The organism is Thermococcus sp. 4557, from assembly GCF_000221185.1.
In the GTDB taxonomy this organism is placed as follows: domain Archaea; phylum Methanobacteriota_B; class Thermococci; order Thermococcales; family Thermococcaceae; genus Thermococcus.
Map to the genome: position 1 here is coordinate 1724288 of NC_015865.1, position 52659 is coordinate 1776946.

Below are 52659 nucleotides of genomic sequence, written 5' to 3' on the forward strand. Positions count from 1 at the left end.
GCTCACGTAGCCTGCCATGAACAGACCGAGAACCGGCTTGCCGTTGTTGACCTCCTTAACCGCCTTCACGACGCCCTCCGCGTGCTCGGTTGGCGTCATGCCCGCGAAGGTCGGAACGACACAGATGCTGATGAGCATGTCAACGTTGGGGTCTTCGAGGAGAAGCTTTGCGGTCTTGTAGTAGTCCTCTCCCCTTGCAGAGGCTATCATGTCAACGGGGTTCTTGACTGCTGCCATCGGCGGGAGGAACGAACGGAGTTCCTCAATGGTTTTCTCCTCGAGGTCTGCCAGCTTCAGCCCGCGCTTGTCTATCTCGTCCGCGGTGAGGACTCCCGGTCCACCGGCGTTGGTCATTATGGCGACGCGGGTTCCCTTCGGCAGCGGCTGGGTGAAAGCGCGAGCCATGCTTAGCATGTCGTCTATCGTGTCCGCGACGATTATTCCGCTCTGCTTGAAGGCCGCCTCGTATATCTTGTACGAGCCGGCGAGTGAACCCGTGTGGCTTGAAGCCGCCCTAGCCCCGCTCTCGCTCTTTCCTGCCTTGAGAACTATGACGGGCTTCTTCTTGGTAACGCGCTTGGCTATCTCCATGAAGGCCCTTCCGTCCTTGAGACCCTCTATGTAGAGCGCGATTGCCTTGTCCTCCTTGGTGTCTGCCAAATACTCCATGAACTCGGAGAAGTCAACGTCCGCCATGTTGCCGATGCTGACGAACTTGGAGAAGCCTATTCCCTCCTTGACGGTCTTGTAGATTATTCCCGCCCCGAGGGCGCCGCTCTGGCTTATGAAGGCTATATCGCCCCTCTTCGCGTCCATCACGAAGGTGGCGTTCATAGAGTTGTGGGTGTTCATTATACCAACGCAGTTGGGGCCGACTATGCGCATGCCGTACTTATGGGCTATCTCGACCAGCTCGCGCTCCTCCCTCTTGCCCTCCTCGCCGACCTCACCGAAGCCGGCCGTGATTAGGATTATTCCCTTGACGTCCTTCTCTCCGCAGTCCTCTATGGTGCCCTTGACGAAGCGCTTCGGAACGACGACGACCGCCAGGTCAACTTCGTCCGGGATGTCCTTCACGTTCTTGTAAGCCTTGACGCCCTGAACGACCTCGTCCTTGACATTCACCGGGTAAACCTTGCCGTCCCTGTAATCCTTAAGGTTCTTGAAGACCTCGTAGCCGAGCTTGAGCGGGTCGTTGGATGCTCCGATAACCGCTATAGCCTTTGGCTTGAAGAAGTAATCAAACGTCATCACATCACCGGCCTAAACTCGGCGGAATTCTATATAAGCTTTCCTAAAAAGGACAGCGAGGTAAATATGGGCATGGTAGAGGAAAAGTAAAGCCCCGATGGGCTAAAAAGGACATCAATGGATAAAAACAAAACTCAGGCGGTGGCGGCTGCCTCCTTGGGTTTCAGAGCGTAGGTCGCTATCACCGCAACCACGGCGGTCACGATGAAGGTCATGAGCCTCGCCGAGACGACCTTCTCAAGCCCCGAGCTGATCCAGAAGATGGTGAACAGCAGTCCCGTTACGATGGTCGGCGGGACGGCCCTTCCGTGGAACCTCTTCCAGAACAGCGTCATTATGACTATCACGGAGAAGGTGTCGCCTATTCCGGCCCAGGTGTAGCCAACGATGGTGTAGATGAGCTTTGACGGCACGAGGTATGCGGTAACGAGCGCTATGACGCCCAGGGCGACGGTGGTAATTCTCGAGAGCTTGAGGCTCCTCTTCGGGTCGAATTCCTCCTTGTAAACGAAGGGCTTGAGCAGGTTTTCAGAGAGCTCGGTGGCGGAGAGTATGAGCAGCGAGTCAGCCGTCGAGAGCATGGCCGCTATCGCACCGGTTATGAATATCGCCGCGAGGAAGGGCGGGAACAGCTTCAGCATGACCGAGGGCATAACGGCCTCCTGATCCTCGAGGCCAGTCGGGCCGAAGATGGCTATTCCAATCCATCCTATGAGGAGGGCACCGATGTAGGCCAGTATGGTCCAGCTGACGCCGACGTTCCTGGCGAGTTTAGCGTTCTTCTCGTCCTTGATTGCCATGAACCTGATGCTGAGCTGGGGCATTCCACCGAGGTAGCCGAAGAACCAGGAGAACTCGGCTATGACGAAGACGAACGCCGCGCCACCAACGAGGCCGCCGAGGATCGTGGAGTACTCGGGCCCGGACATCTCCAGGGCGCTGGAGACCGAGTGGGCGAAAACATCCGGGTGGTTGGCGATGTAGACGAGACCGACTATTGGTGCTATGGTGAGGGTGAGTATCATGACTATCGCCTGGACGGTGTCGGTGTAGGCGACGCTCTTGAGGCCTCCGAGGACGGTGTAGGGCAGGATTATCACCGCGGTTATCAGCATTCCGATCTTTGGATCAACGCCGAAGAGGGCGCTCAGAGTCTTTCCGCCGCCGAGGAACTGGGCACCGACGTAGAAGAAAAAGAAGAACACCACTGTAACGCTGCCGAGGATTCTTATCCACTTCTCGGCGTCGGAATGGCGCCTGGCGATGTAGTCGATGAACGTGGTAGCGTCGTACTTCTCGGCCTCCCTCCTGAGCCTTCCGGCGAAGACGGTCCACGCCACGATGATACCGGCCACACATCCGACCGCAACCCATATCGCCGAGAGACCGGCGGCATAGGCGAAACCTGGGAGGCCCAAGAGTGCCCACGCCGACTCACCGGTGGCGCGCTCTGAGAGAGCCGCTATCCAGCCCGGAAGCTGTCTGCCCGCGATGGCGAAGTCCTTGCCGCTCTTTGCCTTTCTTCCCTGGTAAACCCCGAACCCTATCAAAAACGAAAGGTACAGAACCAGAACAATCAGTATTTGAGTCTGGCCCTCCATTATTGAATCACCACTCATATTCAACACTGTTCATGTTCATAAATCTTGTCCTTTTTTGTACAGGAATGCATTTTTATGTCTCACTAAAGCGCGTTCCGTTACATTGTACTTCGGTTACTACCCCAGTTCTCATAATCTACTGCCCTCGTAATTTGGGCTGAGGGGAAGTGGTCGTACCGTTCGGTGACGGTCTCTGAAGCCGCAACCCGAAAGACTTAAGTTAGTCCAGGTTATTATATCCGCGGGGTGGTTTCATGGTGAAGGTGAAGTTTCTGGGCCACGCTGCCTTTCTGATCGAGGGGAGCAAGAGGATTCTGATAGACCCCTTCCTGACAGGCAATCCAGCGGCCGCAGCCAAGCCCGAGGAGGTTGAGGCGGACCTGATACTCGTGACCCATGCCCACGGCGACCACATCGGCGACGCCCCCGCGATAGCCAGGAGAACCGGGGCGAAGATAGTTGCCATGTACGACATAGCCAACTACCTCGTTGAGAGCGAGAGCGGCATAACGACCATCGGCATGAACTACGGTCCGACGGAGGTTGACGGGGTCAAGATCGTTCAGGTTCCGGCCTGGCACTCCAGCAGCGACGGCAAGTACAGCATAGGAAGCGCCTGCGGATACATAATCGAGCTCGACGGCGTCAGGATTTACCACGCCGGCGACACCTTCGTCTTCAGGGACATGGAGCTCTTCGCCGAGCTCTACGGGCCGATAGACGTTGCCCTGCTGCCGATAGGCGGCCACTTCACGATGGGACCGCGCGAGGCCGCCAAGGCCGTGGAGTTCCTGAGGCCGAAGAAGGTCGTGCCGATGCACTACAACACCTGGCCCCCGATTTCAGCCGACCCCGAGGAGTTCAGGAGGCTGGTCGGCGACAAAGCGGAGGTCGTAATCCTCGAACCCGGCGAAACCCTGGAGCTTTGAAAAACCTTTTAAGGGCCTTTTCCCACCCTTTTTTCAGGTGATGGAATGGTTAAACGGGCCGTTGCTCTGATGCTCATCCTGCTGGTGTTCTCATCCTTCATGCTTCCGCTCTCCTCCGCACAGGATACGAAGGAGGGGCCAAAGTACGACCTTATAATCGTGAGAAACGATGATTTAATCGATTACATCATCGCCCTCCCCTACGCCAAGATGCTGGACGTCCCGATACTGCCCGTGAACCGCGAGGAACTCGATCCCGGAACAATCGCCCAGCTCCAGAGCTACGCCCAGTTCGGCTGGAACCACGTCCTTATAATCGGTGACTCCCAGGCCATCAGCGACAAGGTCCAGGATGAGCTCCTTGAGATGGGCTTCGTAGTCGAGAGGATAGGCGGTGCGGTTAGGACGGAAACGGCGGCAAAGCTTGCACTGCACTTCTATCCCAACGGACACGACACGGTCGTCGTCGCCAGCTCCAGCGACTACGGCTCGGCCCTCGCCGCCGCGAGGTGGGCCATGATATACGGATACCCCTTCCTCCTGACCCAGGAGGATGCCCTCTCCGACTCAACCGCCGACGCCATACAGAAGCTCCACCCTGACCTCGTCGAGCTCATGGGAGCCGGCATGTCCAAGGACGTCCAGAAGAAGATAGAGGCGATGGGCTACCAGACCTACTGGGTCCGTGAGAACCTTGAGATAGAGATACCCGCCCAGCCCAAGGAGACCAACTGGGTGATGATAGCGGCCGCGGTGCTGCTCTCACTGGCCGTGGCGGTTCCGGTTTCGCTCTACTACGCCAAGAAGAAGTGGTCCGCCAACAGGGTGCCCATCGAGGTGCTGACCGAGAAGGAGCGCATAGTTGTGAACGCCATACTCGAGAAGGGCGGTACGGTCAAGCAGGAGGAGCTGCCGGAGCTGACGGGCTACTCGAGGCCGACGATAAGCAGAATCATCCAGGAGCTGGAGAAGAAGCAGCTGGTCGAGAGGGAGAAGGTGGGGAAGACCTTCATCGTGAGGCTCACGAAGGAAATAATAATCAGGGACTAACGGTCGGAAAGCCCTACCGCTCATCACTTTTTTCAGCCCTGGCTGTTCTCCTCATCCCGGGGGATGTTAAAGAACCGAAACCGGGAAAATGGCGGAAGAACAGGGAATCACTTCCTGAACAGGTGCCCGTGGGCCCTGTTCACGTGCCTGGTGTAGTCCTTAGACGTTCTGAAGAGCCTTCCGCAGCGCGGGCAGCGGTAGTAGCGGGTGCCGTCGCGGTCGTAGAATATAACCGCCTTCAGCTCCGCCACTTCCACCACCTCCGGACCTAGGTGAGAAAAGTCCTTTTAAAATTTTACGGAGGGATAGGGGAGGAGAGGGGAATCAGACCCATATCCTGTTGCCCTTCACCTTCAGGTAGCCGAGGCTCTGGAGCTCCTTGAGGAAATCCTCTACGGCATCTTCGTCGAAGTATATGTTCACCCTCTCGCGCTCGCCCTCAACGACTATCGGTTCCCTCTCCATTATGGCCTCCATCAGCTCGTTCTTGCGCCTGTGCCTCTCGGCCAGCTCCAGTATGACGTCCGCCAGAACCGACCGGGCTATGCCGTCGAACATCGCCTCGACCACGCTCTCCTCCGTGGCGTACTCCTCCGCTATCTCAAGCGCCGCCTCGACCAGTTCCCTGTCGACCTCCATAACCTCGACGAAGTACCTCTTTTCGAGGGTGTACTCCGTCACCATGCCCGTTTTGAAGCGCTCCTCTATATCCTCCAGGTACTCCTCGATATCGTCTATGGGGAAGCGTAGCTCCACCTTGAGGACGTCCAGGGGCACCGTTTCGTTCAGAACGAGCGTTCCGTCTTCCTCGGCAACTGCCCCGGCCTCCATAAGGGCCGTGACCACTATCAGCTTTCCGAGGTCCGATTCGTCAAAGAGCCTCTCCAGGCTCTTCTTCTCCCCTACTTTCCAGTCTCGGGTTATCTCTTCGTACGCCAATCTGAGCTCATCCAGGGCGGCCTCAACGGGCTCTATCCCCTCCGCTTTCTCAAGGAGCTCGGCGTAGGTTCCCTCTATGACGACGTAGTGTGATATCTGGGGGGAGACCTCCTCCCGGGTTCTGTTCATTATCCCCGCCCTGCTCAGCTCCCTGGAGAGGGCGTTCATATCCTCCCTGCTAAGGACTTCCAGCCTCAATCGCCTCACCGAAAAAAGAACGGCGAAATGGTTATAACCTTTAGCCCGCGCTTCCCCCCACCAGCTTGGAGAGGAGGGCTTTCAGGGGTTTGTTGCTGAGCCTCTCCGCCGTCTCCCTAACCTCCTCCACCAGCTCCGGGGAGTAGTTCGAGTAGAGGTAGAGTGCGTAGGCCATGAGCTTCGGGTCTCCCTCGGCCATCTCCTCAACTGAGCCCGCAAGAACCGGGTTGTTCAGCAGCTCCTCGGCTATGGCCCGCATCATCTCCCGATCATCCTTTTCGACGGCCTCCCTCAGCGGCCGGTAGAACAGCGTTAGAACGTCCCTTGCGAGCCGTGCCCTCTCCTCGAACTCCTCCGTTGGGGTTTTCGGCTTCTCCCTCCCGCTCCAGAGCAGATACACCGCGGGCGCGGCCAGGAGGACCAGGGCGATGACGATGTAGGGGAGCAGGGGGACGTTGAAGTAGTAGGGGAGGCGGTTCCTCATGAGGAGCAGGGCCAGCGTGCCGATGAGAATCCAGACCCCCATGAAGACGAGGTAGTAGGCCGTGTAGTCCTTCCTCTGAAGGGCGCGGTACCTCACGGGGGCACCTATCTCCTCCAGGTATCTAATCCTGTCCTCCGCCATTTGAATTTCCGCTTCGAGGCGCTTTATGCGCCTGTCTATCTCGGTGAGGACTTCTTCATTCCCCATTATCATTCACCCACCAGCAGGCGGGCTATCTTCTCACTCACCACGCTGAGTATGGCCTCCCCCTTCTCGGCGGTGGCGGGGGAAGGGTCGTCGTTCACCCCGTCGGGGAACAGCTCCAGGCCTATGTCCCTCCTTATGCGCCTTACCTTTGATTTGCTCTTCCTCCCTGTGGCCCTCTCCATCTTGACGAGCTCCGGCCTTACCGCCAGGATGACGGAGGTCTCGTCCTGGCCGGCGTGCCCCTGGCTGGAGCATATGCTCAGGATGTCCTCCCTGAAGTCTATCCACCAGTTGATGAGCCAGACCTCAACCTCCGGAAACTCCTCCGCCACCTCTTCCGCCGCCAGAACCAGGGGTGAGTGGTTGCCTCCGTGCCCGTTGAGGAGGACTATCCTCCGGAACCCCTCTGCCGCGAACTCGCGCATTATCTCCCGCATGTACGCTTTGAATGCATCGGCACCCACGTTTATCGTTCCCGGGTAAGCGTTGAGGGCAAAGGTGTGTCCGTACCAGACTGGAGGGGCTATCAGAACATCGCGGCCGAGCTCCCTAACCCTCTCGTCCACGCGCTTCGCTATTTCGAGCGGGGCGAAGGTGTCTGTCCCCAGCGGGAGGTGCCTCCCGTGGGCTTCAACGCTCCCAACGGGTATAACAACTGTATCGACCCGTCGTTTAACCCCTTCAAAATCCGGCCAGGTGAGTTCTTCGAGCCTCATTCTCATCCCCTACAGGTTTTGCATCACGTTCTCATAAGCCTTTTCTATGCCCTCGGTGACCTTTTTCCATGAGTAGCGCTCCTCGACGGCCCTCCTGCCGTTGTTTCCGAACCGTCTCCTGAGGTCTTCATCAAGGAGGAGCTTCTGAATCGCGTTTCTCAGCTCGAGTTCGTTGCCAGGGGGTACCAGAAGTCCGCTCTCGCTGTTCATGATTATCTCGGGGATTCCCCCAACGTCCGTGGCGACCACCGGGACCCCCGCGGCCATGGCCTCCAGGATGACTATCCCGAAGGCCTCCGCCGTTGTGGAGGGAAGGACAAAGACGTCGGCCATGCCGAAGAGCCTCGGGAGGAGGGAGTCCTCGACGTAGCCCAGGAAGCGAACCCTGTCTTCTATCCCGAGAAACTTTGCCTGTGCCCTAAGGAACGGGAGCATCTCCCCGGAACCCGCCATGACGAGGGTAACATCGTCCATCTCCTTTGAAAGGTTCTGAAACGCGTTGAGGAGAATGTGAGGGCCCTTCCTTGGGGACATCCTGCTCACGTAGAGGACAACTCGCCCCTCGATGCCGAGCTCCCCCTTAAGGCGCTCTTTCTCCCCCTCGCTTAGGGGCCTGAAAACGTCATCATCAACTCCATTGGGGATGACCCTTACAGGAGCGTCCGTGAAGTGCCTTATAAACGCCTCCGCCGCCCTACTGACGGCTATTATCTCGTGGGGGAAGCCCAGGTAGTGGCTGAAGAGGGGTATGGTTATTCCAAGGGCCTCCCAGAGTCGGGATTCATGGGAAAATGATATGCTGTGCGTCGTCAGGAGCGTGGCCTTTCCGAGGTTTCTGCCGGCCTTCACAGCCTTGAGGGCGAGGGGGGTGAATGCGTGGTGGGAATGAATCACGTCGAAATCTTTCAGGTACTCACCGAGCTCCCTGTTCGACTTCAGGCCGTAGGTCAGGTTTATACCCAGGATTGGGCTTACCACCCCCGGGACCTTCACCAGCTCGATTCCCAGCTTTTCAAGCTCTTCCTCCTTCCCGGTTTCGAGGTCGTTCGTCACGATTGCGACCTCGTGGCCCCTCTCCCTCAGGTGTATCGCCAGGTGGTGCATGTGGCTCGCAACGCCACCGACCTTCGGGTAGTACCAGTCGCTCACGAGGGCTATCCTCATGACCTACCCCCCACTGCCCTGTAGAACTCGACCGCCCCGGCAAACGACCAGACGTACTGGTAGATGAACTTGTACGTGAAGGCCAGGAGGGTGCTCTTCGTTGACGAGCCGAGGGCCAGGGTTATGCCGAGCTCGTTCGCCCCTATTCCAGAGGGGATACCGCTCAGGCTCGCAAAAAGCGTGCTGAGTATGAAGGCCTTGAAGGCATCCAGCAGGCCAACAGGAAGTCCAAAGGCCCTCCCAGCGGCGATTATCCCGACAACCTGCAGGAGCACCGCGAGCACAGAGAGGAGAAGCGACAGCGTGAAGGTCGTCGGGTCTCTCCTGGAGCGCCTCCACCCCGAATACGTCCTCTCAAGGTAGTTTCCAAGCCTTTCGGCGAGTTTGGGGCTGAGCCTTTGGGTTATGGCAATCGCCTTAGTGAGGAGAATGTAGGCACCCTTGTCGTAAAAGAGGGCCAAGAAGAGAACTCCAAGCAGAAGGAGGCCCCACTTGGTGGCCCCGAATACGAGGAGGGAGATGCCAGCGATGATTAGGAACTCCAGGGAAATCCCAAAGGCGAGGGCAGAGAGGGCCCTGAAGTAGTCCCCCCCGACGAGCTTCACCTTGGCAGCGTGCCCCACACTCGGGGGGAGGAAGGCCATCATGTAAAAACCGCTCAGAACAGCGGTAAAGGTCCTCCTGAAGCTCGTCTCCTGGAGCTTCCTAAGGACGATGTACCACCTCAGAGTTGAGACCAATATGGCCGAAAACGCCATCCCAAACGCCAGGAGGAGAAACCTCGGGTCGGCCGTCGAGATGGCCTCCCCCAGCTCCTCAACATCGATTGTGTGGGCAATGTAGCCTATCGAGAACAAGAGGGCGAGGATTGAAAGGAGGGTTCTTTTCATCATAGCACCGTCCCTCCCGCCGCTAAAACTGCCCCGACCATCGCCATGTCGAAGATGCGGTAGACGGTTCTCTGATCAACCCCCAGCCCGCGCCCCGCGAACATCAGAGAGGAAGCGATTATCAGGTGGGGCTTGAGGGCGTACAGAGTCACTGCTATGGCGAGGACTGAGAAAACCTCCACGAGGAGCTCGCTCCTCCCTTTCCCAATGACTATCGGGGTTGTCCTGAGTCCGGCCCTTAGGTCGCTCTCGTAGTCCCCCAGGTGATTCCTCAGCTCGAGGGCGAAGGAGTAGAGGGTTATCCCAGTGGCGATTAGGATTTCCACATCTGAAAGGTTCCCATCGATGAGCGCCCCATAGATGAATGGCAGGCCCCCGAAGAACAGCCCGTGGGACAGCACGTCAACCAGGGGCCTCGCTTTGAGCCTCGGCGGGGCCGAATAGAGCGTGGCGAGGAGTAGCATTGCGGCATAGACGGCAAAGGCTCCTCCCTTCGTCGTCAGGGCAAGTCCGAGCCCCGTCACCGCGAGCAGAGCAGATATCGCCAGCCCTTCTCTAAACGACAGCTCTCCGGAGGCTATGGGGTTCTTCTTAACCTTCGCGGGGTTCTTGGAATCTGTATCAACGTCGAAGCAGTTGTTTATCGAGAACGCGTACCACACGAAGAGAACTCCTGCCAGGAACGCTGTAACGAGCTCATACACTTCCGTATTCCTCCAGTTCATCAGAAGGGCGAACCCAATCAGTGCTATGTAGGCCCTCCCCTCCAGTGGCCGGAGGTTTCTAACAACGGCTGAAATCGATGTCATCGCTACCACCGCTCACCCTCTTGAAGAAAGTGTTATAAACCTTTCCACGAATTCATAGCAAGGTATGAAGAAAAATCTTCAGGGGATTGAAATGGAAGACGTGCTCCGCGCCCTCTCCAAAACCCTCAGGGTCTTTGAGCTCGGGGAGTCCGAGATAAAAATCTACTCCCTCCTCCAGCGGGAGTCACTGACGCCGAGGCAGATTGCGAAAACCCTTGGCTTGTCCGAGAGAATCGTCAGGGAAAAGCTGAAGCACCTCCTCGAGCTGGGCCTCGTTGAGAGAACCCTCGTGAACAGGGGATGGCTGGGCTACGTTTACTACGCCAAGGCCCCCAAGGAGGCCCTCCAAGCGCTCTTCAGCAGGCTGGAGTCCACCCTAAGGGCCCTGGAGAAAGAGGGAGAAACTAGAATCGAGGGATAACGGCTCGAAGCCTCATGATTCTTCGAGGAGCTTTCTGACGTAGCGCGGCATCTGGAAGAGGGTCTCGTGCCTCTCCGGGTCGTAGTAGTAGAGCTCGAGCTCCCTTCCCCTCTCGACATCAACCTTTCTAAAATCGATGTCGCCCTTCACGCCGACCAGGAAGCTCCAGGGCGATGCGTAGCCTATCACGGGGAAGCTGAAGTAGTAAACCCTGTCGAAGACCTTCTTCATCGCCCTGTATGCGTCGAGGAGCTCGTTCGTGAAGAGGTAGACGCTCCCCGCCTGAGTTATGTAGATTCCCGGGTCGCTGAGCTTCTCGTAGGCGCTTCTGTAGAACTCCTCGCTGAACAGGAGCTTCGCCGGGCCGACGGGGTCTGTGGAGTCAACTATTATGACGTCGAAACGCTCGTCGGTCTCCCCCAGGTACCTCACTCCGTCGCCGATGATGAGCTCCCCCCTGGGCTCCTCCTTCTTTATGAGTTTGTCCAGGAGCTCGGAGGCAACGTCGAGGTAGAGGTAGGAGGCCTCGACGACGCCCTCGTCTATCTCCACCATCGTGGCCTTTTCAACCGTTTTATGCCTGAGGACTTCCCTCAGCGTTCCTCCGTCGCCTCCCCCTATGACGAGCACTCTCCTCGGGTTCGGGTGGGCGAGCATGACCGGGTGGACGAGGGTCTCGTGGTAGCTCTCCTCCCCGACCTCGACGAGCTGGACCGTGCCGTCGAGGACGAGCAGCTTGCCGAAACCCTCCGTTTCATAAATTTCGAGGCGCTGGTACTCCGTCTGCGTCTCAAAGAGGCGCTGCTTGACCTTGAAGCCAACGCCGTAACCGCGAGGGTACCATTCGATGAAAGCCCTTTCCTTCTCGTTGTATCCCATGAGTCTCACCGCCCTTAGGTAGGGCACGGGGTTTTAAAGCTTAAGGTTCTTCCCCACCGAAGAAATTTTTATAAGAGGCCGCCTGGAGACTACGGGTGATGAATCCGAGAATAAGACGCGAGCTGGCTCGAAAGCTCGAGCTGGCGAGGGATGAAATCGAGGATGGACTCAGATACGGCGTTCCCCACCTAGTGGGTGAGATAAGGAACGCCCACGATGACAACGGTGGTTCCCCCGATTTGAGTCTCTCCGTGGTGGTTTTTGAGAGCGCTAGGCACAGCTTTGTCATCCGGGAGGACGGGAGCACCTTCTTCATGTATCCCGCAGAGAACTCAAACCACAGAAGACTGTTCTTCAACCTATGGCGCTTCCTGGATGGTAAGAACCACAGTGAGGGCCGCTTTGAGCCGGGAATGCACATCAGGGGAATACTGAGGAGTGCCATTCAGAGGGCGGGGTTTGAGGTTCTGTGGATAAACGTTCGCCCGGCCGGCAGGGGGGAGTACATCGACGTCTGGGCCACGAAGGACGGTGTCAGGTACAACATGCTTTTCGAGAAAATCGCATCCGGAGAGTACGTCCTCCTGGAAATTGAGAAAGTATAAAGGGCTCAGTAGGGGAACATCACCACGACTGCCAGGGCCGCGGCGGGCTTGTCCTTAACGGTTATGCTCGCGCTGGCGACCTTGAACTCCGCCAGCTTCCAGCCGCGGACGGCGAAGCCCTCCTCAACCATCTTCCTGACCATCTCCTCGGCCTCTTCCTTCGTGCAGTAGCCGCTGTACTCGTAGATGAGGCCGCCCTCGTTGTTCTCGCTGATGCCGATTCCAAGGGCAGCGCTTATGGTCATTCCCGGCTCGTCGCTCTCGATGTGCGCGTAGACGGTCGGGAGGAGCATGCCTATCGGCACGTCGTGAACCTCGTCGATCCACTCTATGTGCGCCGGAATGACGCTGCTCAGCCTGACGAGGTTAACGTTCCCTATGCCCAGCTTGAGGAGCGCGTTGTCAAATGCGTTCAGCTTGGTTCCGCCCTCCGCGGCGGCGGCACCTATAAAAGCCCTCTTGGGGGTTGTCCAGCTCATCTCAGCTTCCTCCTTTCTTCTCTCACTTATATGGTGATTATACAGCAAAGCAACGGTTCACTTACTCGCTACTCTGCGGGCGGCTTAAAAACGTTTCGCTATATCTAAAAGAACCTCTGATGGCCCGCCTCGTGGCCAGCCCTCAGAGGTAACGCAGGATTGAGCACTATGCGGCACTGCTGGACCTCTTTTTCTGGTGATGGTTCACGACCCTCCCCAGGGTTGCGGAGGCGAATATGCCGAGCACGCTGGCGAGGGATGCCATGGCGTACATGTGCTCGCTTAGAACCCCCGATACGAAACCTATTTCGCCTATGAGGAGGCCAAGGACACCGAAGCTCGCTATGCCAGCGCCCCTGACGAGGCTCGTGGGAATGCCGTCCTTCCTGACCGCGATGGCCGAGAGGACCAGCCTGACCGTGTAGATGACGGCGAAGAACTCTATCACCACGAAGGACAGCTCCGTCTCGAAGTTCAATCCGCGCCAGGCGAAGAATATCGGGGCAAAGATGCCGTAGGTGACGCCGCTGAGTATCGTGGTGAGCCTGTCGTACTGCTTGGTTCCGAGGAGGTCGCTGTGCATGAGCAGGCCGGCGAGGAAGCCTCCTATCGTGAAGTGCATCCCTATCTCCTCGCTTATGAAAGCGAGGGACGTCGAGAGCACCATGAAGAGGCCGAAGACCGCCTCATCGCTCTTGAGCCTGCGGAGGAAGCGGATGAGCATCACCTTGTGCTTTATTCCTATGAGGTAGTTAACGTAGAGTATCCCGCCTATGAAGACGGCATCTTTGAAGATGTCCCATAGGATGGGGGCGTAGTTCCCGGGGCTCTCATGAAACCTGACCATCATGTAGACGATGAAGAGCCCCATGACCTCGCTTATGACGGCGTAGGAGAGGGCAACGTGGAGGAAATCGCTCCCGAAGAAGCGCTTGAGCCTGAGCACTATCGGCGCCGACGCTATAGACAGTATAGCCGCGGAAATGACGTTGTCCGGGCCAACGCGTCCCCCGGTGAATGGAATCGTCGTGAGGAGCATTACCCCGTACGTGATGATGTAAAGGGGCAGGGTCCTCCTCCCCGCGTAGTGAAGCTCCTCCGGGGTCACCTCCAGGCCCGCGGATATCATGAGGAAGAACAGACCCAGCTCGGCCAGCAGGGCCATCTGCTCCCTGGGCATGTCTATCAGCACCGCACTCAGGATCATTCCCGCGGTGATTTCGCCGAGAAACCCCGGGTAGCCAAGCCTCTCGAATACCTCCGCCAGGAGCCTTGCGAAGGCAATGATTACGAAGACGTACCCTATGATTTCCATAGCTCCCATTACGTGCGGGATGTTAATAATTTTTCTGCCGGCAATCCTTTTATTCCCACGCGGGGAGTTTTAATCATGAGACACTACGAGATAGTCAAGATAAGGGAGAACGGCAAGGTTGAGCTGCCCATGGATTACGCCTACGAGCTTGGCGTGGTGGAGGGTGCTTATTTTCTCCTCGAGATAGACACCGACCTCAAGGAGATTCACCTGGAACGGGTGGCCCTGCCCGGAAAGAAGCTCGTGGAGGTTGAGCTCGTTGTGGAGGACCGGCCCGGTGTTCTGGCCAGGATCAGCGGTCTCTTCGGCAGGCACGGGGCCAACATACTCTTCAGCGAGTCGGAGGAGCTCGGTGCCATCGGCCTGGCCGGCATCGTCGCTGTCGTGGACGTGAGCGGGATGCGCACGACCCTTGATGGCCTGAAAAATGAACTCGCCTCCCTGTCCGAGGTGAAGGAGGTTCATCTAAACCCCCTGGAGTAGGATCATGGCTACGGTCACCATCACGAAGACCGCGGTGAGGATGTTCACATCCCTCCCGATTTCCCTGGGGCCGGCTCCTGGGCTCCTGCGGAGAACCCCGAGCCGCTTCAGGAGCGCAAAGAGGAGGAGCGCCGAGGATATATACAGGACGTCCCCGGGGTTTACGCCGGCTCCGAGGTAAACGCCGGCTAGGAGGGCCGCCAGCGCCAGGCCGAGCGACGACAGCTTCCATGCCACTGGTATGTCGGGGGCGTTGCAACGACTTAGGTAGTGGTTCAGTTTTGCGAAGGAAGTGAGTGTCCCGATGCTTCCCAATGGGACGGCGAGCTTCCACAGGTTGGGCAGGCTTTCGTAGAGCAGTTCCTTGCCGTAGGCTCCCACGAATGGCCCGATGCCCCCTATCGCGAGACTGAGGGTGAGGACTGAGGCCGCCATAACGGGCGCGTTCCGGTAGCCGAACTCCCCGAGCTTTCTGCTCTCCCTCCCGAGCGAACCCACCGCAAGGAACAGGCCCCCCTTGAATATGGAGTGTGCCATCGCGTAGTACGCCGCCCCGACGAAGTTTAGGCTCCCAACGCCGAGGAGGACGTAGCCCATCTGGGAGACGGTGTGGTATGCGAGCAGCCTCTTTGCGTCCCGCTGGAGGAGCGCCCCCGCGATGCCGAAGAATATCGATGCCACCGCCACCCCCATTACCGCCCTCCTGAAGGTTTCCCCGGAAGGAAGGGCGGAGAGGAGGAGTATCATCCCGTAGGCGGGGGCCTTGACAACTGCACCGCTCAGAACCGCGCTCACGGGAGTCGGCGCGCTCGAGTGGGCGTCGGGGAGCCAGGAATGGAGCGGGAAGATGCCTGCCTTGAGGAGAAGTGAGGTAAACGCCAGTGCCAGGGCGGTGTTCAGCTCCCTGGACTGCCCGGCGCTCTCCCTGACTAAATCGACGTTGAGATAACCGGTCTCCATGTAGATTATGCCGACCGCGAAGACGAAGAGGTACGATGCCAGCAGGGACATTATGAGGTACCTGAACGCGGCCCTCTTGGAGCCCTTTTCGTCCGAGAATGCCACGAGCGCAAAGGCCGATACGGATGCTATCTCGGAATATATGTAGAAGTTGAAGAAGTCCCGTGCTATGAACGCCCCCATAAGCCCCGTGTGGAGGAGCAGGAGGAGCGCGAGAACCTTCGGCGTCTTTTTGTTCCTGAAATCGAAGTAGTGCAGGGAGTACAGGGCGACGAAGATGAATAGCACAAGCTCACCCGCGATAAATGGCAGGTTCGTCCGCGTCAGGGCCACCTCTATCCCCGCCTCCCGCGCCCAGCCCCCGACGATCTCCGAACCGGGTCCATTTAAGAGGACGACCGGAACCGGCAGGAGGGCCCCGAGCAGAAAGACTCCCTTGATTATTTCCCTTTTGACCTTCAGCACATCGAGGAGCATGAGTATGAAAGCGGCCAGCAGGGGCAGCGCGGCCATCAGCGGTATCATTCGCCGTCACCCCCCATCCGCAGTATAACCGCGAGGGCCAGGGAGGTTATCGCGACGTCAACGACGAGGGTGGTGAGCATGAGCGTTGCCGGGAGCGGGTCAACGGGGTTCGCTGGCATTATCGGCACGTCCTTTTCTGGGGAGTACGCGAGGCCTATAAAGAACAGGACAAGCCCGAGGGAGACGATGTTTATCGAGAGGACCAGCTTTATCGGCTCCCTTTGGGACATCAGACCATAGATTCCAACGAGCATTATCAGGATTCCAGCCTGCTCTGGACTAATCACTTTCGACCCACCTCAGCAGGATGTAGAAGACGAACGTGAAGGCCGCTCCAACCTCCAGCCCCACGATCACGTTGAAGGGCAGGATTATTCCTCCCTCCGTCGGCAGGAAGTTTGAATAGAACGCCCCCAGCCCGAGGCCTGCGATTCCGAGGAGCACCAGCAGCGCCCCGGCGGAGCTCTCTATGAGGCCTGCCCAGTTGAAGTGGAACTTCCTCCGGACTTTGCCGTAGCCGTGTGAGGTGATGAGCAGTATCACCGCCACCGCCAGGATAACCCCTCCCTGGAAGCCGCCGCCGGGACTTACGTGGCCGTAGAGCATCAGATAGGCCGCGTAGGTGACGAGGAACGGGCTCACCATCTTGGTCGTCGTCCTCACAACGGTGCTCATCTTCACTTTTTCTTCCCCCCGAGGAGGACGTAAAAGCCGATGACGGCAGTGAACAGCAGACTCGCCTCGCCGAGGCTGTCGTAGGCCCTCCATCCTGCGAGTATCGCCGACACCAGGTTGGGAACGTTTATCTCCGTCCAGTGGGTGACGTAGTACGTGTAGCTCCCCCCGTAGGGCGGCGAGTAGCTCAGCGAGAGGAGCAGAGCACCCAGTGCGAGCGTCAGGGCGGCGGCAGCGGCCCTCACCGCGTCACCCCCTTTATCGTGAAGAGGAACACCCCTATGACTATCGCCCCCACCACTATCGCCGAGAGTGCCACGTCGGGAGCGTTCAGCTCGAAGAGTGCCAGGATGAAGAGCAGGCTGAGGAGGGAGTATTTAACGACCGCGCTGACCAGGTTCCTCTCCTCAACCACCGCAACGGCAAGGATCAGCATAGCCAGGAAGACCACGTCAAGGATTGTCCCAAGCATACATGTCCACCACGACTTTTGGTTTGACACCGTACCTGTAAGCTCCCCTCGCGAGGGCGTGGCTCACCATGGGGTTCATCATGGCTATGAGGAATGCCAGCACGAGGAGTTTGGCCCTCACCAGCGCCGGGGCGTCCATGGTGATTATGAGGTAGAGGATTATGCTCATCGCCCCTCCGGTGTCGCATTTTGTGGCCGCGTGGAGCCTGGTGTAAACGTCGGGAAATCTGAGTATCCCGAGGGCCCCGAAGAGCATCACGGCTTCCCCGAAGAGGAGGAGCAGAACCTCAAGCACCGGCACCCCTCCTTTCCATGTACTTCGCCAGGATCAGTCCCCCGACCGAGTTCACCATGAGCAGGACTATCGCCAGGTCTATCAGGTAGTACTCGCCCCTCATGACGGAGACCAGTGCTATTATCACCACCACCTTCGTCGTTATGGTGTTCAGGCCCACTATCCTGTCGGGAAGGGTCGGTCCCCTGAGCACGCGGTATGTTATCAGCACCGCAGTGAAGACGAGCAGATAGAACGCGCTCACCAGAAGACTTTCTTGAGCCATTCCTCTATGTCCCCCTTTATTTTTTCCCCGGCCTTCTCCCGGTTGAGGGTTTCCAGGTCTATCCAGTGGACGTAGAGGTAGGTCTCGTTGAGCTTCTTCTTGACGTCCAGTGTGAGGGTGCCGGGCGTCAGGGTTATGGAGTTCGCGAGTATCGTTACACCCGTGTCGGAATGCAGGTCTGTCCGTATCTTGACGATGCCCGGGTTGATGTCCATGAATATTACGTTCCTGGCCACCTTCACGTTGCTCTCCAGCAGACGGAATGCCATTATCACCAGATACTGGGGCAGGTAGATGAGGGTGAGGTAGAGGATTTTCTCGACTACGTGGCCGCTCCTCCTCACGTCCCCGGTCAGGAGGTCCCGCATGAAGAGCGACACGAGGAGAGTAACGGCGGCGCCGGCGATGAGGTCTCCCGGCTCCACGCTGGAGGTTATGACGACCCAGAACGCCATCAGGGCGAGCCATGTTAGAGCCACCCTTTCCCAGGGCGGCAGGCTGGACGCCCCGGAGGTTTCGTGGAGAACCCTCTCGTTCAGGGCCTTCAGCCTCTCCTTTAGGTAGAAGGGGACGCGGCTCATGTGGTGGTTTAGGGTACGAGGGGTTATAACGCTTTTGCAATTGGCCAAAGGATTGCCCAGATCTGTGAAATTCGTTCGGAGTTCTTCGGGAAACACCGAAACTTTGTGCAGCCGAAGTGAAAACGGAGAATGCAGAATCCTTCACTCATGGAAAGGTTTAAATCTCTGCTCTTCCTACGAGAACCGGTGATGTTCATGATTGAAGTCGGAGAATACAGGGTTAAGGAAGGCCTTTACTACACGAAGGACCACGAGTGGGTCCAGGTTCTTGAGGACGGGACGGTCCTTGTCGGCATAAGCGACTACGCCCAGAAGGAGCTCGGCGACCTGGCATACGTCGAGCTTCCGGACGTCGGCTCCGAGCTCAGCAAGGGCGACGTTCTCTGCGAGCTTGAGAGCGTCAAGGCCGTTTCCGAGGTCTATGCCCCGGTCAGCGGCGAGGTCGCTGAGGTCAACGAGGAGCTCGAGGACAGCCCGGAGCTCATCAACGAGGACCCCTACGAGAACTGGATAGCCAAGCTCAAGCCGAGCAACCTTGACGAGGAGCTCAAGGAGCTCATGGACGCCAAGGCCTACGCCGAGTACCTCGAGAGCCTCTGAGCAAGGCTTTAATACTTTTCCACTCTATTCCCTCTGGTGTTTGGCTATGAAGGTTCTCAAGGAGTGGGACGTAAAGGTAAAGCTCGTAAGGACGAAGAGGGGCGCTGTTCTGCACATGATCGAGCTTGAGCCGGGCCATTTCTACCTCGAGCAGAACCCTCTTAAGGATTCGAAGTACGGTGTCGCATACAGGAAGATAAAAGAGAACTTCCCCGAATTCTACATGTTCTGGGAGATAAAGAACAACCGCTACACCGGCAAGCTCCTCGCCGGGGCCTTCCTCGAGAAGAAGGAGATAGACGAGTTCGTTACCCTGCTCGCTAAGACGGAGGACTTCAAGAAGTTCGAGGAGATCCTCGAGGAAATCGATGAGATGGAAGAGGAGTGAGCTCAGGCTTTGACCATCATCACCGCCGCGCAGGGCGCAGTCTCAGATACCCTAGAGGTCTTCATCGCTCGTTCAATCTTTTTTAGGAGGAGTTAAAAGCCTAGCGGCTCGGCCAGTATGCCCCTCGTCACCCTTCGGCTATCGTGAGGCTCCTCATCGCCGGGATGATTTTGGTGTCTCATCTAATAAACCCCTCGAAACCCTTATAACTTCTGCCCCAGTAGTTAACTACTGGGGTGGTAGTTGTGTACTTTGATACCCGCCCGAAGAGGCGGCGTGAGGATTTGTATGATAGAGAAACTGAACTGAAGGAATTCGAGCGGTCTCTGAATTCAGGCAATCCTCTCACAGTCATTACTGGCGTCAGGAGGCTTGGAAAGACGTCCCTACTAATGGTGGGTCTCAATGAGCTCCGCCTCCCCTACGTTCTCGTTGATTTCAGGGGGGTCAACCCCAACTCCCGGATGAACGTTTACAAGAGGATAGAGAGTTCGCTCAATGTATTCTTTCGTGAAAACCGCGGTCTCTGGGAGGAGATTAAGGATGACCTCAAAAACATAGCCGGTCTTCGCGTTTTGAGTCTTGGAGTGAGCTTTTCCTGGAGAGATGAGAAAACCGACCTCATGGCTCTCTTTCGCGAGCTGGAAAAGTACGACGTTGTTCTGGCGTTTGATGAGGTTCAGTACCTCCGTGGGCCCGTTGGAAGTGAGTTTGCAGGTTTAATCGCTCACCTCTACGATTACTCGGACCTCAGAATAGTTATGACGGGTTCAGAAGTGGGCCTGCTTCACGATTACCTCGGCTTCGATGACCCGAAGGCTCCCCTCTACGGCAGATACTTCCAGGAGATTACTCTGTCGAGGTTCGCGCCAGAACAGAGCAGGGATTTCCTTCTACGGGGCTTTAAACAGGTTGGATTGGCTCCATCTGATGAGCTCATAAGACTCGCCGTTGAGAGGCTCGATGGAATAGTGGGATGGCTGGTTCTCTTTGGCAGAAAAGCGATGGAAAAGGGGCTCTCCGAGAGCCTTATTGACGAGGTTTTTGATGAGGCAAAGGCCCTTGCCCTGGAGGAGTTTGAGAACTTCCTCTCCAAACGCCCCGTTGCGAGGGAGCGCTACATTGAAGTCATGAAAGCTGTCGCGAACGGGAAGAACACCTGGGAGACGATAAAGGAACATCTGGAGATGATGGAGGGAGGAAGCATAGCTGACAGCGTTCTGGCTAGGCTTCTCAAGGCTCTGGTAGACTCCTCCTTCCTCCAAAAGGTTAGAGAGGGCAGAAACGTCTATTACAGAATTCCCGACCCTGTGCTCGAAGCGGGATTTAGGTGAGCGTTTCACAACATCCGCCATTGGGTCAAAAATTTAAGAATAATGAAGGGAAGGTCAGGCGTTGCCTTCCCTCTTCTTTGTGAGGTACTCGTGTATGGCCTTCGCGGCCCTCCTTCCGTCGCCCATGGCGAGGATAACCGTGGCCTCTCCCCTTATCGCGTCTCCACCCGCGAAGACTCCCGGGATGCTGGTCATGAGGTTCTCGTCGACGACTATCCTTCCGCGCTCCACCTTGAGGCCCGGCGTGTTGACAATGAGCCTGTTGGGGTGCTTTCCGATGGCTATGATGACGGTGTCGGCCTCTATCTCCACGTACTCGCCGGTTCCGACTATCTTCCTCTTGCCCCTGCTGTCCCTCTCATCGAGGGCCTTCATCTTCTCGAACTTAACGGCCCTGACCTTGCCGTTCTCACCAAGGAACTCGACCGGGTTGACGAAGAACTCGAACTTTATGCCCTCCTCCTTGGCGTGGTGGACTTCCTCAACCCTGGCGGAGACGTCCTCCGGGCCGCGGCGGTAGGCTATGGTAACCTCGGCACCGAAGCGCCTCGCGCTCCTCGCGGCGTCCATGGCGGTGTTTCCGGCACCGATGACGACGACCTTCTTGCCGACCTTGACCGGTGTGTCGTACTCGGGGAACAGGTAGGCCTTCATAAGGTTCACACGCGTGAGGAACTCGTTGGCCGTGTAGATTCCGTTGAGGTTTATTCCAGGGGCGTTGATGAGCCTCGGGGTTCCGGCGCCGGAGCCTATGAAGACCGCATCGTACTCCTCAAGGAGCTCCTCGATGGTTACGGTTCTTCCAACTATGTGGTCCGTCAGGATTTTAACGCCTAGCTTCTTGAGCTTGTCAATCTCGCTCTCGACGATGCTCTTGGGCAGCCTGAACTCGGGGATGCCGTACATGAGCACTCCGCCCGCCTCGTGAAGGGCCTCGTAGATGGTAACGTCGTAGCCGAGCTTGGCGAGCTCGCCGGCGGCGGTGAGTCCTGCCGGCCCGGCACCGATGATGGCCACGCTCTGGCCCTTCTTTTCTATCCTTGGAATCATCTCGAAGAGAAGCTCCTCGTCTATGCCCTTCTCGCGGGCGTAGTCGGCCACGAAGCGCTCGAGCTTTCCGATGTTTATCTTGTCGCCGACCTTGCCCATGACGCAGTTCATCTCACACTGGTCCTCCTGCGGGCAGACGCGACCTGTGGTGGCGGGAAGGGAGTTGCAGGCCCAGATGACGTTGAGGGCCTCCTTAACGGCCTTGTCCGGATCATCGCGGTACTGAACGAGCTTGCTTATGAAGCCCGGAATGTCGATGTGAACGGGACAGCCCTTTATACAGGGCGCGTAGTTGTACGGGCACTGGAGGCAGCGCTCGGCCTCCTTAACTGCAAGCTCGAAGGTGTAGCCGAGGTTAACCTCCGCGAAGCTCTTAATACGCTCCTCCGCCGGCATCTCCGGCGTCGGAACGCGCTCCTTGATGATCTTCCTCTTAACCGCCATTACTGCTCACCCCCCTGGAGGGCCTGCTCGAAGAGTTTCATGTACTCCTGCATGGCCCTCTGCTCCATATCAGTGTAGTATCCGCTCCTCGCTATGAGCTCGTCCCAGTTCACCTGGTACGCGTCGAACTCCGGCCCGTCTATGCAGGCGAACTTAACCTCACCGCCGACGGTGACACGGCAGGCGCCGCACATTCCTGTTCCGTCCACCATTATCGGGTGGAGGTCGGACTTCATGGGGATGCCGAACTCCTTAACTACGTTGAAAACGGCCCTCTGGTCTCCGGCGGGGCCGACCATGAAGACGAGGTCGTAGTTCTCCTTCTCGAGGAGCTCCCTGACCTTCTCGACGAGCCTCTTGGTGACGTTCTTCATGTTGGTCGGGAAGTCTAGGTTCGGGTCGATCGGGACGGTCTCAAGGATGTGCCTGCCGACGGCTTCCTCGAACTCGTCCTTGAGAACGACCATCGGCTCAAAGGTGACGTGAAGTGTTGTAACGTCGTTTCCGAGCTCCTGCCAGGCCTTGGCTATGGGGTAGACCTCGACTATTCCGGTGTAGGCACCGATGGCCAGTATCTTCCCGAACTTCTCCATCTCGGCGGGGTTTCCGAGCGGGCCGGCGATATTCAGTATCTCATCGCCCGGCTTCAGCTCGTTGGCCATCCTCATGGTGGTTCTTCCGCGGATGAAGGTTATGAGCACTATCCAGCCCTCATCCCTGTCCCACATGACGGGTGTGAGCGGGATCCTCTCCCCGTTTTTGAAGGCCCTGACTATGACGAACTGTCCGGGCTGAACCTTCTTTGCCACGTGGGGCGCGTGGATCTTGTACCAGATGTTCCTCATGGCGATCTCTTTCTTTTCAAGTATCTTGTATGGCACAATGAACACCTCCGTACACAGGTTCAAACTTGGTCATCTAAAGGTTTGCAACCTGTGGTGTTTATAAAGATGTTGCCAACCAAAGGTTTGCCCGGCGGAAGGATCCTCGGGCGGGCCGGGAAAAGATTAAAAAACGTTCGCAAAAAGGGCCGTTGGGGGTAACACTATGAAGCGGCTCATTTATTACGCATCAGCACTGCTGGCGGCGGTGGCCCTCTTCTGGCCGGTGATCTACGGCAACGTTCCGGCCCTGAGGGTGCTCCCGGGGAACCCGGTGATTCAGGGCATCGTGGGGCTCGTGCTCTTTGGAGGGCTCGCCTACGTGACCTTCGACGAGACATCAGAAGAAGCGGGTGGGATTGAAGAAAAGGAAGAGCTCACAGCTTCCTGATGAAGGTTATGTATCCGGTATGGGCCAGCATGGTCGTCTTCGGCCTCATGCACTCCTTCTTTACCTCCTGCTCCCTGACGAGGACCTCGACGATCCTGGGTTTGTAGAAGTGTTCCCTGTACCCCTGGAACGCCTGGAAGAAGCGGTGGACCTGGTTCGTGCACGGGGTGTATGCCACGAAGTAGCCGCCGGGTCTGAGAACCTCAACCGCGTGGGGGAGGACGTTCTCCGGCTGGGGAAGGTCCAGGACTATGTGGTCGGCGTACTCCTCATCTATGCCCTCGTATATGTCCTTGAGCTTTATGGTTACTCGGTCAGAGAATCCGGCCAGCTCGATGTTCTTCTGGGCTATCCTCGCGAAGTCCTCGCGGCGTTCGTAGCTGATGACCCTTCCGTTTGGTCCCACGGCGTTGGCGAGGAATATCGTGAGCGCGCCGCTCCCGACGCCGGCCTCTATCACCGTGTCGCCGGGGGAGATGCCGGCGTAGGCGAGTATTATACCTGCGTCCTTGGGGTGGACTATCTGCGGTCCGCGCTTCATCTTGGCTATTATGTCGTTTATGTCCGGCTTGAGAACCCTGAACTCCTCGTTTCGGTGGCTGACTATCGTCTCGCCGTACTCCTTCCCTACGAGCTCGCCGAGCTTGAGTATGCCCAGGTCGGTGTGGAATTCCCTATCCGATACCGTCACCAGGTAGCGCTTGCCCCTCCTATCGATGAGCAGAACCTTATCCCCTTCCCTGATCAACCGCTCCACCTTCCTTTTTTACTTTCAAACCGTCCCGTGATATGTGGAACACCATCGAGGCGATTTCCTCGAGCATCGCGAGTTGTTCATCCCTCAGAACGCCCGCGTTTATAAAGTGTATCCCCACCCAGTCCTCCAGGGGTATCGTGCTGATGCCGGTTAGTATGGCCTTTATAGCCTCGTCCCCGCCGAAGTGTATGTAGTGGCCGAGCCCGAAGGTTACGAAGTACTCGGGCTTTGTGGGGGAATGGCTTATCCTGCTGACGATGGCGTAGTAGTTCTTCAGGAACGTGTGCGAATCGTAGGCCGGAACAACCTCCTCGATCACATCGCCGTAGCTGGCGGAGCCAGGACCGATCTTCACGACCTTTATCTTCTTGATGAGCTCTATCACCCCGGAGTACTCCTTTCCGGTGACCTTCCGGGTGTAGTTCCTGAAGAGGATCCCTCCAATGCCGAAGAAGTCCGCCACTACTACTCCGTCTCTCTCAATGAGTGCGGGTATCAGGACTCCCCACGAGAACTCTTCCACAGGATACGTGGGGTCGTACTCGATCAGAATAACGTCTCCCCGATTGGCTTTGCCGAAGAGATACTTTTCGAAGATGGGGGTGTCCATAGGACTCACCAAAAGGGTTTTTAATGGCACTTCTTTTAAACCTTGTTAGGTGGGAAGATGAGAAAGTTCGTGGTGTGGCCCAGCGAGCTCGACGCAAGGCTCAGCAGGCGCTACGGAAGGGCCGTGGGCAGGGAGTTCGCCGTCGACAGGCCGAAGGTGCAGGAGATAGCCGATGCCGCGCTGGCCCTTGGGATGAAGGTGATAGAGCTCGATGAGGAGAAGCTCAACCCTCGGCTGGCCGCTCTCGACGACGAGTACAGGCTCAGGGGAATGCTCCGGATTGAGAGCAAGCATCCGAAGGGTAAGTCCCTGAGGATGCTCGGGCAGAAAATCCGGGAAATCAGAAAGACCCAGGCCAGGTCCCAGGGCAAGAAGAAACGCAAATCCGGGAAGAAAAAGAGGTGATCACTCCTCTTCTTCCATTTCTACGACTATGGCGGTAGTGGTGTCTATAACGCCGTCGATGTTGTGTATGTCGTGGAGTATCTTCCTGGTGAGCTCGCCGAGGTCCTTCGCCTGGATGTGGACTATGGCGTCGTAGGGGCCGGTGACGGCGTCGGCCTTGGTAACGCCCGGAATCTGTTTGAGCGCCTCTATGACGCTCTCAACTTTTCCAATCTCAACGGTCAGTAAAACGTACGACCTAACCATTTTTCATCACCGCGGAAAGGCTTTACGTCTCTATCTAACCCTTCAACTCATTTAAGCTTTTCGTAGTTTTTTCGGGTATCTCCGGAGGGTTGCACTATGAGAACGCTGTCTCTAAGTAACCAATAGTGCGTTTGAAGGGCCTTTATGGCACTGGTAGTGGTATCGAAAGGTTTATTACCACATCCGTCCTATTGTTCATGCCCTTAATGTACAGGGGTGGGTATTAATGAAGGCCAAAGGTTCAATAGCCCTGTTAGTGGTTTTTTTGGTGGTTTTTTCTGTTGCAGCCAGCGGCTGTATAGGCGGAAATAATGGTGAGACAACCACCATCCCGCAGAGCACCACGGGAAGTCCGACGGGAACCCAGACCACGTCTTCTGGGGCGACTTCCGGCGGCACCACCACGACATCGAGCCAGTCAGCCACTCAGACACAGACCCCTGCGGAGGTAAAACCGGGGATACTGGAGATGGGCGACGTCTACGTTGTCGTCACCGACAAGAGCGTCGTGGTCGTCGGCCCGAAGGGCGCCAGCCCGACCGTTGAGGTCCCGAGCGACAGGAAGATTATAAAGGTCGAGTACGAGGTTGACACCGCCAACACCCCGGACGTCAAGACCCTCATGGAGAAGGGTCAGGGATTCGGTGCCATCGATCCAGCCTTCTTCCGCGATGAGCACGTCGATGCCCTCGTTGTGGCCGCCAGGCGCCAGACCGACCCGACCATAAGAACCGAGCTCTTCAAGGCCATCTACATGCTCGGAAACAAGCTCGCCCCGGAGGTCATCCTCGGCCAGAACAAGCAGCTCCGTGTTTACTGGGACTGGGTTAAGGGACGCTACTACCACCCGACCCTCGCGGAGCGCTACGACCTCCTGACCGAGGACCAGAACGCCCCCTCCATCAAGATCGGTATCAAGGACTACAAGAACGACCCCGAGACCTACACCATAGCCACCATCGGCTGGCCGGAGAGCTTTGACCCGGCCATGACCTACGAGACCTTCGGATGGGAGATCTGGCACGAGGTCGGTGACACCCTCGTCACCTACTGGAAGGAGGAGACCGAGGAGGTCAGCCCGGACCTCGCCGTTGCTTGGGCCCACAACGAGGACGGTACCGAGTGGTACTTCCTCATCCGCGGCGGTGTCCAGGCCTACGATCCGTGGAACGACAAGACCTACCCGATCGACGCCACCGACGTTGCCTTCACCTTCCTCCGCGTTGAGAGGCTCGGCCACAGCGTCAGCTGGATGGTTGACAGCTTCATGGACGTTAACAACTCCGCCGCCATCACCGAGGACGAGTTCGACCAGTACCTCAAGGAGCACCCGCTCATAGCCGAGTTCAACGGCAAGAGCACCGAGGTCAAGAGCCTCGACGAGCTCAAGCAGTTCTTCGGCTACAGCGGCGACACCGCTGGAGTCTTCAAGCTCGTTCTTCCGGCTCCGTACGCCCCGGTTCTCGGAATACTCGCCGACCCGTTCCTCAGCGTCGTCCCGATGGAGTACCTCCTCGGCGACAAGTACCAGGAGGCCCTCCAGGCCAGCGACAACGGTCACAACCCCAGCGCCTGGTGGAGCTACCTGAGCGAGGGCAAGAGCGACCCGACCCACCAGCTCATGCACAACAACCCCGTCGGAACCGGACCGTTCTACATCGCCGACTACCAGAAGGACGCCTACATAGTCCTCGAGTACAACCCGCACTACTGGAACGCCACCGCCAACCCAGGCCACAGGAGGGTCATCTACGTCATCAACAGCGACGCCATGGCCAGGATCAACCTGTTCAAGACCGGCACCGCCGACGCCGTTGCCATACCGCCCGAGAAGATGAGCACGGTTAAGGGCCTCGAGCTCCAGGGCTTCAAGTCCGTCGTTAAGACCGACATCCTCCAGCCGATACTGACCTTCCTCGTCTTCAACACCCAGAAGGAGCCCTTCAACGACCCGCTCGTCAGGGAGGCCATGGCCTACGCCGTCCCGTACGACCAGATCTCCCAGGTCGTTTACCAGGGACTTCTCGCCAGGAACTACGGTCCGATACCGAAGCCGTGGCCGGGCTACACCGAGGAAGGCATAACCAAGTACAAGTACAACCTCGCCAAGGCCAAACAGCTTCTCAACCAGGCGGGCGTCGACCCGACCAAGTACAAGATTGAGCTCATCTACAACGAGGGCAACAGCGCCCGTGAGAAGATTATGACCCTAATTCAGAACGTCTGGAGCCAGCTCGGCTTCCAGGTCACCATCAACAGCTACAACTGGCCGACCTACCTTGACAAGACCGAGCACGGCGAGTACGACGTCTACGTCGTCGGTTGGGTCCCGGACTACCTCGACTCCGACAACTGGGTTGGCCCGTTCCTCTACGGTGCCACCGAGTTCACGAGCGTCGAGGTAAGCGTTAGCTGATTCTGATCTTTCTTTTTTTCTGTTCGTGTTTTTGGCGGAGATCTAAAGGATAAAGTCAACGACACAGGGGGGATTGGATTGGCGAACCTGAAGAAGTTCCTAATAAGAAGGCTCCTTACGTTTATCCCCACCCTCATCGGAGTCACCCTCATAGTCTTTCTGATCGCCTACGTCATCCCTGCGGACGTCGCCAGGGCGTGGGCCGGCGGCGAGAAGGCGAGTCAAGCATACATGGAGCAGATAAAGAAGGAGTACCACCTTGACGATCCCTGGTACGACCAGTACTGGTTCCTCGTGAGCGGACTGGCGCGGAACAGCATAATCGATCCGAGGACGTCCAACTACGTCCTTGACGATATACGGGATCGTTTCCCCGTGACGTTTGAGCTGGCGCTGGTGGCGTTCTTCTTCATCCTGATAATAGGCATTCCCCTTGGTATAATCTCGGCCCTTAAGAGAAACACGTGGATAGACACCGTCATCAGGTTCTTCGCCCTCACCGGCGTTTCAATGCCGGTCTTCTGGCTGGGCTACCTTCTCATATACGTGTTCTTCGTCAAGGTTCACTGGATAACCCTCGCAGGCTTCCCGGCCCCGCCCGAGCACCAGATAACCCACATCCCAATGATAGACGCCCTCATCACCGGGGACTTCTCGACCTTCAGCCAGCACCTCCACAGGCTCTGGCTCCCCGGCTTCACGCTGGGATTCATGGGTGCCGGCGTTCTCGCCAGGTTCGTCAGGAACAGCTTCCTTGAGGCCATAGGAAGCGACTACGTCGGATTCCTCAAGGCCAAGGGTGTCCACAAGAGGGGAATCTACCGCCACGCCCTCAAGAACGCCATGGTTCCGATAGTCACCGTCCTCGGCCTTCAGTTCGGAGGACTGCTCGGTGGAACCCCTATCACCGAGACGGTGTTCGGCCTCCCGGGAATGGGTTCCTACGTCATCGACTCGATCAGGAACCTCGACTTCCCCGCGGTCGTGGCGATAACCACGATCTTTGCACTGATATACCTCACAACCAACCTCGTCGTGGACATACTCTACGCCCTGATAGACCCGAGGGTGAGGTACTAACGGGGTGATAAAATGGGCAGGGAAGAGTACAAATCAAACATTCTTGACAAGCTCTCCGACAAGCTCGTCGAGGGATTTGGAAGCTTCATAAGCCTGTTCAAGAAGGACTGGAAGAAGAAAAACCGCTCCAAGATGGAAGAATGGAAGCTCATGCTCTACGCCCTCAACCGCTCCCCGCCGGGCCTCATAGGACTGGCGCTCGTGCTGATGTTCGTGCTCCTCGGCATATTCGGCCCCAGCCTCGCCACGTGGAACTACAGGTTCTTCCCGACCAACTACAACATGAGCACCTACCTCGCCCCGCCTGGCTCGACATACTTCCTGAACGTTACCGAGCTCCAGGGGGACAACATCATCCAGTACACCACGAACATCCACTACACGCTAGGTGCGGACAACTTCGGTAGGGACCTCGTCAGCCTCATCCTCTACGGAGCCAGGGTCTCCCTGGTGATATCGATAGTCGTCATAGTCCTCGGTGTGCCCCTGGGCATCATCCTGGGCCTCGTCGCAGGATACTACGGCGGCAAGGTTGACGAGCTCGTCATGCGCATCACCGATGTGTTCCTGGCCTTCCCGGCGCTCATCCTCGCCATGGCCTTCTCCGCCGTGCTCCCGCAGAGGCTTCAGAATTTCATCTCCTCCCATGAGTCCGTCCAGAGCTTCGTGCTGTGGCTCTTCGCGCTCGAACCCCAGGACGCCGGCAACCTCGGAAAGCTCCTCGCCGTCATACTCGCCATGATCATAGTCTGGTGGCCAGCCTACGCCAGGATAACACGCGGTTCGACCCTCACCGAGAGGGAGAGCCTCTACGTTGAAGCCGCCCGCGCCATAGGCCTCAGCTCCAGAACGATAATGTTCAGGCACATTCTCCCCAACATTATCGGCCCGATACTGGTCTACATAACCCTCGACTTCGGAGGCGTCATCCTCATGGAGGCCGGCCTGAGCTTCCTCGGCCTCGGTGCAACGCCGCCGATAGCCGACTGGGGTAGGATAGTCTACGACGGCTCCCAGTACTTCCCGGAGCACTGGTGGCTCGTTACGTTTTCGGGCTTAATGATCATGCTCGTGGCCCTCGGATGGAACCTCCTCGGTGACACGATGAGGGACATCCTCGACCCGAAGACGAGGAGGAGCATAGAGTTCAAGGTTAAGAAGGCCAAGAAGGAGGGTGAGAGCAATGCCTGAGCCCATCCTTGAGGTTCGCGACCTGACCGTCCACTTTTACACCTACGCTGGAATAGTCAAGGCCATCGAAAGGGTCTCCTTCGACGTTTACCGCGGCGAGACCTTCGCGCTCGTCGGTGAAACCGGCTGTGGAAAGAGCGTCACCTCGCGCGCCCTCACCCAGCTCATCGAGAGCCCCGGAAAGATAGTGGAGGGCAGCGTAATCTACCACAGGGAGGACGGTTCGACCGTTGATCTCCTCAAGCTGAGCCCCGAGGAGATAAGGGACATAAGGGGCAAGGAGATAGCCTACATCTTCCAGGACCCCCACGCCTCCCTCGACCCCCTCTACACGGTGGGGTATCAGATAGCCGAGGGAATGGTGGTTCACAACACGGTCAGGGACTGGAAGGAGGGCTTTAAGAAGGCCGTCGATATTCTCCGCCGCGTCCTCATCCCCGACCCGGAGAACAGGGTAAAGAACTACCCCCACGAGATGAGCGGAGGAATGAAACAGCGTGTCGTCATCGGAACTGGCGTCGCCAACAACCCCAAGATACTCATCGCTGACGAGCCAACGACCGCCCTCGACGTCACGGTCCAGGCCCAGATACTCGAGCTGATGAACAAACTCAAGCGCGAGTACAACACCACCGTGATACTCATCACCCACAACATGGGTGTCGTCGCGGAGATGGCCGACCGCGTTGCCGTCATGTACGCGGGTAAAATAGTTGAGGTGGGCTCCGTTGACCAGATATTCAAGAACCCGCTCCATCCGTACACGCAGGGTCTTCTCAGGGCAGTTCCCAACCCGCTGGCGAAGATAGAGCGGCTCGAGACCATCCCTGGAACGGTTCCCAACCTGATAGAGCCGCCCGGGGGATGCCGCTTCCACCCGAGGTGCCCGAGGGTTATGGGCGTCTGCAAGGATAAGGTCCCCGAGCTGAAGGAGATAGAGCCCGGTCACTTCGTGGCGTGCCACCTTTACTGAGGTGATACCATGAGCGAGCCGATACTCGAAGTTAAAAACCTCAAGAAGTATTTCCCCATCAGGGGCCTTTTCAGAACCGAGGGCTACGTTAAGGCCGTTGACGACGTCAGCTTCAGGATAAACCGGGGTGAAACCTTCGGTCTCGTCGGAGAGAGCGGATGCGGAAAAACAACCACCGGAAGGACCATTCTCCGCCTCATCGAACCCACCAGCGGTCAAATCATCTTTCGGGGCAAGGACGTCACGAAGCTCAAGGGCGAGGAAATGAAGTGGTTCAGGCGGAAGGCCCAGATCATGTTCCAGGACCCCTACTCCTCACTCAACCCCAGGCAGACGGTCTTCGAGGTCATCATGGAGCCCGTCCGCTTCCACAAGATACCCGTTGACGACCCCGAGGAGTTCGTGATAAAGCTCCTGGAGAGCGTTGGCCTCAACGAGATGCACCTTTACCGCTATCCCCATGAGTTCAGCGGCGGCCAGAGGCAGAGAATAGCCCTCGCCAGACTGCTGGCCCTCAGGCCGGAGTTCATAGTCCTCGACGAGCCCACCTCCGCCCTTGACGTTTCGGTTCAGGCCAACATCCTCAACACCCTCAAGGACCTTCAGAGGGAGTTCGGCTTCACGTACCTGTTCATCAGCCACGACCTCGGTGTCGTCAAGTACATGAGCCACAGGATGGGCGTTATGTACCTCGGAAAGCTAGTCGAGGTCGGGCCGGCGGAAGAGATCTTCGAAAACCCCCTCCACCCGTACACCAAGTTTCTGCTGTCCGCCATACCAGTTCCCGACCCGGAGCTGTCGAGGGAGCTCAAGGCAAAGCGCATGAAGGTAGAAGGAGAGCCGCCGAGCCCGATAAACCCGCCTCAGGGATGCCGCTTCCACCCGAGATGTCCGTTTGCCAAGGCGGGACTCTGCGACAAGAAAGAGCCCCCGCTGGTGGAGGTCGAGAAGGGCCACTACGTCGCCTGCTGGCTCTACGGAAAGGCATGATTTTTCTATTCCCTCTTTTCCCTTCTCAGCCACTGGAGTGCCATTCCTGCGTTGGAGTCTATTTTGAGCAGTTCCCTGTAAACGGGGTCGCTGACTTCCCGGCCGTTCACTTCGAACTCGAGGACTGCATAGCCCAGGGGTTTCACCACGATTTCCCCCAGCTCCGCGGGACTCTTTATCCCGAGGACCTTCCTCATTATCGCCAGGGCCAGCAGGGCTTCCCGGTTCTTCCTGGCCAGCTCCTCGTCCCTGTCCACGTGCCGCTGGTGGCCGGTTGGTATGCCGATGATTCTCCAGATGTTCCAGCGTCTCATGTGGTGCGTCCTCTCGTTGAACCTCTCGCCGCTGAGGTCGTAGAGGGTCACGAAGAGGGAAGTCAGGTAGTTCTCCAGGGAGTCTTCTTCCAGCAGGGCCTCCTGGGGTCTGGCCTCGAGCCGCTGGAGGTCTTCGGCCTTTCTTATCAGCGTTGCACGCCTCTCGGGTTTCTCCACCCTCAGCGAAAAGTACGCGTCCACACCGTACATCCCGGTCCTTGTCTCGAAGAGCACGTAGGGAACCCTCAGCCTCATACCTCTCCCCCCGTTGGGTACGTGGGATAAGCATATAAAACCGCCGGAGGAATAGTCCCGGAGCTGAGGGCTATGAGGGTTGATGAGCTTCCAGTGGACGAGAGGATAAAGAGGATAATCCGTGAGAGGGGAATAGAGGAACTGTACCCGCCGCAGGCGGAGGCCCTGATGAGCGGCGTCCTGGAGGGAAAAAACCTCGTGCTGGCAATCCCCACGGCGAGCGGGAAGACCCTCGTGAGCGAGATAGTCATGGTCAACAAGCTTCTCCGGGAGGGGGGCAAGGCGGTCTATCTCGTCCCCCTGAAGGCTCTGGCAGAGGAGAAGTACCGTGAGTTCAAGGAATGGGAGGTTCTGGGTCTCCGCGTGGCCGCAACGACCGGTGACTACGACTCCACCGATGAGTGGCTCGGGCGTTATGATGTAATCATCGCCACCGCCGAGAAGTTCGACTCTCTCCTGAGGCACGGCTCCAACTGGATTGAGGACGTCAAACTTGTCGTGGCGGACGAGGTCCACCTCATAGGCTCCTACGACAGGGGGGCCACGCTCGAGATGATACTGAGCCACATGCTCGGAAAGGCCCAGATTCTTGCCCTGAGCGCCACCGTTGGAAACGCCGAGGAGCTCGCCGAGTGGCTCGATGCCGCGCTGGTTATGAGCGACTGGCGCCCTGTTCAGCTCCGGAAGGGGGTATTCCACATCGGCCAGCTCTTCTGGGAGGACGGCAAAATAGACCGCTACCCCGAGAACTGGGAGAGTCTGGCAATTGACGCTGTTAAGAGGGGTAAGCAGGCGCTGGTGTTCGTCAACACCCGCCGCTCGGCGGAAAAGGAGGCCCTCTCGCTCTCCTCCAAGATAGCCCGCCTTCTCACGAAGCCGGAGACCAGGCAGCTGGACGAGCTGGTTTCGTCCATCGAGGACAACCCGACGACGGAGAAGCTCAAGAGGGCGCTGCGGGGCGGTGTTGCCTTCCACCACGCGGGCCTGAGCAGAACCGAGAGAACCTTGATAGAGGACGCATTTCGCTCTAAACTGATAAAGGTAATCGTGGCCACCCCCACCCTAGCCGCCGGCGTCAATACGCCCGCATTCCGCGTTATAATCAGAGACACCAAGCGCTACGCCGGCTTCGGCTGGACGGACATACCTGTCCTCGAGATACAGCAGATGATGGGGCGCGCCGGAAGGCCAAAGTACGACAAAGTTGGAGAGGCGATAATCGTCGCAAGGACCGAGGAGCCGAGAAAGCTGATGGAGAGATACATCCACGGAAAGCCCGAGAAGCTCTTCTCGATGCTCGCCAACGAGCAGGCTTTCAGGAGCCAGATTCTGGCGCTCGTGACCAACTTCGGGATAGGCAACTTCCGTGAGCTGGTTTCTTTCCTTGAGAGGACTTTCTACGCCCACCAGCGCAGGGATATAGCCTCGCTTGAGTACAAGGCCAAAAACATCGTCTACTTCCTCATCGAAAACGGGTTCATCGACATGGACATGAACGACCGCTTCATGCCCCTGCCCTTTGGAAAACGCACCTCCCAGCTCTACATAGACCCCTTCACGGCGAAGAAATTCAAGGACGCCTTTCCGAAGCTTGAGAACAACCCAAATCCCTTCGGAATCTTCCAGCTGATGGCCTCGACGCCGGACATGGCCACGCTGAACGCCCGGAGACGGGAGATGGAGGACTACCTCGACCTGGCCTATGAGATGGAGGACAAGCTTTACACGAACATCCCCTACTACGAGGACTCGCGCTTCCAGGGCTTTTTGGGGCAGATAAAAACGGCAAAGGTGCTCCTCGACTGGATAAACGAGGTTCCGGAGACGAGGATTTACGAGACATACAACATAGACCCTGGAGACCTCTACAGGATTCTGGAGCTCGCGGACTGGCTCATGTACTCCCTCATCGAGCTGTACAGGCTTTTTGAGCCAAAGGAAGACGTGCTGGACTACCTGAGAGACCTGCACCTCAGGCTGAGGCATGGAGTCAGAGAGGAACTTCTTGAGCTGGTCAGGCTCCCCAACATCGGAAGGAAGAGGGCGAGGGCGCTCTACAACGCCGGCTTCAGGAGCCAGGAGGACATAATGCGCGCCAAGGTGAGGGACCTCCTGGAGGTTGAGGGCATCGGAATGAAGGTGGTTGAAGGTTTGTTCCGTCACTTCGGCGTGGAAATGCCGAAGGGTGCTAAAAAGGGCTCCAAAAAGTCAGAAAAAGCGCGGAAGGGAACCCTCGATGCTTTCCTGAAGTAGGGCCAATCTTTTTAAATCCCCATATTTTACTCGGGCGTGGGCACTATGATAATCATCGTGACCGGAATGCCTGGTTCGGGAAAGAGCAGGATCGTCAAGGAATTCGAGAGGAGGGGCTTTCCGAGCGTTTCTATGGGGGACGTCGTGAGGGAGGAGACCGTAAAGCGCGGTCTGGAGCTGACCAAGGAGAACGTTGCCAAGGTGAGCATCCGCCTGAGGCAGGAGCTTGGTCAGAACGCCGTTGCAAAGCTGACGGTGGAAAAGGTGAGGCGCCTCCTTGAGGGCAGCAGGGTCGTTGTTATAGACGGCGTCCGCTCCCTCGACGAGGTTGGAACCTTCAGGAGCGCTTTTCCGACGGAGGAGATAATAATACTCGCCGTTCACACACCACCTCACATGCGCTTCGACAGGCTCAAAGCCCGCGGAAGGCACGACGATCCGAGAACGTGGGAGGACTTCGAGGAGCGCGACTGGAAGGAGCTGAAGTTCGGCATAGGGAACGTCATCGCGATGGCCGACCACATGATAGTGAACGACTGCAGCAGGGAAGAGTACGAGGAGAGGGTGAGGGAGCTCGTTGACCGGATTCTAGCCGAGCATTGAGTCGAGGAACAGCATCACGTAGAAGCCCAGGAAGAATCCCAGGGTTATCAGCGTGTCGCTGTTTTCTCCCCTGTATATCTCTGGTATCATCTCCTTCACGGTCACGTAGAGCATCGCCCCGCCGGCCAGGCCGAGGCCGTACGGCAGGAGCCAGGCAAAGAGGGTGAAGAAATAAGCCCCGAGGAGTACCATCGCCATCTCAGCGAAGCCGCTCAGCACGCCCATCGCTATCGGCCCGAGGCGCTTCTTCTGTATCGTTGCGAGGGGCAGCGAGACGACGGTCCCCTCCGGGAAGTCCTGGATTCCTATGGCTATGGTGGTTACCAGGCCGACCTCCAGGTTGTAGACGAGGGACGTCCCGACCGCGAGGCCCTCAGGCAGGTTGTGAATTATCACCGCTATGACGAGAAGCCAGACCTTCCTCAGCTTGTCCTTCATGGATTTGGGACCCTCATAGCCCTTGACGAGGTGTTCGTGGGGGAGAAAGCGGTCTATAGCGTAGATGAGCAGCACCCCAAGGGCTATTCCGATTCCGGCAGGTGAAAAGGAGCCGGTTTCCTCTATTGCGGGCAAGATGAGTGAAGTAAAGCTCGCCACTATCATCACACCGGCGGCGAAGCTGAGGGCGAAGTCAACGCCCCCCTCGGGGAGGCTCTTGGCGAATATCGCCACCATGGCACCGAGGGAAGTCATGAGTGCGACGAAAAGTCCGGCGTAGAAGGCAACCCACATGATTTCGCCGTTCGAGATGCTCAGTATCCACTCCGCGAGATTGGCCACGAAGTTCTCTAACACTATTAGGCCACCCTAACTATTTGGGCGGTTGGGTTTATAAGCCTTCCCGCGAGCTTCTTCTGGGTGAGAATATGGAGCTCTTTGAGGAAGTTGAGGTTGAGGCTTACGTTTATCCGACGGAGGACATCGAGAAGGTCAAGAGGGCCATGCTGAACCTGGTTCATGACTTGGAGTTCGAGGCGTTCGATAGGGGTGATTACGTCATTCTGACCGGCAAAACGAGGAGCAGAAAGGCCCTTAGCAGGCTTTACGAGCTCTTCCGGGGGCAGGCTATACTGGACACCGCCCGGAGTTTCCTTGAGGAGGGCTACTTCGGTGAGGAGATAATCATCCGGGTCAACAAGCAGGCGGCTTATGCCGGCGTCGTCAACTTCAACGAGGAGTCGCCGCTGGGCCCGATAACGATAATCATCAGAACCAGGGATCCAGGGAAGCTTATGAAGTGGCTCGCGCCGAGAACCAAGGACGGTGTGCCGATAGAGTAAAAAAGGAAAGCTCACTCGGCCGCTTTTTTCTTCTTCCTTCTGCCCCAGCTGACCTGTGCCGTGAGGATTCTCTCCGTTGAGAACAGCCATGCCGTGGCGTAGAGTATGACGACCGCCACCACCGTCAGGTAGGCCATGCTTATCGCTATCGGCGTGTAGCTGCTGAGGAGGACGTAGCGGTAGTCCACCACCGGATGGGTGAAGGGTATCGCAAGCAGGACGTACTTGACGACCGCTGGGAGGTCGTTGATGTCGGTGTACATCAGCAGGAAAGCCGGGAACGCCAGGGGCAGGATAACCGCGCTGACGAGGGTCGTCGCGCTCTGGACGTCTTCGGCGAAGGTTGCCACTATCATGGCCAGGCTGAGGGCGATTATTATCGTCAGGAACACCACGACCGCGAACATCAGCGCCCCCGTGGGGGTGACGACCAGACCCAGGTCTTCAAGGCTCACCCCACTCGAACCCAGTCCGAATGAGCTCATGTAGTAGCGCATGCCTATCATGTACGCTATCGCGGCAACGAGACCCATCATGGCCGTTCCGAATATCTTCGCCGCGACTATCTTCGTCCTCGCCACGGGCAGGGTCAGGAGCGTCTCGAGGGTCTTGTTCTCCTTCTCGCTCGCTATGGCTCCGGCGGCCATCTGGGATGTTATCATGACCATCATGAAGACGATGAGTGGTATCGTGAATGCCTGGGCCGCTATAACGCTCGAAACCGCGGTTGGAGATACCTCCACGACGTTGTTGTTTATGACGGACTTGCTCTCGGTCCTTATCGGCTGCAGTATGGCATCGGGGTTGCTGGCGCCGAGGTTCTTCACCTTTATCCTGGCTATCTCGTCGCTGAGTACCCCCAAAACCGCGTTTATTCTACCCTCGCTGACGCTCTCCTTTATGCCGGTGCTTATTGTCGTGAAGATGCCGTATATCTTGACGGTGGCGGTCTCGTTGGCCTGGAGCTTGGCCGTGAAGTCTGGGGGAATGACCACGAGAACGTTCTGTTCCTGCTGGATGGCCTGTTGAATGGCCTCGTCAAGCGTCGTCGCGTTCACCACGGTTACCGTGACGTTGGGGGCAACCTCCAGGGCCTTTATCAGCAGATTCCCGTAGGCACCCTCGTCGAAGTTGACTATCGTAACCTGCGTCTCCCCCTGGGCCTGCTCCATGCCGATATTCACGGCCTTTCCCATGACGGGGAGCAGTATCAGCGGGACGACCACGAGGCCAAAGACGAGCTTCTTGTCCCTGAAGAGGTTCCACAGCTCCTTCTTGGCCATCACCCAGAAGTCGCTCATGCTCCCTCACCCCCTATTGGCTCGCTGATGTCCGCCCCCACTGCCCTCATGAAGACCTCCTCGAGGTTCTCTGCGTCGTACTTCTCCTTCAGCTCCTTCGGAGTTCCCACCTCTACTATCTGCCCCTTGTTTATCAGGGCGACGCGGTGGCAGAGGAACTCGACCTCGAGCATGTTGTGGCTCGAGAGCAGGAACGTGACCCCTTCCGTCCTTGAAAAGCGTCTTATCATCTGTCTTATCGCGTATGCGTTGACTATGTCCAGTCCGCTCGCCGGTTCGTCCAGTATTGCCAGCTTCGGCTGCACCATGAGCGCCCTCGCTATGAGGAGCTTCCTCGTCATTCCCTTGGAGTACGTCGACACCTTGTCGTGCAGCCTCTCTCCCAGTCCACTGAGCTCAACGCCCAGCTCGAGCATCTCCCTCGCCTTCTCCTCGTCCTTGGCGTAGAGCCGCGCCATGAACTGGAGGTATTCGTAGCCGGTGAGGTTCTTGTAGGCGCCTGCCTCCTCGGGAAGGTAGCTGATGATCTCCCTGACTCTGTCGGCCTCCTTCACCACATCGTGGCCGTCTATCTTTGCGCTTCCTCCCGTCGGCTTGAGGAGCGTCGAGAGTATTTTTAGCGTGGTGCTCTTTCCGGCACCGTTGGGCCCGATGAGCCCAAAGATTTCACCCTCGTTGATTGAGAAGCTTATCCCCTTGAGGGCCTTTACCTTTCCGTAGTCCTTCTCCAGGTTCAGAACTTCAACCATGGGCATGCTTGACCCTCCCCAGCTTGTAAACGAGTAGCCCAATCGTGGCAAGCACCACACCAAACGCAAAGAGCTCCGTTATTTTTGCGTATCCCCCCACAAAAGCCATGCCAAGGCCGGTGGCTACCCCCAGCCAGCCATTCAGTTCGTGCCCGTTCTTGAACCGGTGCCCGAGGCCCATGAGTAGGGCGCCGGCCATTATGAGGCCGAGCTCGGCGAGGAGCAGCGGCGTGTTTATCCCCCTGCAGACCTCTCCGCTCGGGAGCTTCATACAGGCGAGCCTTTCAACGGGCGGCTTGGCTATTCCCAGTGCCACTCCCAGGAAGTAGAACAGCCCCCCGACGGCCTTCTTAACGTTCATTCCCATCACCACCGTATATGAACACGTCTTCAATTTTAACGCCGAAAAAGCGCGCTATCCTGAACGCCAGCCTCAGCGATGGGTCGTAGCGACCCTTCTCGATGGCTATTATCGTCTGTCTCGTAACCCCGAGGGCCTTGGCGAGCTCCTCCTGGGTGAGTCCCTGGGCTTCCCTAAGCTCCCTTAGGCGGTTCTTCACTCACATCACCCTCGAGTAGTGGTACCTCATCAGGGCGTGTCCGAATATGGCAACGACGTAAATGAGGGCGAGCACCTTGGCGGGATCGAGCCATTCGAGGTTATCCACTGCGAGGATGGCTATGAGGAGCAGAACCTGAAGGATTATGAGGGTTCTCTCGGAGGCGATCTGATTTATTCTCCTCCCGCGCTCGTCCTTCATCTGGCCGGTTTCTTTCATGAAGCGGTAGAAGACAACCCAGTATATCACTGTGGCGGCCGCTATAAAAATGAAGAGGGCTTCGCTCCCCATTCACATCACCCGTGAGTAGTGGTACCTGACGGCGAGGTAGCCGAGCGTGGCCACGAGTGCTATGGAGAGTATGCCGTGGTAGGCGGGACTTGTCCTGTCACCAATGATAAAGCGGACGTAGATTATCTCCAGAACCGCCAGGGCCTGAATGAACATAACCGTCTTTTCGGCGGCTTTACAGTCAATCAAAATGCCCCTCTCATCCCTTTCTTCGCCCACGTTTCTGCGGTAGCCCGTTGCGAGGTAAAGGGTCGTAAGGGTCCCAATTATTAGGACGATGATGCCTAAGAGTTCCCTCATTCACATCGCCCTCCCGTAGTGGTAGTGCGATAGGAGGAGCACCGCTGCCCCTGCAGCGAGGGGAATTATAAGCTTCGTTGCCACCTCGCTGTTTCCCTGGCTGTACTCCCAGAGGTATTCAAGGAAGAGGAGAAAGCTCATCACCGCGTAGCCGTTTCTCGCGCTCTTCGCGCTTATGAACTCGGTCCTCTCGTCCTCAACCCTCTCAATCCTTGAGTCGTAGTACCACGTGAGCAGATAGCTAAGTAAAAAGCCCGCTACAAAGATCCCCACGGCTAAGAGAGCCCTCCCGGACTTCGTCGAGTAAGCCAGCCCAATTATCATGCCCGTAACGAGAATTCCCAGCAGGTGTTCGTACTTCATCTCACATCACCTCTTCATAGTGGGCCTTTGCAAAGAAGGGCACGAGAGCGTAGACGAACATGAAAAGCCCGCTCACGATGGAGGCGCTCTTCCAGAAGGGGTCGCCCTGGGAAATTATGCTCGTCGAAACGAAAGTCAGGGCTATGGTAAAGCCGAGGACGCGCATCGTCAAGGCGTGGCTCTTCTCTTCAATCCTTTCAGTCCGTTCATCAACGATAACCTCTCCAATCTTTTCCAGGTAGCGAGCGTAAGCGGTGGCGATAACCGCGCCAAGGAAAAGGGCCGCAACGCCGAGGAGCACGCTCCCCCTGTTCGAGGCCACGATGAACAGCCCGAGAACTACTGCGAATATCACTCCCCAGCCGAACCAGTGTTTGGCTTTCATTCACATCACCCTCGAGTAGTAGTGCCTGAGCCCAACCTTTAAAAGCGAGACAAGCACCATGAGGACAAGCGAGAGATAGTACGCACTCTTCAGCCCGGGATAGCTTTGGGAGAGGATTGCCAGACCCACAACGCTGAACGCTAGGACGAGAACTACTACCTGAAGCGTCCTTCTGGAACTCATCTCATCTATCCTCAGCGTCCTCTCATCACTCAAAACCTCCCCGCGCTTCTTGACCCATTCCGAATAGAGGAAGGTCACGCCTACTGCCCCGGCCAGGACCCCAAAGGCGAGGGGTGCACTCCCCATCCACAGCGCCACTGCCAGCATTGAAGCCGTCGTGGCGGGAATCACATACCCAATGAGCCTCCATCTTTCCACACTCATCACCATGTAAAGTTTCCTTTACGTAAAGCTTCCTTTACATCCTTATAAGCCTTTCCCCTCAAAGTTTTTAAAGCGCCGGGGAGAAGTTCAATCCGCGCGGGGGTTGCCGAGCCTGGCCAAAGGCGCGGGATTTAGGGTCCCGTCCCGTAGGGGTTCGCGGGTTCAAATCCCGTCCCCCGCACCACAACAGCCCTTGCTTGCGCATGTTGAGGCTTTCGCCTCAACACCTCGGGAAGCTTCGCTTCCCAAGGAGCGCTGGCGGAAGATTAAGTGCTTTTTTGAGGATTGCAAGTTCTGGAGTGGGTTTCTCGTTCACATACTCTTTGGTGAGTGTTTCACTGATAAAGGCGCCCGAAGGGCGCCGATGGTAAGTTGAAACTGTTCTAAAGGGCCTTCTTTTGTGTTAAACCCGCTTAAAATTATCCAGTTCTTTAGTGCACGACTGATTTTTGCTTCTCTGTGAGAAGGGCACTCTTTGATCAAACTTTGCAGAGCAAAGTTTCCTTGGTGAAGCTTTTTTCTAAAAGCTTCCCGTACTCTCAAACCCGCTGAAGTGATACTTCCCCCACGTTAGGAAACTTTGCGCGGGCAAAAGGTTGCCTACGGCAGTTTGAGTTCAATTCTTACGTCTTCGTCCATCAGGACGAAGAGGATCAGCGCCGAGAGGAGGGTTAGCGTTACCGCCGGAAGGGACAGTCCCACCATCACCCATAGGAGACCGAAGAGAAGGTCCAGGAGGGCTATGTACGCCGAGAGGTCCACAGTTGTCTCGTGTCCCGCCCAGACCCCGTAGGCGAAGAGCAGGTGCACGCTCCCGACGAGGATGTAGCCAAAAAATGTGTATTTCTCCCCGAAACTCATCGCGGCTATGCCGTAGAAGAAGATCGCGAGAAGAATAAAGAAAGAAACGACGAGGGGCTTAGGCCGCATCGCCGAGCTCCTCCACGGGGAGCTTCATCCTCGAGACCGCTATAAGGGTCAGGATTCCTATGAGCGGCATGAGGGCCAGTTCTCCCAGGGCCAGGCCGGTGCTCTGCCTCGCGAGTACGTCCGTTATCGTTGGAGCTATGGCGTTGGCCGAGTTGGAGATGAGACCAAGGGCGAAGCTGGCCTTCGGGAAGATGTTCCTGGGGTAAGTGGCCGGGGCGCTGGTCCAGAACGCTGGTCCGGTTCCCTGGAGGGCTCCGATGAGGACCACCGATGCGAGGGCGAGGGTGTAGTTGCCGGCGAGCATGGCCTTGCCGTAGACCAGCAGTCCGATGAAGGCAACCGCGTAGGAGAATATCATGACCTGCACGATGGCCTTGAAGAGACCCCTCGCGTTCGGGTTCTTCCTGGACAGCATGTAGCCGACGTAGCCCATGCCTATGCTCCAGAGCGCCTTGGATATGTTGAGGCTCGTGCTGAGCGTTGTCACGTGCTCCTTCGTCCACCCGATTTCATAGCCGAGGGATGCGGAGAACCCTATGATGGTGAATATGACCCAGAGGGCCGGGAAGAACGTGAAGCCGAGCACCCAGGTGAAGGGCATCTTCCAGACGCTTACCGTCTCAGCCCCCTCGGTCTTGTGGATTATCTCGAAGTCCTCGACGAAGAACCACCAGAGGGCGAGAACCGCGTACATTATGAGGACGGTGACCCAGAAACCGCCCTTCCACCCGAAGTCCGCGACGGCGTACTTGGCGCTCATGCTTCCAAACACACCGCCCCAGAAGATACCCGAGAGGATTATACCCTTCGCAAAGGGCCTCTCGGCAACGAAGAACTGGGCTATCTGGGTGCTGAAGAGCGGCACGAGCGTGACCACGAAACCCTGGATGAACCTAAGGAAGACGACGACGTACCAGTTGGGAGCGAGCGGAATGAGCGCCTGCGCTATCGCCGCCCAGCTGAGTGCTATGGCAACGCTCTTCTTGAAGCTTCCCTCGTATATCCTGGTGTGGCCGAGAAGGAACGCTATGAACAAACCAAAGACGTACGCTATGTGCTGCCATTCGTACTCCGCGCTGCTTATCCCGAAGTGGGCGATTATATCGGGCTTTGCGACGGCCATCATGGTCAGGGTTCCGAAGCCGGCCGTCATGACCAACGTGTCAAGCAGGACTGAGCTCCACCGTTTGTCCATGATTTATCCCTCCTAGAGCTTTCCGAATATCATGAGGATTCCGAAAACAATGAAAAGTGCCCCTGCGAACTTGTGGACCATGTCGAGGGGGATGAAGTCGCCGAGCTTGTCACCAAGAACCGCACCGATGAGGTTCACGGCGGCCAGGCCCAGAATGGCCCCCACAAAAGCTACCTTCCACCCATACTTGGCTGCGAAGGCCATGGTTGCCAGCTGGGTCTTATCCCCAAGCTCCGCCAGGAAAATGGCAAAGAATATAGCCAGGATGCCGTCCATCGCGCCTCCCTCAAAGCTTTGAAAGTGCTTCGTTCATCCTCTCCATTGCCTCAGTGAGCTGGCTCTTCTTTGTGGCGTAGCTTATCCTTATCCAGCCCTCTCCGGCCTTGCCGAAGGCTGTTCCGGGTATGACGACAACGCCTGCGTTCTCGAGGAGCCAGTTCGCAAAGTCCTCGCTGCTCATCCCGAGCTCTGGGTCGATCTTGGCCCAGAGGTAGAAGGCACCCTTCGGTCTGAACGGTGTGATGTGAGGCATTTTGCTGAGGTGGTGGAGAACCAGCTTCCTCCTCTCCGCGTAGGTCTGGCGCATTGCCTCAAGGGCCTCCCAGCTGCGCTTGTCGCGGAGGGCGGTGATTCCGGCTATCTGAATAAAGGACGTGACGTTTCCAATGACGTAGGCGTGGAGCTTTATCATATCCCTGATAACCTGGGTTGGGGCTATAGTGAAGCCGAGGCGCCAGCCGGTCATGGCGAAGGTCTTGGAGAAGCTGTTCGCCAGAATAGTGTTGTCCGGGGCGTATTTGATCATCGGGTAGTGCTTCGCCCCCTCGTAGAGGAAGTGCTCGTAGGGCTCGTCGCTCAGGATGTAGAGGTTGTAGTCCTCCGCTATGTCGGCTATTGCCTTCACAGTCTTCTTTTTAAGGACCGCGCCTGTGGGGTTGTTTGGATAGTTAATGACGAGCATTCTCGTTCTCTTGGTTATTGCCTCAACGAGCTCATCCGGGTCGATCTGGAACTCGTTCTCCTCGCGGAGGGGTATCCTCAGGATGCCTGCCTCGGCGATCTTTGCGTCCTCAACGTAGCAGACGAAGGCCGGGTCTGGGATGATAACGTCATCGTCCTGCTCCAGAAGGGTCTGGAACGCGAGGTAGGTGGCCTCGTAGGCACCCGCGGTGACGATTATATCGTTGGGGGAGATATCAACCTTGTAGTGGGTCTTGTAGTACTCCGCTATCGCTTCGCGGAACTCGGGGATGCCCGCGTTGGGGGTGTAGTGGGTGTATCCCTCATCTATTGCCCTCTTAGCGGCTTCCTTTATGACATCCGGGGTGTCAAAATCCGGCTCTCCAATTCCGAGGGAGATAACGTTTTCCATCTTCTTTGCCTTTTCGAAGAGCTCCCTGATCTTTGAGCGCTGGATGAGGTTTATTCTGCCCGCGAGGAAGTATTTACGTTTTTTATATCTCATGAGGACATCACCTCAGGCAGTCGGGAATGATAGGGGGATTTTATAAACCTATCCACCATAAAGCACAGGAATGGCCATCGGTCGCCTATAAAACTTCAACGAGGGCCGCCTTTTCAAAAAATCTTTTCGATTTTTCTGCCCCGCAGTCGGTCATGGACAGCTCCTCCAGGTTCAGCTCCGCAAGGATCTCCCCCGCCCTATCGCGGCTCCCAAAGACCACGAGGTAATTCTCACCGTCCCTGACGCCGTATTTTGCTATCGCATCTTTTATCTGGAGTGTCCCGGCAAGGCGGAGGAGGAGCTCGCCGCCGAGGGTTCTGGCGTGGTTGGTGCCCCTCTCAAATGAACGGAGTGCTAAAAGCGCCGCAAACGCCACCTCTTCCCAGCATTCGCCTCCCACTATCTGAAAGTCGCCGCCTATCAGGGGTATGAGTTCCCCGGCATCTTTGACGAATATCCTTGCGATGTGGAGATTCTCCGTTATTTCTTTCATCGGGCCACCCCATCCCCGGTGGATTCTTCGACGTTAAAACCCTTTCTGAGTCCCTCAGATTCGATTATTTATGAATTTTTTATAAATCGGTAATTTTTAAAAAATTTTTTGAAAATCATATTATTGTCGTAATATTAAGCAAGCGCAAAGTATTTAACTAATTAAATCACTATTTATTTCAGCGGCTTGCTGAACTGGGTGGTGCAGGGATGGCCAAAATGCGGATCATCAGTGTACAGCTTCCTCAGGGACTTATCAACGCCATGGATCAGCTCGTTAGGAAGGGGGTATACCCCAACAGAAGCGAGATAATCAGAGAAGCTATCCGCGAGCTTTTGAAGAAGGAGCTCTATCAGCTGGAGACTGAGGAACGCTCAACGCCTGAGTACATCCTGAAATAAGCCGCTGAAATCAACGTTAAAATCAAAGTCATTTAATAGTCGAACCTGAATTGGGGGTTGGGGCGATGGTATTTAAACTCTTAGAACAGGCCGGAATAAAACTCGATCTGGACGACGGGCCGAGGGCAGCGCAGGTTGATGGGTTCTCCGACGAGAACCTTGAGGACCTCATAAAGATAGTCATCGTCGGCGTTGGCGGTTCTGGAAACAACACCATAACCAGGCTCTACGAGCTTGGCGTCCAGGGTGCTGAGCTTATAGCAATGAACACCGACGCCCAGCACCTTGCCAGGACGAAGGCCCACAGGAAGCTTCTCCTCGGCAAGGAGATAACGCAGGGCAAGGGTTCGGGCGGAAACCCTGAGATAGGCTACCGCGCCGCCGAGGCGAGCGCCCATGAGATTGCCGAGACCATCGGTGACGCCGATCTTGTGTTCATAACCGCTGGTATGGGTAACGGCACCGGTACGGGCGCTGCTCCAGTTGTTGCTAAGGTCATAAAGGAGCGTGCCAGGCACAACGGAAGGTTTAGGGAGCCTCTCGTCGTCAGCGTTGTAACCTACCCGTTCAAGAACGAGGGTAAGATCAGGATTGAGAAGGCCAAGGCGGGCATAAAGGCCCTCATGTACTACTCCGACACGGTCATCATCATCGAGAACGACAAGCTCCTCAAGCTCGTTCCGAAGCTCCCGATAAACGCCGCCTTCCGCTTCGCCGACGAGATAATAGCCAGGATGGTCAAGGGCATTACCGAGACCATAAAGCTCCCATCCATGGTAAACATCGACTTCGCCGACGTTTACAGCGTTATGCACAACGGCGGTGCCGCCCTGATAGGAATCGGCGAGAGCGACTCCAGCAACAGGGCGGTTGATGCCGTCAAGAACGCGCTCGAGAACAAGATGCTCGAGGTCGAGTACGGCAGCGGTGACAGGGCTCTGGTTCACTTCACCGTCGGACCGGATGTGAGCCTCGGAGAGATAAACGACGCCATGAACATCGTCTACGAGAAGCTCGGCGAGAAGAGCGAAATCAAGTGGGGTGCGAGGATAGACGAGGACATGGGCAAGGTCGTCAGGGCAATGGTCATCATGACCGGCGTTAAGAGCCCGCACATCCTGGGCGGAGAGCACGCCCTCCAGGTCGGCTCATCGATGAAGGACAACATAATCGCCCCCGAGCCGGTTAAGCCCTTCAAGTCCAAGGATGGAGACTTCGACAGGATATTCAACATGATATCGGGCAGGCCTGAGAAGAAGGGGAAGGAGCTTCCGCCCTACGCGAAGAGGGTTCTCGACGACTTCCTGGATATTGCCTGAATTTCTTCCTTTATCATTTGGGCACAGGTGGTTCTATGGCAGTGGTTATTAGTGTAGCCAATCAGAAGGGCGGGGTCGGAAAGACCACCCTGACGATGAACCTCGCCTACGCTCTCTCCGCGATGGGCAGAAGGGTTCTCGTGGTGGACATAGACCCCCAGTTCAACCTGACTTTTGGCCTCATAGGAATGAACGTCCTTCAGCACGGCGACAGCAACGTGGGGACGCTGATGACGAGGGAGAGCGACATTGATAGTACCATAGTGGAAGTCCGGGAGAACCTCCATTTGGTGCCCAGCCACCTGAACCTCTCGGCCAAGGAGATCGAGATCATCAACACCTACAACCGTGAGAGGAGGCTTGAAAAGGCCCTCCTGCCAGTTCTGCCGGACTACGACTACGTTCTCATTGACAACCCGCCGAGCATGGGCATCTTCCTGGTCAACTCACTGACGGCCTCAGATTACGTGCTCATACCCCTGGAGCTCAGCTATTTTGGTGTCATAGGAATGCAGCTGATGTTCAATCTGATGCGCATGATACGTCAGGAGACCAACGAGAACCTTAAACTCCTCGGCCTGGTTCCCAACAAGTTCACCCGCCAGACGAAGGTTCCAAAGATGCGCCTCAAGGAACTCAGGGAGACCTACCCTGACGCCCCGATTCTGACGACCATTCCAAAGGCCATAGCCCTGGAAAAGGCTCAGAGCCAGGGGGTTAGCATATTCGAGTTCGAGGGTGATGGAAGGGCCGCGAAGGCCTTTTCAAAGCTTGCCCGCGAGGTGGTTGAGCTTGTCGAAGGATAAAATCCCCAAGCTTTTCGACGGTTCCGTTAACGAGCTCACCAAGCCTTCCAAGCCGAGGAAGAGGGATGAGAAGGGCGCCCTGAAATCCAGGGATATGAAGAAAGAGAAGATGCAGAAGACCCTCTACATAAGCAGGGACATGAACCGGAAGCTCATCGAGCTGTACGGCGAGGAGGGGAGGAGGCAGAGCATAATCGTGGAAGATGCGGTGAACCTCTACTACTACCTTAGAATGGCACTGGGCGAGAAGAAGTTCGAGGAGCTTCTGAGCGCCGTGAGGAGGGAAGACCCGGAGTTCCTGCGGGAGTACATAGGCAGATTCAAACTTTAACGTTAACCCAGATGCTAGATTCATCCATTGAATAAGCCCGCTCAAATCACGCCCCAACTCCCGGTGGATGGACACTGCGCGGCAACCATGGAATAATCTGCTCGAACCAGGCTCTGGAATAACACCCTGAAATCAGTCGCAGTACGCCTCCACTATCCTCTGAATTATTTTGCTCGTCTTCGCCCTGTCGCTCCTGTAGAGGTAGGGGATACGTATGACCTCCGCCTCTATCCCGTGGGTCCTCAGCGCGTCCCGGAGGCGCTCGCAGTTGAAGTCCTGGTCCGGGCCTATCGCGACGATGTCCGGGTCTATCCTGCGCACCAGCTCGTAGTCTATACCCCCCGGGGATCCGATGTAAACCTCGTCCACCATCTTAAGAGCCCTCAGAAGTTCCGCCCTGTCCTCCGCCGTGTTCACGGGCTCCCTGCGCTTCCGCTTTCTCACCGTTTCGTCGTGGGCAACTATAACCACCAGCTCGTCCCCCAGGGCCTTGGCCTGGCTTAAAAAGTGAATATGGCCGATGTGCAGGAGGTCAAAAACCCCGCCGACGAGGACGCGGATTCTTTTCCTCCTTTCCTCCTCGGTTCCGCTCATCTCAGCCCACCGTCAGTTCCCAGATTTTGTCCTTGGCGTGGTGGATGTTCTTCACGGCCTTCCCCTTGGGTTTCTCCTTCATGGCCTTTCCGTCCATCAGGGCAATGCCTATCGCCAGGGGCCTTCCGTAGTCCTCCTCAACCACGAAGACGAAGTCGCCCTCCTTTATGCTCTCGTCGGCGTCCGTTATTCCAGCCGCCATGACGTCGGCACCCTTGAGGACGAACGGAACGGCGCCGGCATCGACCACGACGCGCCTGGGCCACGTCCTCAGGTCCTCCTCGTTGGACAGCTCGTAGAGCGCTATAACAAGTGGGAAGATGAGTCCCTTCCTTCTTATGAAGAACGGCTTCCCGTTGACCAGGAGTATCTCCGTCGTCTTATCGAATTCCGCGACCTCAACCCTGTCCTTCCTGTTCAGCATCTTCCCCGCTATCTCCTCTCCGAAAGTCTCGCTCATCTCCCGGATTATCTCCTTCACTTCCTTCTTGCTGAGCGGGTGCTTGACCTTCAGCTCCATTCTCACACCCCCAACGTCTCCTCGTACAGCATTCTGGCGCTTTCCCTCGGGTTCTCGCTCGCATAGATTGAGCGGCCGACTATTATGTAGTCCGTCCCGGCCTTTAAAACCTCACCCGCCCTGCCGCCCTGGGCACCGACGCCTGGAGTCAGGATTTTGATTCCCGGCTTCAGCTTCGAGCGTATGTACGAAACGCGCTCAGGCCTGGTGGCGGGGGCTATGACGCCGAAGGGCTCAAGTTCGTTGGCCAGTTCGATGAGTTTGTCCGTGGCCGGCTGGATGAATTCCTTCGCGCCCGGATGACTCATCTCGACGACTATTATGGTTTTCCCCAGCTCCATTACGGCATCAACACTGTCACTCCCGACGAAACCGTGCGCTATTATGTAGTCCGCCCCTGCCTCGAAAACCTTGCTCGCTATCAGCCGGTTGGTGTTCGGTATGTCCGCTAGCTTGAGGTCGGCTATTACCGGCAGTCCCGTAACCTGCTTGAGTTCGGTGATAATGCCCAATCCCGAGCCGATTACCAGCGGCCAGTTAACCTTCACCGCCCACAGGTAATCCGCCGTGCACTCGGCTATCTCAAGCGCCCTCTCGCGCTCGTACACGTCAAGGGCGAGGATCAGCCTGCTGTTTTCACTCCCGCTCATTTCGTCACCTCACGAGGGACTTTATCTCCTCAGGAATGACATCCCCCTTCAGGGAGAGTGCCGCGTGGTAGGCGCTCTTCATGGCGTCCGCTTCCTTCTCCGCCCAGGTAACCACCACCAGCTCGCCGTCCTCCAGCCTGAACACTTCCTTAATCCTTTCCGCCAGCTCGGGCATGGTCTCGCTCAGCGGTCTCCCATCCTCAGGGAAAACCGGCTCCCCGTTCCTCACCACCAGTATCATCGCACCCTTTGCGAAGAACCGTATCGCCTCGTCCCTGAGCTCGATGCTCTTGAACTCCCCCGGCTCTCTCACGGTCAGTGCGAATGCAGGATGGCCATCAATCTCCCCTATGCGGCGGACTTCCGAGAAATGCCTTGAGATCCCCTCGAGAAGCCCCATTCCTCTTCCGTTGAGGGAGTGGCCGCGCTGGGTTGATTCTATGACTTCAAGGTTTCCGAGCTTCTTCAGAAGCGTCCTGACGCTGCCCTCACCCAGCTCGAGGACTTCGGATATGGCCTTCCTCCCAGTCGGGTTCCGGAGCATGAACAGAACCGCAACGGCATCCTCAAGCGTGAACTCAGGGTAGGCTCCCCTCTTCCAGCTCATCTTTTTCCCTCCAAGAAAAATATGGCGAGGGGATTAAAAGGTTTGTCAGGTCGGGCTCCTTACGAAACATTTATAATGATCAAATTACCTTAGATAGTTTTGGATACTTTTGGAAACCCGGGGGTGAGCAAAACGGTTCGTTGGGCTATGGTTATTGTGACATTTATCATTGGAATAGTGGTTTCCAGCGGGTGCTTGGGAACACCCGATACCTCTTCCAGCTCCAGTCCTTCTCCCTCCAGTATTACTTCAAGTGCATGTTCTGAATCTGAAACCCCCGGAATGGAGGAAATAGTTTTTCCAAGAACCATCTCTTTTAACGCACTCCTTACAATAACCAGGGGCAATGTCACCCTCATGAAATACTCGTACAGCGCCATCATCGACTACCCTCAAATGGACGCCCAGGTCAACTTCACTTCAATCTACCGTCCGGGAATGGAAGGATTAACAGGAAACTGGCACCACAAAAGAATCATAATTGAGAACTGGTCATCGGTGAGGATGTTCGTTGTCCCGCCAGCCGCGTGGATGCCCGTTCTTAAGAACCAGACGGAGGAAATAATAGAGGCGGTGTTTCACTCCAACCCATATATGATCATCTTCAATTCCACATCCAAAAACGTAACCTGCTCAGAATGCTCTCTCAACGTTACTCTTTCGGCCGAAGAGTCCGCTCTCCTGCTTGCTCAGTTCGTTGGGGCCAACAATACCCCCAACATCCCGCTGGAGGGTGTTATCGTGGTAGATGATTCAGTCATAGTCTCCGCGAACTTTACAGGTGTTTTTGAGGGCAAAACGTACAGTTTTAGTTTGGAGGTGAAGGACGCATGAAATTTGGAAAACTACTGGCAGTTTTTGTTTTGATAACTGTACTCGCCGGCATCTTTGGAAGCTATGCGGCAGCGGCGGATATGCCCTACAAAACGGGAGCAATATTAATCTCTCCGGAAGAATACAGCAAGCTCACAGGATTCAAGTTTGTACCAGTGACCGAGGAAGTCTACAATCACCTTATCAAAATAGCCCCAAGTTACCCCCGAAATCCCCCGATTTCTAAGGATACCCTCATGGCAGTCGCCGCCCCCGGGCCGGTTCCTCCTGGCAGTTTGCCATCCTCCGTCAACAATAGCCTTTATTTGCCTCCAATCGGTAACCAGGGTAATGTTGGCTCATGCAACGCATGGGCGTCTACCTACTACGTCTGGACTTACATGATAAACTGGTTCAGAAGCAATCCACACCCAAGCACCGGCGACGTGATAATGAACCCGAGCTTCACGTACAATCTCATAAACGCAGGCTATAACAGTGGAAGTATTGGCCAAGACGCTATGGCTCTTATATCCACGATAGGAGCGGTTGCGTGGGACGACTTCCCAGTAAACACGAATGATCCAAACAACGTGGATGATTGGCCGGTTGAATGGCAGTGGAAAAAGGCAATGCTAAATAGGGGAATCGCAGATATGTACAATGCTATTTGGAAAGGCTCCTCAACTACGGGGATTATATACATTATAGATATGACTGACAGCACTCAGTTCCAGTACCTCAAAGGCCTCCTCGCGGCGGGATATATAGCGTACACTGGAATAAATGTTTACAAGGAGTTTTATTACTTTGACTCAACAAACAACGTGTACGCCCTTAACCAGCCTCATACATTGCCTGAGGGACATAACACACCCGGTGGGCATGCAATCACCATAGTTGGTTATGATGACAACAAAAAGACCCCCGATGGGAACGGTGCCCTTCTTTTTGTGAACTCTTGGGGAACAGGCTGGGGTGACCACGGCTACGGATGGCTGACATACCAGGCGGCTCAAGACTCCAATCATCTTCTCAGCCACGGTTATGCATACATACTAGTTCCCAAGGAGCCCCAGCCGTACCAACCGAAAATTTATGCCAGTCTTAAGATTACTCACCCCAAGAGGGGTGAAGTTATTGGAGGTCTCTTTAAGCAGGACTGTCCAGAGGGATATGTCTGCTTCCCTCCGAAGGTGAACGGAGGAATAGAACTCGGGGTCAATATATCAGGCTATACCGTGTGGAACAGCAGGTTTTTAGACTTCTGGATAGGATATCAGCACTATCCATACGACGGTCTTGCTGACTACCAGGCCCACCCATTCCCGGACAGCCCAATAGTCTTCGACCTCACGGACAGCCTCGATACCCTTACAACTTCGAGTGCAGTTAACTCGCAGTACGTTCCGTTCTACATCAAACTCGCCGACAAGTACGGTGATGGAGTCACTGGAACGCTGGACTCATTCGAGGTTATCGTCAACTCCACATACATGCACAGGATAATAGAAGCCAGCACCGACTTCCCGGTTTCGATACCTG

70 protein-coding genes and 1 tRNA gene (2 of these 71 only partly in view) are annotated in these 52659 nt (G+C 56.7%); 25 read left to right on the plus strand and 46 right to left on the minus strand.

Annotated features, from left to right (window positions below):
- Together GQS_RS09100 and GQS_RS09105 are read right to left on the minus strand one after the other, a co-directional pair.
- Positions 1 to 1251: the 5' portion of an acetate--CoA ligase family protein gene (locus tag GQS_RS09100; protein ID WP_014013391.1), read on the minus strand. 129 nt of this gene lie to the left of the window's left edge; only the first 1251 of its 1380 coding nucleotides appear in the window; its start codon is at positions 1249 to 1251; the stop codon falls past the left edge of the window.
- A 134-nt stretch (positions 1252 to 1385) separates the two neighbouring features.
- On the minus strand, positions 1386 to 2870 hold the full coding sequence (locus GQS_RS09105) for a sodium/proline symporter (protein WP_238515755.1): 1485 nt from the start codon (positions 2868 to 2870) through the stop codon (positions 1386 to 1388).
- Positions 2871 to 3106: 236 nt separating this feature from the next.
- Between GQS_RS09105 and GQS_RS09110 the strand changes: the two genes are divergently transcribed.
- Positions 3107 to 3781, plus strand: a complete 675-nt coding sequence (locus tag GQS_RS09110) for a metal-dependent hydrolase (RefSeq protein WP_014013393.1) — start codon at positions 3107 to 3109, stop codon at positions 3779 to 3781.
- Positions 3782 to 3826: 45 nt separating this feature from the next.
- Positions 3827 to 4831, plus strand: coding sequence for a cell wall-binding repeat-containing protein (locus GQS_RS09115; RefSeq protein ID WP_014013394.1), 1005 nt, complete (start codon positions 3827 to 3829; stop codon positions 4829 to 4831).
- A 107-nt stretch (positions 4832 to 4938) separates the two neighbouring features.
- Here the strand turns inward: GQS_RS09115 and GQS_RS09120 are convergent, their stop codons facing one another.
- From GQS_RS09120 to GQS_RS09150, 7 genes are all read right to left on the minus strand, one after another.
- On the minus strand, positions 4939 to 5091 hold the full coding sequence (locus GQS_RS09120; RefSeq protein ID WP_238515757.1) for a C2H2-type zinc finger protein: 153 nt from the start codon (positions 5089 to 5091) through the stop codon (positions 4939 to 4941).
- Positions 5092 to 5155: 64 nt separating this feature from the next.
- Positions 5156 to 5968, minus strand: coding sequence for a hypothetical protein (locus GQS_RS09125; protein WP_014013396.1), 813 nt, complete (start codon positions 5966 to 5968; stop codon positions 5156 to 5158).
- A gap of 40 nt (positions 5969 to 6008) precedes the next feature.
- A complete protein-coding gene (locus tag GQS_RS09130; protein ID WP_014013397.1) occupies positions 6009 to 6665 on the minus strand; it encodes a hypothetical protein in 657 nt (218 codons plus the stop codon).
- Positions 6662 to 7375 (minus strand): creatininase family protein, encoded by a 714-nt coding sequence (locus GQS_RS09135; RefSeq protein ID WP_014013398.1) that lies wholly within the window; start codon positions 7373 to 7375, stop codon positions 6662 to 6664. Before GQS_RS09135 ends, GQS_RS09130 begins: the two co-directional genes overlap by 4 nt.
- A 9-nt stretch (positions 7376 to 7384) precedes the next feature.
- On the minus strand, positions 7385 to 8539 hold the full coding sequence (locus GQS_RS09140) for a glycosyltransferase family 4 protein (RefSeq protein ID WP_014013399.1): 1155 nt from the start codon (positions 8537 to 8539) through the stop codon (positions 7385 to 7387).
- Entirely contained in the window at positions 8536 to 9432 is an 897-nt protein-coding gene (locus GQS_RS09145; protein ID WP_014013400.1) for a lysylphosphatidylglycerol synthase transmembrane domain-containing protein, read from the minus strand. The genes GQS_RS09140 and GQS_RS09145 overlap by 4 nt, the downstream gene beginning before the upstream one ends.
- Positions 9429 to 10238 (minus strand): UbiA prenyltransferase family protein, encoded by an 810-nt coding sequence (locus GQS_RS09150; RefSeq protein WP_014013401.1) that lies wholly within the window; start codon positions 10236 to 10238, stop codon positions 9429 to 9431. Before GQS_RS09150 ends, GQS_RS09145 begins: the two co-directional genes overlap by 4 nt.
- Before the next feature lie 91 nt (positions 10239 to 10329).
- Here GQS_RS09150 and GQS_RS09155 point away from each other — a divergent pair, with 91 nt between their 5' ends.
- Positions 10330 to 10659, plus strand: coding sequence for a helix-turn-helix domain-containing protein (locus GQS_RS09155; RefSeq protein WP_014013402.1), 330 nt, complete (start codon positions 10330 to 10332; stop codon positions 10657 to 10659).
- 12 nt (positions 10660 to 10671) lie between these two features.
- On the opposite strand, the gene speE is transcribed toward GQS_RS09155, so the two are convergent.
- A complete protein-coding gene (gene speE, locus GQS_RS09160) occupies positions 10672 to 11538 on the minus strand; it encodes a polyamine aminopropyltransferase (RefSeq protein ID WP_014013403.1) in 867 nt (288 codons plus the stop codon).
- A gap of 98 nt (positions 11539 to 11636) precedes the next feature.
- Between speE and GQS_RS09165 the strand changes: the two genes are divergently transcribed.
- On the plus strand, positions 11637 to 12143 hold the full coding sequence (locus GQS_RS09165) for a hypothetical protein (protein ID WP_014013404.1): 507 nt from the start codon (positions 11637 to 11639) through the stop codon (positions 12141 to 12143).
- Between the two features lie 5 nt (positions 12144 to 12148).
- Here the strand turns inward: GQS_RS09165 and GQS_RS09170 are convergent, their stop codons facing one another.
- Together GQS_RS09170 and GQS_RS09175 are read right to left on the minus strand one after the other, a co-directional pair.
- Positions 12149 to 12622: a pyruvoyl-dependent arginine decarboxylase gene (locus GQS_RS09170; RefSeq protein WP_014013405.1), complete on the minus strand. Its 474-nt coding sequence runs from the start codon at positions 12620 to 12622 to the stop codon at positions 12149 to 12151.
- Between the two features lie 166 nt (positions 12623 to 12788).
- Positions 12789 to 13937 carry a cation:proton antiporter gene (locus GQS_RS09175; RefSeq protein ID WP_014013406.1) on the minus strand — a complete coding sequence of 383 codons (1149 nt, stop codon included), beginning with the start codon at positions 13935 to 13937 and terminating at the stop codon, positions 12789 to 12791.
- A 75-nt stretch (positions 13938 to 14012) separates the two neighbouring features.
- Here GQS_RS09175 and GQS_RS09180 point away from each other — a divergent pair, with 75 nt between their 5' ends.
- The gene (locus tag GQS_RS09180) at positions 14013 to 14420 is read left to right on the plus strand and encodes an ACT domain-containing protein (RefSeq protein WP_014013407.1); all 408 of its coding nucleotides are present in this window, start codon (positions 14013 to 14015) and stop codon (positions 14418 to 14420) included.
- Here GQS_RS09180 and GQS_RS09185 read toward each other — a convergent pair.
- The 8 genes from GQS_RS09185 to GQS_RS09220 are packed head-to-tail and all read right to left on the minus strand — an operon-like array spanning position 14403 to position 18193.
- Complete coding sequence (locus GQS_RS09185; protein WP_014013408.1) at positions 14403 to 15905, minus strand: proton-conducting transporter membrane subunit; 1503 nt, start codon at positions 15903 to 15905, stop codon at positions 14403 to 14405. The two genes, GQS_RS09180 and GQS_RS09185, sit on opposite strands and share 18 nt — an antisense overlap.
- Entirely contained in the window at positions 15902 to 16192 is a 291-nt protein-coding gene (locus GQS_RS09190) for a cation:proton antiporter subunit C (protein ID WP_014013409.1), read from the minus strand. The genes GQS_RS09185 and GQS_RS09190 overlap by 4 nt, the downstream gene beginning before the upstream one ends.
- Positions 16185 to 16586 carry a Na(+)/H(+) antiporter subunit B gene (locus GQS_RS09195; RefSeq protein ID WP_014013410.1) on the minus strand — a complete coding sequence of 134 codons (402 nt, stop codon included), beginning with the start codon at positions 16584 to 16586 and terminating at the stop codon, positions 16185 to 16187. Before GQS_RS09195 ends, GQS_RS09190 begins: the two co-directional genes overlap by 8 nt.
- The gene (locus GQS_RS11100) at positions 16583 to 16825 is read right to left on the minus strand and encodes a hypothetical protein (protein WP_014013411.1); all 243 of its coding nucleotides are present in this window, start codon (positions 16823 to 16825) and stop codon (positions 16583 to 16585) included. Before GQS_RS11100 ends, GQS_RS09195 begins: the two co-directional genes overlap by 4 nt.
- A complete protein-coding gene (locus GQS_RS11105) occupies positions 16822 to 17052 on the minus strand; it encodes a hydrogenase subunit MbhD domain-containing protein (protein WP_014013412.1) in 231 nt (76 codons plus the stop codon). The genes GQS_RS11100 and GQS_RS11105 overlap by 4 nt, the downstream gene beginning before the upstream one ends.
- Positions 17033 to 17347, minus strand: a complete 315-nt coding sequence (mnhG, locus tag GQS_RS09210) for a monovalent cation/H(+) antiporter subunit G (RefSeq protein WP_014013413.1) — start codon at positions 17345 to 17347, stop codon at positions 17033 to 17035. The genes GQS_RS11105 and mnhG overlap by 20 nt, the downstream gene beginning before the upstream one ends.
- A complete protein-coding gene (locus tag GQS_RS09215; RefSeq protein WP_048056570.1) occupies positions 17340 to 17612 on the minus strand; it encodes a monovalent cation/H+ antiporter complex subunit F in 273 nt (90 codons plus the stop codon). Before GQS_RS09215 ends, mnhG begins: the two co-directional genes overlap by 8 nt.
- Positions 17588 to 18193, minus strand: coding sequence for a Na+/H+ antiporter subunit E (locus GQS_RS09220; RefSeq protein WP_014013415.1), 606 nt, complete (start codon positions 18191 to 18193; stop codon positions 17588 to 17590). The genes GQS_RS09215 and GQS_RS09220 overlap by 25 nt, the downstream gene beginning before the upstream one ends.
- A gap of 195 nt (positions 18194 to 18388) precedes the next feature.
- Between GQS_RS09220 and gcvH the strand changes: the two genes are divergently transcribed.
- From gcvH to GQS_RS09235, 3 genes are all read left to right on the plus strand, one after another.
- Complete coding sequence (gcvH, locus tag GQS_RS09225; RefSeq protein ID WP_014013416.1) at positions 18389 to 18793, plus strand: glycine cleavage system protein GcvH; 405 nt, start codon at positions 18389 to 18391, stop codon at positions 18791 to 18793.
- A 46-nt stretch (positions 18794 to 18839) separates the two neighbouring features.
- Complete coding sequence (locus GQS_RS09230; protein WP_014013417.1) at positions 18840 to 19181, plus strand: hypothetical protein; 342 nt, start codon at positions 18840 to 18842, stop codon at positions 19179 to 19181.
- Between the two features lie 236 nt (positions 19182 to 19417).
- Positions 19418 to 20515: an ATP-binding protein gene (locus GQS_RS09235; RefSeq protein ID WP_238515761.1), complete on the plus strand. Its 1098-nt coding sequence runs from the start codon at positions 19418 to 19420 to the stop codon at positions 20513 to 20515.
- A gap of 54 nt (positions 20516 to 20569) precedes the next feature.
- Here the strand turns inward: GQS_RS09235 and gltA are convergent, their stop codons facing one another.
- Together gltA and GQS_RS09245 are read right to left on the minus strand one after the other, a co-directional pair.
- Positions 20570 to 22009 carry an NADPH-dependent glutamate synthase gene (gene gltA, locus GQS_RS09240; RefSeq protein ID WP_014013419.1) on the minus strand — a complete coding sequence of 480 codons (1440 nt, stop codon included), beginning with the start codon at positions 22007 to 22009 and terminating at the stop codon, positions 20570 to 20572.
- Positions 22009 to 22854 carry a sulfide/dihydroorotate dehydrogenase-like FAD/NAD-binding protein gene (locus tag GQS_RS09245; protein WP_238515861.1) on the minus strand — a complete coding sequence of 282 codons (846 nt, stop codon included), beginning with the start codon at positions 22852 to 22854 and terminating at the stop codon, positions 22009 to 22011. Before GQS_RS09245 ends, gltA begins: the two co-directional genes overlap by 1 nt.
- A 202-nt stretch (positions 22855 to 23056) precedes the next feature.
- Between GQS_RS09245 and GQS_RS09250 the strand changes: the two genes are divergently transcribed.
- On the plus strand, positions 23057 to 23281 hold the full coding sequence (locus GQS_RS09250; protein ID WP_014013421.1) for a hypothetical protein: 225 nt from the start codon (positions 23057 to 23059) through the stop codon (positions 23279 to 23281).
- Here the strand turns inward: GQS_RS09250 and GQS_RS09255 are convergent.
- Together GQS_RS09255 and GQS_RS09260 are read right to left on the minus strand one after the other, a co-directional pair.
- Entirely contained in the window at positions 23268 to 24029 is a 762-nt protein-coding gene (locus GQS_RS09255; RefSeq protein WP_014013422.1) for a tRNA (adenine-N1)-methyltransferase, read from the minus strand. The two genes, GQS_RS09250 and GQS_RS09255, sit on opposite strands and share 14 nt — an antisense overlap.
- The gene (locus GQS_RS09260) at positions 24010 to 24648 is read right to left on the minus strand and encodes a DUF257 family protein (RefSeq protein ID WP_014013423.1); all 639 of its coding nucleotides are present in this window, start codon (positions 24646 to 24648) and stop codon (positions 24010 to 24012) included. Before GQS_RS09260 ends, GQS_RS09255 begins: the two co-directional genes overlap by 20 nt.
- A gap of 57 nt (positions 24649 to 24705) precedes the next feature.
- Between GQS_RS09260 and GQS_RS09265 the strand changes: the two genes are divergently transcribed.
- Positions 24706 to 25053 (plus strand): signal recognition particle protein Srp19, encoded by a 348-nt coding sequence (locus tag GQS_RS09265; protein ID WP_014013424.1) that lies wholly within the window; start codon positions 24706 to 24708, stop codon positions 25051 to 25053.
- Here GQS_RS09265 and GQS_RS09270 read toward each other — a convergent pair whose 3' ends face one another.
- Positions 25054 to 25299 (minus strand): Lrp/AsnC family transcriptional regulator, encoded by a 246-nt coding sequence (locus GQS_RS09270; RefSeq protein WP_014013425.1) that lies wholly within the window; start codon positions 25297 to 25299, stop codon positions 25054 to 25056.
- 226 nt (positions 25300 to 25525) lie between these two features.
- Between GQS_RS09270 and GQS_RS09275 the strand changes: the two genes are divergently transcribed.
- From GQS_RS09275 to GQS_RS09295, 5 genes are all read left to right on the plus strand, one after another.
- Positions 25526 to 27715: an ABC transporter substrate-binding protein gene (locus GQS_RS09275; protein ID WP_048056572.1), complete on the plus strand. Its 2190-nt coding sequence runs from the start codon at positions 25526 to 25528 to the stop codon at positions 27713 to 27715.
- 78 nt (positions 27716 to 27793) lie between these two features.
- Positions 27794 to 28795: an ABC transporter permease gene (locus GQS_RS09280; protein ID WP_014013427.1), complete on the plus strand. Its 1002-nt coding sequence runs from the start codon at positions 27794 to 27796 to the stop codon at positions 28793 to 28795.
- A 12-nt stretch (positions 28796 to 28807) separates the two neighbouring features.
- Entirely contained in the window at positions 28808 to 29986 is a 1179-nt protein-coding gene (locus tag GQS_RS09285) for an ABC transporter permease (protein WP_014013428.1), read from the plus strand.
- Positions 29979 to 30959, plus strand: coding sequence for an ABC transporter ATP-binding protein (locus GQS_RS09290; protein WP_014013429.1), 981 nt, complete (start codon positions 29979 to 29981; stop codon positions 30957 to 30959). The genes GQS_RS09285 and GQS_RS09290 overlap by 8 nt, the downstream gene beginning before the upstream one ends.
- 9 nt (positions 30960 to 30968) lie before the next feature.
- Entirely contained in the window at positions 30969 to 31949 is a 981-nt protein-coding gene (locus GQS_RS09295) for an ABC transporter ATP-binding protein (RefSeq protein ID WP_014013430.1), read from the plus strand.
- 5 nt (positions 31950 to 31954) lie between these two features.
- Here GQS_RS09295 and GQS_RS09300 read toward each other — a convergent pair whose 3' ends face one another.
- Positions 31955 to 32518 (minus strand): hypothetical protein, encoded by a 564-nt coding sequence (locus tag GQS_RS09300; RefSeq protein ID WP_014013431.1) that lies wholly within the window; start codon positions 32516 to 32518, stop codon positions 31955 to 31957.
- A 72-nt stretch (positions 32519 to 32590) separates the two neighbouring features.
- Between GQS_RS09300 and GQS_RS09305 the strand changes: the two genes are divergently transcribed.
- Entirely contained in the window at positions 32591 to 34771 is a 2181-nt protein-coding gene (locus GQS_RS09305) for an ATP-dependent DNA helicase (RefSeq protein WP_014013432.1), read from the plus strand.
- 45 nt (positions 34772 to 34816) lie between these two features.
- On the plus strand, positions 34817 to 35374 hold the full coding sequence (locus tag GQS_RS09310; RefSeq protein WP_014013433.1) for a dephospho-CoA kinase: 558 nt from the start codon (positions 34817 to 34819) through the stop codon (positions 35372 to 35374).
- Here the strand turns inward: GQS_RS09310 and GQS_RS09315 are convergent.
- Positions 35360 to 36169: a ZIP family metal transporter gene (locus tag GQS_RS09315; RefSeq protein WP_014013434.1), complete on the minus strand. Its 810-nt coding sequence runs from the start codon at positions 36167 to 36169 to the stop codon at positions 35360 to 35362. The two genes, GQS_RS09310 and GQS_RS09315, sit on opposite strands and share 15 nt — an antisense overlap.
- A 71-nt stretch (positions 36170 to 36240) precedes the next feature.
- On the opposite strand from GQS_RS09315, the gene GQS_RS09320 reads away from it, so the two are divergent.
- On the plus strand, positions 36241 to 36654 hold the full coding sequence (locus tag GQS_RS09320; protein WP_014013435.1) for an RNA-binding domain-containing protein: 414 nt from the start codon (positions 36241 to 36243) through the stop codon (positions 36652 to 36654).
- Positions 36655 to 36665: 11 nt separating this feature from the next.
- Here the strand turns inward: GQS_RS09320 and GQS_RS09325 are convergent, their stop codons facing one another.
- From GQS_RS09325 to GQS_RS09365, 9 genes are read right to left on the minus strand one after another with little or no spacing between them, the layout of a single operon-like run.
- A complete protein-coding gene (locus tag GQS_RS09325) occupies positions 36666 to 37955 on the minus strand; it encodes an ABC transporter permease (RefSeq protein WP_014013436.1) in 1290 nt (429 codons plus the stop codon).
- Positions 37952 to 38710: an ABC transporter ATP-binding protein gene (locus GQS_RS09330; protein ID WP_014013437.1), complete on the minus strand. Its 759-nt coding sequence runs from the start codon at positions 38708 to 38710 to the stop codon at positions 37952 to 37954. The genes GQS_RS09325 and GQS_RS09330 overlap by 4 nt, the downstream gene beginning before the upstream one ends.
- A complete protein-coding gene (locus GQS_RS09335; RefSeq protein WP_014013438.1) occupies positions 38697 to 39065 on the minus strand; it encodes a hypothetical protein in 369 nt (122 codons plus the stop codon). The genes GQS_RS09330 and GQS_RS09335 overlap by 14 nt, the downstream gene beginning before the upstream one ends.
- Entirely contained in the window at positions 39055 to 39264 is a 210-nt protein-coding gene (locus GQS_RS09340) for a helix-turn-helix transcriptional regulator (RefSeq protein ID WP_014013439.1), read from the minus strand. Before GQS_RS09340 ends, GQS_RS09335 begins: the two co-directional genes overlap by 11 nt.
- Positions 39265 to 39555: a DUF2178 domain-containing protein gene (locus tag GQS_RS09345; RefSeq protein WP_014013440.1), complete on the minus strand. Its 291-nt coding sequence runs from the start codon at positions 39553 to 39555 to the stop codon at positions 39265 to 39267. It lies immediately after the preceding gene.
- A complete protein-coding gene (locus GQS_RS09350) occupies positions 39556 to 39855 on the minus strand; it encodes a hypothetical protein (RefSeq protein ID WP_014013441.1) in 300 nt (99 codons plus the stop codon).
- Positions 39856 to 40218 (minus strand): DUF2178 domain-containing protein, encoded by a 363-nt coding sequence (locus GQS_RS09355; protein ID WP_014013442.1) that lies wholly within the window; start codon positions 40216 to 40218, stop codon positions 39856 to 39858.
- A 1-nt stretch (position 40219) separates the two neighbouring features.
- Positions 40220 to 40603 (minus strand): DUF2178 domain-containing protein, encoded by a 384-nt coding sequence (locus tag GQS_RS09360; protein WP_014013443.1) that lies wholly within the window; start codon positions 40601 to 40603, stop codon positions 40220 to 40222.
- Positions 40604 to 40990, minus strand: coding sequence for a DUF2178 domain-containing protein (locus GQS_RS09365; RefSeq protein WP_158306495.1), 387 nt, complete (start codon positions 40988 to 40990; stop codon positions 40604 to 40606).
- Positions 40991 to 41086: 96 nt separating this feature from the next.
- Here GQS_RS09365 and GQS_RS09370 point away from each other — a divergent pair.
- Positions 41087 to 41174 (plus strand) — tRNA-Leu (locus tag GQS_RS09370).
- A 416-nt stretch (positions 41175 to 41590) separates the two neighbouring features.
- Here the strand turns inward: GQS_RS09370 and GQS_RS09375 are convergent.
- From GQS_RS09375 to cgi121, 5 genes are all read right to left on the minus strand, one after another.
- Positions 41591 to 41920: a hypothetical protein gene (locus GQS_RS09375; RefSeq protein WP_014013445.1), complete on the minus strand. Its 330-nt coding sequence runs from the start codon at positions 41918 to 41920 to the stop codon at positions 41591 to 41593.
- Positions 41910 to 43115 carry an MFS transporter gene (locus GQS_RS09380; protein WP_014013446.1) on the minus strand — a complete coding sequence of 402 codons (1206 nt, stop codon included), beginning with the start codon at positions 43113 to 43115 and terminating at the stop codon, positions 41910 to 41912. Before GQS_RS09380 ends, GQS_RS09375 begins: the two co-directional genes overlap by 11 nt.
- Before the next feature lie 12 nt (positions 43116 to 43127).
- The gene (locus tag GQS_RS09385) at positions 43128 to 43391 is read right to left on the minus strand and encodes a TMEM165/GDT1 family protein (RefSeq protein WP_014013447.1); all 264 of its coding nucleotides are present in this window, start codon (positions 43389 to 43391) and stop codon (positions 43128 to 43130) included.
- 10 nt (positions 43392 to 43401) lie between these two features.
- Entirely contained in the window at positions 43402 to 44580 is a 1179-nt protein-coding gene (locus GQS_RS09390) for a pyridoxal phosphate-dependent aminotransferase (RefSeq protein WP_014013448.1), read from the minus strand.
- Positions 44581 to 44665: 85 nt separating this feature from the next.
- Positions 44666 to 45073, minus strand: coding sequence for a KEOPS complex subunit Cgi121 (cgi121, locus tag GQS_RS09395; protein ID WP_014013449.1), 408 nt, complete (start codon positions 45071 to 45073; stop codon positions 44666 to 44668).
- A gap of 209 nt (positions 45074 to 45282) precedes the next feature.
- Here cgi121 and GQS_RS09400 point away from each other — a divergent pair, with 209 nt between their 5' ends.
- The 4 genes from GQS_RS09400 to GQS_RS09415 all read left to right on the plus strand — a co-directional run bounded on the left by GQS_RS09400 (position 45283) and on the right by GQS_RS09415 (position 47930).
- Entirely contained in the window at positions 45283 to 45474 is a 192-nt protein-coding gene (locus GQS_RS09400; RefSeq protein ID WP_014013450.1) for a ribbon-helix-helix domain-containing protein, read from the plus strand.
- Between the two features lie 65 nt (positions 45475 to 45539).
- Positions 45540 to 46793, plus strand: coding sequence for a cell division protein FtsZ (gene ftsZ, locus GQS_RS09405; protein WP_014013451.1), 1254 nt, complete (start codon positions 45540 to 45542; stop codon positions 46791 to 46793).
- Positions 46794 to 46828: 35 nt separating this feature from the next.
- Positions 46829 to 47599, plus strand: coding sequence for a ParA family protein (locus GQS_RS09410; protein WP_014013452.1), 771 nt, complete (start codon positions 46829 to 46831; stop codon positions 47597 to 47599).
- Positions 47586 to 47930 carry a CopG family transcriptional regulator gene (locus GQS_RS09415; RefSeq protein ID WP_014013453.1) on the plus strand — a complete coding sequence of 115 codons (345 nt, stop codon included), beginning with the start codon at positions 47586 to 47588 and terminating at the stop codon, positions 47928 to 47930. The genes GQS_RS09410 and GQS_RS09415 overlap by 14 nt, the downstream gene beginning before the upstream one ends.
- A gap of 132 nt (positions 47931 to 48062) precedes the next feature.
- Here the strand turns inward: GQS_RS09415 and GQS_RS09420 are convergent, their stop codons facing one another.
- The 5 genes from GQS_RS09420 to GQS_RS09440 all read right to left on the minus strand — a co-directional run bounded on the left by GQS_RS09420 (position 48063) and on the right by GQS_RS09440 (position 50684).
- The gene (locus GQS_RS09420) at positions 48063 to 48524 is read right to left on the minus strand and encodes an adenylyltransferase/cytidyltransferase family protein (protein ID WP_014013454.1); all 462 of its coding nucleotides are present in this window, start codon (positions 48522 to 48524) and stop codon (positions 48063 to 48065) included.
- Between the two features lies 1 nt (position 48525).
- Positions 48526 to 49044, minus strand: a complete 519-nt coding sequence (locus GQS_RS09425; protein ID WP_014013455.1) for an RNA-binding protein — start codon at positions 49042 to 49044, stop codon at positions 48526 to 48528.
- Between the two features lie 2 nt (positions 49045 to 49046).
- Positions 49047 to 49694 (minus strand): orotidine-5'-phosphate decarboxylase, encoded by a 648-nt coding sequence (pyrF, locus tag GQS_RS09430; RefSeq protein WP_014013456.1) that lies wholly within the window; start codon positions 49692 to 49694, stop codon positions 49047 to 49049.
- 4 nt (positions 49695 to 49698) lie between these two features.
- A complete protein-coding gene (locus GQS_RS09435; RefSeq protein ID WP_014013457.1) occupies positions 49699 to 50301 on the minus strand; it encodes a DUF4443 domain-containing protein in 603 nt (200 codons plus the stop codon).
- 89 nt (positions 50302 to 50390) lie between these two features.
- Positions 50391 to 50684 (minus strand): hypothetical protein, encoded by a 294-nt coding sequence (locus GQS_RS09440; protein ID WP_148236388.1) that lies wholly within the window; start codon positions 50682 to 50684, stop codon positions 50391 to 50393.
- Between GQS_RS09440 and GQS_RS09445 the strand changes: the two genes are divergently transcribed.
- On the plus strand, positions 50659 to 51135 hold the full coding sequence (locus tag GQS_RS09445) for a hypothetical protein (RefSeq protein ID WP_014013459.1): 477 nt from the start codon (positions 50659 to 50661) through the stop codon (positions 51133 to 51135). The genes GQS_RS09440 and GQS_RS09445 overlap by 26 nt on opposite strands.
- A protein-coding gene (locus GQS_RS09450) for a C1 family peptidase (protein ID WP_014013460.1) crosses the window boundary here: on the plus strand, positions 51132 to 52659 show its 5' portion. Its footprint extends 968 nt past the window's final position; 1528 of the gene's 2496 nt are visible here — the first part of the coding sequence; its start codon is at positions 51132 to 51134; its stop codon lies off the right edge, out of view. Before GQS_RS09445 ends, GQS_RS09450 begins: the two co-directional genes overlap by 4 nt.

Excerpts from the sequence above, each read along its gene's own strand:
- GQS_RS09320 (WP_014013435.1), top strand. The coding sequence starts at position 36,241 with ATGGAGCTCTTTGAGGAAGTTGAGGTTGAGGCTTACGTTTATCCGACG.
- ftsZ (WP_014013451.1), top strand. The coding sequence starts at position 45,540 with ATGGTATTTAAACTCTTAGAACAGGCCGGAATAAAACTCGATCTGGAC.
- gltA (WP_014013419.1), bottom strand. The coding sequence starts at position 22,009 with ATGGCGGTTAAGAGGAAGATCATCAAGGAGCGCGTTCCGACGCCGGAG.
- GQS_RS09245 (WP_238515861.1), bottom strand. The coding sequence starts at position 22,854 with ATGAGGAACATCTGGTACAAGATCCACGCGCCCCACGTGGCAAAGAAG.
- GQS_RS09115 (WP_014013394.1), top strand. The coding sequence starts at position 3,827 with ATGGTTAAACGGGCCGTTGCTCTGATGCTCATCCTGCTGGTGTTCTCA.
- GQS_RS09150 (WP_014013401.1), bottom strand. The coding sequence starts at position 10,238 with ATGACATCGATTTCAGCCGTTGTTAGAAACCTCCGGCCACTGGAGGGG.
- GQS_RS09295 (WP_014013430.1), top strand. The coding sequence starts at position 30,969 with ATGAGCGAGCCGATACTCGAAGTTAAAAACCTCAAGAAGTATTTCCCC.
- GQS_RS09175 (WP_014013406.1), bottom strand. The coding sequence starts at position 13,937 with ATGGAAATCATAGGGTACGTCTTCGTAATCATTGCCTTCGCAAGGCTC.
- GQS_RS09345 (WP_014013440.1), bottom strand. The coding sequence starts at position 39,555 with ATGGGGAGCGAAGCCCTCTTCATTTTTATAGCGGCCGCCACAGTGATA.
- GQS_RS09330 (WP_014013437.1), bottom strand. The coding sequence starts at position 38,710 with ATGCCCATGGTTGAAGTTCTGAACCTGGAGAAGGACTACGGAAAGGTA.
- GQS_RS09420 (WP_014013454.1), bottom strand. The coding sequence starts at position 48,524 with ATGAGCGGAACCGAGGAGGAAAGGAGGAAAAGAATCCGCGTCCTCGTC.
- GQS_RS09140 (WP_014013399.1), bottom strand. The coding sequence starts at position 8,539 with ATGAGGATAGCCCTCGTGAGCGACTGGTACTACCCGAAGGTCGGTGGC.
- GQS_RS09185 (WP_014013408.1), bottom strand. The coding sequence starts at position 15,905 with ATGATACCGCTGATGGCCGCGCTGCCCCTGCTGGCCGCTTTCATACTC.
- GQS_RS09165 (WP_014013404.1), top strand. The coding sequence starts at position 11,637 with ATGAATCCGAGAATAAGACGCGAGCTGGCTCGAAAGCTCGAGCTGGCG.
- GQS_RS09335 (WP_014013438.1), bottom strand. The coding sequence starts at position 39,065 with ATGAACGTTAAGAAGGCCGTCGGGGGGCTGTTCTACTTCCTGGGAGTG.
- GQS_RS09105 (WP_238515755.1), bottom strand. The coding sequence starts at position 2,870 with ATGAGTGGTGATTCAATAATGGAGGGCCAGACTCAAATACTGATTGTT.
- GQS_RS09385 (WP_014013447.1), bottom strand. The coding sequence starts at position 43,391 with ATGGACGGCATCCTGGCTATATTCTTTGCCATTTTCCTGGCGGAGCTT.
- GQS_RS09260 (WP_014013423.1), bottom strand. The coding sequence starts at position 24,648 with ATGGACACCCCCATCTTCGAAAAGTATCTCTTCGGCAAAGCCAATCGG.
- GQS_RS09380 (WP_014013446.1), bottom strand. The coding sequence starts at position 43,115 with ATGGACAAACGGTGGAGCTCAGTCCTGCTTGACACGTTGGTCATGACG.
- GQS_RS09275 (WP_048056572.1), top strand. The coding sequence starts at position 25,526 with ATGAAGGCCAAAGGTTCAATAGCCCTGTTAGTGGTTTTTTTGGTGGTT.
- GQS_RS09375 (WP_014013445.1), bottom strand. The coding sequence starts at position 41,920 with ATGCGGCCTAAGCCCCTCGTCGTTTCTTTCTTTATTCTTCTCGCGATC.
- GQS_RS09410 (WP_014013452.1), top strand. The coding sequence starts at position 46,829 with ATGGCAGTGGTTATTAGTGTAGCCAATCAGAAGGGCGGGGTCGGAAAG.
- cgi121 (WP_014013449.1), bottom strand. The coding sequence starts at position 45,073 with ATGAAAGAAATAACGGAGAATCTCCACATCGCAAGGATATTCGTCAAA.
- GQS_RS09110 (WP_014013393.1), top strand. The coding sequence starts at position 3,107 with ATGGTGAAGGTGAAGTTTCTGGGCCACGCTGCCTTTCTGATCGAGGGG.
- GQS_RS09145 (WP_014013400.1), bottom strand. The coding sequence starts at position 9,432 with ATGATGAAAAGAACCCTCCTTTCAATCCTCGCCCTCTTGTTCTCGATA.
- GQS_RS09445 (WP_014013459.1), top strand. The coding sequence starts at position 50,659 with ATGAAATACTCGTACAGCGCCATCATCGACTACCCTCAAATGGACGCC.
- GQS_RS09300 (WP_014013431.1), bottom strand. The coding sequence starts at position 32,518 with ATGAGGCTGAGGGTTCCCTACGTGCTCTTCGAGACAAGGACCGGGATG.
- GQS_RS09425 (WP_014013455.1), bottom strand. The coding sequence starts at position 49,044 with ATGGAGCTGAAGGTCAAGCACCCGCTCAGCAAGAAGGAAGTGAAGGAG.
- gcvH (WP_014013416.1), top strand. The coding sequence starts at position 18,389 with ATGATTGAAGTCGGAGAATACAGGGTTAAGGAAGGCCTTTACTACACG.
- GQS_RS09130 (WP_014013397.1), bottom strand. The coding sequence starts at position 6,665 with ATGATAATGGGGAATGAAGAAGTCCTCACCGAGATAGACAGGCGCATA.
- speE (WP_014013403.1), bottom strand. The coding sequence starts at position 11,538 with ATGGGATACAACGAGAAGGAAAGGGCTTTCATCGAATGGTACCCTCGC.
- GQS_RS09360 (WP_014013443.1), bottom strand. The coding sequence starts at position 40,603 with ATGAAAGCCAAACACTGGTTCGGCTGGGGAGTGATATTCGCAGTAGTT.
- GQS_RS09365 (WP_158306495.1), bottom strand. The coding sequence starts at position 40,990 with ATGAGTGTGGAAAGATGGAGGCTCATTGGGTATGTGATTCCCGCCACG.
- GQS_RS11105 (WP_014013412.1), bottom strand. The coding sequence starts at position 17,052 with ATGCTTGGGACAATCCTTGACGTGGTCTTCCTGGCTATGCTGATCCTT.
- GQS_RS09170 (WP_014013405.1), bottom strand. The coding sequence starts at position 12,622 with ATGAGCTGGACAACCCCCAAGAGGGCTTTTATAGGTGCCGCCGCCGCG.
- GQS_RS09270 (WP_014013425.1), bottom strand. The coding sequence starts at position 25,299 with ATGGTTAGGTCGTACGTTTTACTGACCGTTGAGATTGGAAAAGTTGAG.
- GQS_RS09230 (WP_014013417.1), top strand. The coding sequence starts at position 18,840 with ATGAAGGTTCTCAAGGAGTGGGACGTAAAGGTAAAGCTCGTAAGGACG.
- GQS_RS09310 (WP_014013433.1), top strand. The coding sequence starts at position 34,817 with ATGATAATCATCGTGACCGGAATGCCTGGTTCGGGAAAGAGCAGGATC.
- GQS_RS09250 (WP_014013421.1), top strand. The coding sequence starts at position 23,057 with ATGAAGCGGCTCATTTATTACGCATCAGCACTGCTGGCGGCGGTGGCC.
- GQS_RS09350 (WP_014013441.1), bottom strand. The coding sequence starts at position 39,855 with ATGAGGGAACTCTTAGGCATCATCGTCCTAATAATTGGGACCCTTACG.
- GQS_RS09440 (WP_148236388.1), bottom strand. The coding sequence starts at position 50,684 with ATGATGGCGCTGTACGAGTATTTCATGAGGGTGACATTGCCCCTGGTT.
- GQS_RS09285 (WP_014013428.1), top strand. The coding sequence starts at position 28,808 with ATGGGCAGGGAAGAGTACAAATCAAACATTCTTGACAAGCTCTCCGAC.
- GQS_RS09390 (WP_014013448.1), bottom strand. The coding sequence starts at position 44,580 with ATGAGATATAAAAAACGTAAATACTTCCTCGCGGGCAGAATAAACCTC.
- GQS_RS09435 (WP_014013457.1), bottom strand. The coding sequence starts at position 50,301 with ATGAGCTGGAAGAGGGGAGCCTACCCTGAGTTCACGCTTGAGGATGCC.
- GQS_RS09325 (WP_014013436.1), bottom strand. The coding sequence starts at position 37,955 with ATGAGCGACTTCTGGGTGATGGCCAAGAAGGAGCTGTGGAACCTCTTC.
- GQS_RS09265 (WP_014013424.1), top strand. The coding sequence starts at position 24,706 with ATGAGAAAGTTCGTGGTGTGGCCCAGCGAGCTCGACGCAAGGCTCAGC.
- GQS_RS09290 (WP_014013429.1), top strand. The coding sequence starts at position 29,979 with ATGCCTGAGCCCATCCTTGAGGTTCGCGACCTGACCGTCCACTTTTAC.
- pyrF (WP_014013456.1), bottom strand. The coding sequence starts at position 49,694 with ATGAGCGGGAGTGAAAACAGCAGGCTGATCCTCGCCCTTGACGTGTAC.
- GQS_RS09155 (WP_014013402.1), top strand. The coding sequence starts at position 10,330 with ATGGAAGACGTGCTCCGCGCCCTCTCCAAAACCCTCAGGGTCTTTGAG.
- GQS_RS09305 (WP_014013432.1), top strand. The coding sequence starts at position 32,591 with ATGAGGGTTGATGAGCTTCCAGTGGACGAGAGGATAAAGAGGATAATC.
- GQS_RS09400 (WP_014013450.1), top strand. The coding sequence starts at position 45,283 with ATGGCCAAAATGCGGATCATCAGTGTACAGCTTCCTCAGGGACTTATC.
- GQS_RS09355 (WP_014013442.1), bottom strand. The coding sequence starts at position 40,218 with ATGAAGTACGAACACCTGCTGGGAATTCTCGTTACGGGCATGATAATT.
- GQS_RS09180 (WP_014013407.1), top strand. The coding sequence starts at position 14,013 with ATGAGACACTACGAGATAGTCAAGATAAGGGAGAACGGCAAGGTTGAG.
- GQS_RS09220 (WP_014013415.1), bottom strand. The coding sequence starts at position 18,193 with ATGAGCCGCGTCCCCTTCTACCTAAAGGAGAGGCTGAAGGCCCTGAAC.
- GQS_RS09215 (WP_048056570.1), bottom strand. The coding sequence starts at position 17,612 with ATGGCTCAAGAAAGTCTTCTGGTGAGCGCGTTCTATCTGCTCGTCTTC.
- GQS_RS09135 (WP_014013398.1), bottom strand. The coding sequence starts at position 7,375 with ATGAGGCTCGAAGAACTCACCTGGCCGGATTTTGAAGGGGTTAAACGA.